The 53871-nt window shown below is 69.7% G+C and carries 50 protein-coding genes and 1 pseudogene; 30 read left to right on the forward strand and 21 right to left on the reverse strand.

Annotation, left to right across the window (positions count from 1 at the left end; translation table 11 throughout):
• The first annotated feature begins 68 nt into the window (after nt 1-68).
• From ACFWFI_RS07345 to ACFWFI_RS07355, 3 genes are all read left to right on the forward strand, one after another.
• Nucleotides 69-1262 carry a sensor histidine kinase gene (locus tag ACFWFI_RS07345; protein WP_387386645.1) on the forward strand — a complete coding sequence of 398 codons (1194 nt, stop codon included), beginning with the start codon at nt 69-71 and terminating at the stop codon, nt 1260-1262.
• Nucleotides 1259-1936 (forward strand): response regulator transcription factor, encoded by a 678-nt coding sequence (locus tag ACFWFI_RS07350; RefSeq protein ID WP_387386647.1) that lies wholly within the window; start codon nt 1259-1261, stop codon nt 1934-1936. The genes ACFWFI_RS07345 and ACFWFI_RS07350 overlap by 4 nt, the downstream gene beginning before the upstream one ends.
• Nucleotides 1937-2149: 213 nt before the next feature.
• Complete coding sequence (locus ACFWFI_RS07355; protein ID WP_387386649.1) at nt 2150-2704, forward strand: M23 family metallopeptidase; 555 nt, start codon at nt 2150-2152, stop codon at nt 2702-2704.
• 27 nt (nt 2705-2731) lie between these two features.
• On the opposite strand, the gene ACFWFI_RS07360 is transcribed toward ACFWFI_RS07355, so the two are convergent.
• Complete coding sequence (locus tag ACFWFI_RS07360) at nt 2732-3721, reverse strand: MarR family transcriptional regulator (RefSeq protein ID WP_387386652.1); 990 nt, start codon at nt 3719-3721, stop codon at nt 2732-2734.
• A gap of 687 nt (nt 3722-4408) precedes the next feature.
• Here ACFWFI_RS07360 and ACFWFI_RS07365 point away from each other — a divergent pair.
• Nucleotides 4409-5344 carry an alpha/beta fold hydrolase gene (locus tag ACFWFI_RS07365; RefSeq protein ID WP_387386654.1) on the forward strand — a complete coding sequence of 312 codons (936 nt, stop codon included), beginning with the start codon at nt 4409-4411 and terminating at the stop codon, nt 5342-5344.
• Between the two features lie 57 nt (nt 5345-5401).
• On the opposite strand, the gene ACFWFI_RS07370 is transcribed toward ACFWFI_RS07365, so the two are convergent.
• The 3 genes from ACFWFI_RS07370 to ACFWFI_RS07380 form a co-directional block, all read right to left on the reverse strand.
• Entirely contained in the window at nt 5402-7618 is a 2217-nt protein-coding gene (locus ACFWFI_RS07370; RefSeq protein WP_387386759.1) for a HelD family protein, read from the reverse strand.
• 315 nt (nt 7619-7933) lie between these two features.
• A complete protein-coding gene (locus ACFWFI_RS07375; RefSeq protein WP_387386657.1) occupies nt 7934-8428 on the reverse strand; it encodes a hypothetical protein in 495 nt (164 codons plus the stop codon).
• A 130-nt stretch (nt 8429-8558) separates the two neighbouring features.
• Nucleotides 8559-9548 (reverse strand): hypothetical protein, encoded by a 990-nt coding sequence (locus ACFWFI_RS07380; RefSeq protein ID WP_387386659.1) that lies wholly within the window; start codon nt 9546-9548, stop codon nt 8559-8561.
• Between the two features lie 660 nt (nt 9549-10208).
• On the opposite strand from ACFWFI_RS07380, the gene ACFWFI_RS07385 reads away from it, so the two are divergent.
• From ACFWFI_RS07385 to ACFWFI_RS07405, 5 genes are all read left to right on the forward strand, one after another.
• Nucleotides 10209-11135 carry an ABC transporter ATP-binding protein gene (locus ACFWFI_RS07385; protein ID WP_387386662.1) on the forward strand — a complete coding sequence of 309 codons (927 nt, stop codon included), beginning with the start codon at nt 10209-10211 and terminating at the stop codon, nt 11133-11135.
• Complete coding sequence (locus ACFWFI_RS07390; RefSeq protein ID WP_387386664.1) at nt 11132-11944, forward strand: ABC transporter permease; 813 nt, start codon at nt 11132-11134, stop codon at nt 11942-11944. The genes ACFWFI_RS07385 and ACFWFI_RS07390 overlap by 4 nt, the downstream gene beginning before the upstream one ends.
• A 48-nt stretch (nt 11945-11992) precedes the next feature.
• A complete protein-coding gene (locus ACFWFI_RS07395; RefSeq protein WP_387386667.1) occupies nt 11993-13210 on the forward strand; it encodes a sensor histidine kinase in 1218 nt (405 codons plus the stop codon).
• On the forward strand, nt 13207-13812 hold the full coding sequence (locus tag ACFWFI_RS07400) for a response regulator transcription factor (RefSeq protein WP_387386669.1): 606 nt from the start codon (nt 13207-13209) through the stop codon (nt 13810-13812). Before ACFWFI_RS07395 ends, ACFWFI_RS07400 begins: the two co-directional genes overlap by 4 nt.
• A gap of 140 nt (nt 13813-13952) precedes the next feature.
• Nucleotides 13953-14423 (forward strand): molybdopterin-dependent oxidoreductase, encoded by a 471-nt coding sequence (locus ACFWFI_RS07405; protein ID WP_387386672.1) that lies wholly within the window; start codon nt 13953-13955, stop codon nt 14421-14423.
• Between the two features lie 58 nt (nt 14424-14481).
• Here the strand turns inward: ACFWFI_RS07405 and ACFWFI_RS07410 are convergent, their stop codons facing one another.
• Complete coding sequence (locus tag ACFWFI_RS07410; RefSeq protein ID WP_387386675.1) at nt 14482-14847, reverse strand: hypothetical protein; 366 nt, start codon at nt 14845-14847, stop codon at nt 14482-14484.
• A gap of 253 nt (nt 14848-15100) precedes the next feature.
• On the opposite strand from ACFWFI_RS07410, the gene ACFWFI_RS07415 reads away from it, so the two are divergent.
• Nucleotides 15101-16015, forward strand: coding sequence for an ankyrin repeat domain-containing protein (locus ACFWFI_RS07415; RefSeq protein ID WP_387386677.1), 915 nt, complete (start codon nt 15101-15103; stop codon nt 16013-16015).
• A gap of 79 nt (nt 16016-16094) precedes the next feature.
• Here the strand turns inward: ACFWFI_RS07415 and ACFWFI_RS07420 are convergent, their stop codons facing one another.
• Nucleotides 16095-16787 carry a hypothetical protein gene (locus ACFWFI_RS07420; RefSeq protein ID WP_387386679.1) on the reverse strand — a complete coding sequence of 231 codons (693 nt, stop codon included), beginning with the start codon at nt 16785-16787 and terminating at the stop codon, nt 16095-16097.
• A 597-nt stretch (nt 16788-17384) separates the two neighbouring features.
• On the opposite strand from ACFWFI_RS07420, the gene ACFWFI_RS07425 reads away from it, so the two are divergent.
• Complete coding sequence (locus tag ACFWFI_RS07425) at nt 17385-17951, forward strand: DUF6313 family protein (protein ID WP_387386682.1); 567 nt, start codon at nt 17385-17387, stop codon at nt 17949-17951.
• Nucleotides 17921-18289, forward strand: coding sequence for a hypothetical protein (locus ACFWFI_RS07430; protein ID WP_387386684.1), 369 nt, complete (start codon nt 17921-17923; stop codon nt 18287-18289). The genes ACFWFI_RS07425 and ACFWFI_RS07430 overlap by 31 nt, the downstream gene beginning before the upstream one ends.
• A gap of 169 nt (nt 18290-18458) precedes the next feature.
• Here the strand turns inward: ACFWFI_RS07430 and ACFWFI_RS07435 are convergent, their stop codons facing one another.
• Nucleotides 18459-18878 (reverse strand): ATP-binding protein, encoded by a 420-nt coding sequence (locus ACFWFI_RS07435; RefSeq protein ID WP_387386761.1) that lies wholly within the window; start codon nt 18876-18878, stop codon nt 18459-18461.
• 284 nt (nt 18879-19162) lie between these two features.
• Between ACFWFI_RS07435 and ACFWFI_RS07440 the strand changes: the two are divergent.
• Nucleotides 19163-19237 (forward strand): annotated as a pseudogene (locus ACFWFI_RS07440) (hypothetical protein); the annotation flags it as partial.
• A 123-nt stretch (nt 19238-19360) separates the two neighbouring features.
• Nucleotides 19361-20185, forward strand: coding sequence for a DUF397 domain-containing protein (locus ACFWFI_RS07445; protein WP_387386687.1), 825 nt, complete (start codon nt 19361-19363; stop codon nt 20183-20185).
• A gap of 303 nt (nt 20186-20488) precedes the next feature.
• Here ACFWFI_RS07445 and ACFWFI_RS07450 read toward each other — a convergent pair whose 3' ends face one another.
• The 6 genes from ACFWFI_RS07450 to ACFWFI_RS07475 form a co-directional block, all read right to left on the reverse strand.
• The gene (locus ACFWFI_RS07450; RefSeq protein WP_387386690.1) at nt 20489-21406 is read right to left on the reverse strand and encodes a RelA/SpoT domain-containing protein; all 918 of its coding nucleotides are present in this window, start codon (nt 21404-21406) and stop codon (nt 20489-20491) included.
• Between the two features lie 34 nt (nt 21407-21440).
• The gene (locus ACFWFI_RS07455; RefSeq protein ID WP_387386692.1) at nt 21441-22463 is read right to left on the reverse strand and encodes a DUF262 domain-containing protein; all 1023 of its coding nucleotides are present in this window, start codon (nt 22461-22463) and stop codon (nt 21441-21443) included.
• A 704-nt stretch (nt 22464-23167) separates the two neighbouring features.
• Nucleotides 23168-23977: a DUF6551 family protein gene (locus ACFWFI_RS07460; protein ID WP_387386695.1), complete on the reverse strand. Its 810-nt coding sequence runs from the start codon at nt 23975-23977 to the stop codon at nt 23168-23170.
• A 154-nt stretch (nt 23978-24131) separates the two neighbouring features.
• Nucleotides 24132-24662 (reverse strand): HNH endonuclease, encoded by a 531-nt coding sequence (locus ACFWFI_RS07465; protein ID WP_387386698.1) that lies wholly within the window; start codon nt 24660-24662, stop codon nt 24132-24134.
• Nucleotides 24663-24908: 246 nt separating this feature from the next.
• Nucleotides 24909-25352 (reverse strand): very short patch repair endonuclease, encoded by a 444-nt coding sequence (locus ACFWFI_RS07470; RefSeq protein WP_387386700.1) that lies wholly within the window; start codon nt 25350-25352, stop codon nt 24909-24911.
• A 241-nt stretch (nt 25353-25593) separates the two neighbouring features.
• Nucleotides 25594-26505, reverse strand: coding sequence for a TetR/AcrR family transcriptional regulator C-terminal domain-containing protein (locus ACFWFI_RS07475; protein ID WP_387386702.1), 912 nt, complete (start codon nt 26503-26505; stop codon nt 25594-25596).
• A gap of 114 nt (nt 26506-26619) precedes the next feature.
• Between ACFWFI_RS07475 and ACFWFI_RS07480 the strand changes: the two genes are divergently transcribed.
• Together ACFWFI_RS07480 and ACFWFI_RS07485 are read left to right on the forward strand one after the other, a co-directional pair.
• Nucleotides 26620-28257, forward strand: a complete 1638-nt coding sequence (locus ACFWFI_RS07480; protein ID WP_387386704.1) for an MFS transporter — start codon at nt 26620-26622, stop codon at nt 28255-28257.
• A gap of 15 nt (nt 28258-28272) precedes the next feature.
• Nucleotides 28273-28452, forward strand: a complete 180-nt coding sequence (locus ACFWFI_RS07485; RefSeq protein WP_387386706.1) for a hypothetical protein — start codon at nt 28273-28275, stop codon at nt 28450-28452.
• 45 nt (nt 28453-28497) lie between these two features.
• On the opposite strand, the gene ACFWFI_RS07490 is transcribed toward ACFWFI_RS07485, so the two are convergent.
• Nucleotides 28498-29055, reverse strand: coding sequence for an SMI1/KNR4 family protein (locus ACFWFI_RS07490; protein WP_387386708.1), 558 nt, complete (start codon nt 29053-29055; stop codon nt 28498-28500).
• A gap of 161 nt (nt 29056-29216) precedes the next feature.
• Here ACFWFI_RS07490 and ACFWFI_RS07495 point away from each other — a divergent pair, with 161 nt between their 5' ends.
• Nucleotides 29217-31529: an ATP-binding SpoIIE family protein phosphatase gene (locus tag ACFWFI_RS07495; protein WP_387386711.1), complete on the forward strand. Its 2313-nt coding sequence runs from the start codon at nt 29217-29219 to the stop codon at nt 31527-31529.
• 8 nt (nt 31530-31537) lie between these two features.
• Here the strand turns inward: ACFWFI_RS07495 and ACFWFI_RS07500 are convergent, their stop codons facing one another.
• On the reverse strand, nt 31538-31753 hold the full coding sequence (locus tag ACFWFI_RS07500; RefSeq protein WP_387386714.1) for a DUF4287 domain-containing protein: 216 nt from the start codon (nt 31751-31753) through the stop codon (nt 31538-31540).
• Nucleotides 31754-31979: 226 nt separating this feature from the next.
• On the opposite strand from ACFWFI_RS07500, the gene ACFWFI_RS07505 reads away from it, so the two are divergent.
• The 3 genes from ACFWFI_RS07505 to ACFWFI_RS07515 are packed head-to-tail and all read left to right on the forward strand — an operon-like array spanning nt 31980 to nt 36597.
• Entirely contained in the window at nt 31980-32462 is a 483-nt protein-coding gene (locus ACFWFI_RS07505) for a hypothetical protein (RefSeq protein ID WP_387386716.1), read from the forward strand.
• Nucleotides 32463-32467: 5 nt separating this feature from the next.
• A complete protein-coding gene (locus ACFWFI_RS07510; RefSeq protein ID WP_387386719.1) occupies nt 32468-35164 on the forward strand; it encodes a vWA domain-containing protein in 2697 nt (898 codons plus the stop codon).
• A complete protein-coding gene (locus tag ACFWFI_RS07515; protein ID WP_387386722.1) occupies nt 35161-36597 on the forward strand; it encodes an extracellular solute-binding protein in 1437 nt (478 codons plus the stop codon). The genes ACFWFI_RS07510 and ACFWFI_RS07515 overlap by 4 nt, the downstream gene beginning before the upstream one ends.
• A gap of 78 nt (nt 36598-36675) precedes the next feature.
• Here the strand turns inward: ACFWFI_RS07515 and ACFWFI_RS07520 are convergent, their stop codons facing one another.
• Both ACFWFI_RS07520 and ACFWFI_RS07525 read right to left on the reverse strand, forming a co-directional pair.
• Nucleotides 36676-37683 carry an SEC-C domain-containing protein gene (locus ACFWFI_RS07520; RefSeq protein ID WP_387386725.1) on the reverse strand — a complete coding sequence of 336 codons (1008 nt, stop codon included), beginning with the start codon at nt 37681-37683 and terminating at the stop codon, nt 36676-36678.
• A gap of 120 nt (nt 37684-37803) precedes the next feature.
• Complete coding sequence (locus tag ACFWFI_RS07525) at nt 37804-39207, reverse strand: MFS transporter (protein WP_387386727.1); 1404 nt, start codon at nt 39205-39207, stop codon at nt 37804-37806.
• A 136-nt stretch (nt 39208-39343) separates the two neighbouring features.
• On the opposite strand from ACFWFI_RS07525, the gene ACFWFI_RS07530 reads away from it, so the two are divergent.
• The 4 genes from ACFWFI_RS07530 (at nt 39344) to ACFWFI_RS07545 (ending at nt 42091) form a co-directional block, all read left to right on the forward strand.
• A complete protein-coding gene (locus ACFWFI_RS07530; RefSeq protein ID WP_387386729.1) occupies nt 39344-39877 on the forward strand; it encodes a winged helix-turn-helix transcriptional regulator in 534 nt (177 codons plus the stop codon).
• A 56-nt stretch (nt 39878-39933) separates the two neighbouring features.
• Complete coding sequence (locus ACFWFI_RS07535; RefSeq protein WP_387386763.1) at nt 39934-40254, forward strand: DUF6412 domain-containing protein; 321 nt, start codon at nt 39934-39936, stop codon at nt 40252-40254.
• Nucleotides 40255-40334: 80 nt separating this feature from the next.
• The gene (locus tag ACFWFI_RS07540; RefSeq protein ID WP_387386731.1) at nt 40335-41105 is read left to right on the forward strand and encodes a YidC/Oxa1 family membrane protein insertase; all 771 of its coding nucleotides are present in this window, start codon (nt 40335-40337) and stop codon (nt 41103-41105) included.
• A 125-nt stretch (nt 41106-41230) separates the two neighbouring features.
• Nucleotides 41231-42091: a fumarylacetoacetate hydrolase family protein gene (locus ACFWFI_RS07545; RefSeq protein WP_387386733.1), complete on the forward strand. Its 861-nt coding sequence runs from the start codon at nt 41231-41233 to the stop codon at nt 42089-42091.
• Nucleotides 42092-42166: 75 nt separating this feature from the next.
• On the opposite strand, the gene ACFWFI_RS07550 is transcribed toward ACFWFI_RS07545, so the two are convergent.
• Together ACFWFI_RS07550 and ACFWFI_RS07555 are read right to left on the reverse strand one after the other, a co-directional pair.
• Nucleotides 42167-42646, reverse strand: coding sequence for a heme-degrading domain-containing protein (locus tag ACFWFI_RS07550; RefSeq protein WP_387386736.1), 480 nt, complete (start codon nt 42644-42646; stop codon nt 42167-42169).
• Nucleotides 42643-43749 carry a Gfo/Idh/MocA family oxidoreductase gene (locus ACFWFI_RS07555; protein WP_387386739.1) on the reverse strand — a complete coding sequence of 369 codons (1107 nt, stop codon included), beginning with the start codon at nt 43747-43749 and terminating at the stop codon, nt 42643-42645. Before ACFWFI_RS07555 ends, ACFWFI_RS07550 begins: the two co-directional genes overlap by 4 nt.
• Before the next feature lie 56 nt (nt 43750-43805).
• Here ACFWFI_RS07555 and ACFWFI_RS07560 point away from each other — a divergent pair, with 56 nt between their 5' ends.
• From ACFWFI_RS07560 to ACFWFI_RS07585, 6 genes are all read left to right on the forward strand, one after another.
• The gene (locus ACFWFI_RS07560) at nt 43806-44939 is read left to right on the forward strand and encodes an ROK family transcriptional regulator (protein ID WP_387386742.1); all 1134 of its coding nucleotides are present in this window, start codon (nt 43806-43808) and stop codon (nt 44937-44939) included.
• A 236-nt stretch (nt 44940-45175) separates the two neighbouring features.
• On the forward strand, nt 45176-46042 hold the full coding sequence (locus tag ACFWFI_RS07565) for a hypothetical protein (RefSeq protein WP_387386744.1): 867 nt from the start codon (nt 45176-45178) through the stop codon (nt 46040-46042).
• A gap of 142 nt (nt 46043-46184) precedes the next feature.
• Nucleotides 46185-46979 (forward strand): HAD-IIA family hydrolase, encoded by a 795-nt coding sequence (locus ACFWFI_RS07570; protein ID WP_014156087.1) that lies wholly within the window; start codon nt 46185-46187, stop codon nt 46977-46979.
• A 66-nt stretch (nt 46980-47045) separates the two neighbouring features.
• Complete coding sequence (locus tag ACFWFI_RS07575) at nt 47046-47621, forward strand: hypothetical protein (protein WP_387386747.1); 576 nt, start codon at nt 47046-47048, stop codon at nt 47619-47621.
• Nucleotide 47622: 1 nt separating this feature from the next.
• The gene (locus tag ACFWFI_RS07580) at nt 47623-48357 is read left to right on the forward strand and encodes a class F sortase (RefSeq protein WP_387386749.1); all 735 of its coding nucleotides are present in this window, start codon (nt 47623-47625) and stop codon (nt 48355-48357) included.
• Nucleotides 48358-48635: 278 nt separating this feature from the next.
• Nucleotides 48636-49646 carry a glycoside hydrolase family 6 protein gene (locus ACFWFI_RS07585; protein WP_387386752.1) on the forward strand — a complete coding sequence of 337 codons (1011 nt, stop codon included), beginning with the start codon at nt 48636-48638 and terminating at the stop codon, nt 49644-49646.
• A gap of 87 nt (nt 49647-49733) precedes the next feature.
• On the opposite strand, the gene ACFWFI_RS07590 is transcribed toward ACFWFI_RS07585, so the two are convergent.
• Both ACFWFI_RS07590 and ACFWFI_RS07595 read right to left on the reverse strand, forming a co-directional pair.
• The gene (locus tag ACFWFI_RS07590; RefSeq protein ID WP_387386754.1) at nt 49734-51668 is read right to left on the reverse strand and encodes a radical copper oxidase GlxA; all 1935 of its coding nucleotides are present in this window, start codon (nt 51666-51668) and stop codon (nt 49734-49736) included.
• Entirely contained in the window at nt 51665-53569 is a 1905-nt protein-coding gene (locus tag ACFWFI_RS07595; protein WP_387386757.1) for a glycosyltransferase family 2 protein, read from the reverse strand. The genes ACFWFI_RS07590 and ACFWFI_RS07595 overlap by 4 nt, the downstream gene beginning before the upstream one ends.
• Between the last annotated feature and the right edge of the window lie 302 nt (nt 53570-53871).

Genomic DNA, 53871 nt, shown 5'->3' on the forward strand with positions numbered 1-53871 from the left:
GTGTACGACGGCGCCGCGGTCCTGTCTGTCACCATGTCCTCAGCCATCCCTACCTGGGAGAACGCGCGATGAGCACCAGCCGGCAGCGCCTGACGGCACGGCGTCCCCCCGTCACCGAGGGTGTGACGCTCGGGCTGCTGTTCGCGGTCGCCGCCGGCGGCTGTCTCCTCTCCTACTGGGTGACGCCGGGACCGCCTCTGCTGTGGCCCGCCCTCCTGCTGTGCGCCCTGGCGTGCGCGGCACTGCCCTGGAGGCGCAGCCACCCCCTCCCCGTGCTGGCGCTGACCACGCTGAGCATCGTCGGCGTATCCGCCCTGGGGCACCTCGTGACGGCGCTGCCGATGGCCCCGCTCATGGCCGCGCAGTACTCCGTGAGCCTGCGCGTCCACCGCAGGACGGCGTGGACCGGCGCACTGGCGGCGACCGCGGCCATGGTCGTTGCCGGGCTGTTCCACAGTGGGTTCCGGCACGAGTGGGTCATCAGCCTCGTCAATCCGGGGGCCTGGGTCCTGCTGTCCGCCGCCCTCGGGAGCTACGTACGGGTGCGCCGCGACTACGCCGCCGCACGCGCCGAGCACACCGCCCGCGAACGGGAGGAGGAAGCGCGGCACCGCGTGGTCCAGGAACGCATGCGCATCGCACGGGAACTCCATGATGTCGTCGCCCACCACCTGGCCCTGGCCAACGCCCAGGCAGGCACCGCCGCTCACCTCGCCCGGGCCGATCCCGAAAAGGCGTACGAGATCCTGGGCAAGCTCTCGGAGACGACGGCCGCCGCCCTGCGCGAACTCAAGTCCACGGTCGGCCTGCTGCGCCAGGACACCGACACCGACGACGGCCTGGCCCCCGCACCCGGCCTCGACCGACTGCCGGACCTGGTCGCCGCCTGCGCGACAGCCGGCCTGGACGTCACCGTCGCCGTGGAAGGGCAGCCGCAACCCCTCCCGCCGGGGCTCGACCTGACGGCGTACAGGATCATCCAGGAAGCCCTGACCAACGTCACCAAGCACGCCGCCTCCCGCACGGCGCGGGTCCGGCTGGCGTACGACCCGCACCTCCTGAGGCTCACGGTCACCGATGCCGGCGGCGCCCTCCCTCAGGCGGACCGGCCGGGGCCGGGCCACGGTTTCGGACTCCTCGGCATGCGTGAGCGCGCCGTCGCCACCGGCGGTACCTTCCGGGCGGGGCCCCGCCCGGGAGGCGGGTTCGAAGTCGCCTGCACCCTTCCCCTGGACAGCCACGACGAAAGCACCGCCTCATGACCATCCGCGTCCTGCTCGCCGACGACCAGGCCCTGCTGCGGGCCACCTTCCGCATCCTCATCGAGTCGGACCCCGGCATGACCGTCGTCGCCGAGGCCGCCGACGGCCGGGAGGCGATCGACCTCACCCGTGAACACGGCCCCGACGTGGTCCTCATGGACATCCGCATGCCCGGCACCGACGGTCTGACCGCCACCACCGACATCTGCTCCCGGCCGGAACTGGCGGCCACCCGCGTCCTGATCCTCACCACCTTCGAGAACGACCAGAACGTCGCCGAGGCGCTGCGCGCCGGCGCCAGCGGGTTCCTCGGCAAGGACGTCGGCGCGGACGTCCTCCTGACCGGCATCCGCACCGTGGCGGCGGGCGAGGCCCTGCTCTCTCCCACAGCGACCCGTGCGCTCATCACCCGCTTCCTCGCCGCCCCCGACGACACACCGCTCGCACCGCCCGAAGGGCTCGCCGCCCTCACGGACCGCGAACGCGAGGTCATGGCCCTGGCGGCCCACGGCAAGTCCAACGCCGACATCGCCGAACACCTCGTGGTCAGCCCCCTGACCGTCCGCAGCCACATCCAGCGCGCCATGAACAAACTCCACGCCCGCGACCGCGCCCAGCTCGTCGTCGTCGCCTACCAGAGCGGACTGGTCCGGCCACGCCCGTACGAGGGCTGACACAGCATCCGGCGCGCCGCCGAAGGCGGTGAAGGACCTCACGGTCAAGGGCCCTCCGGCCCGGTGCGGGCCCATTCCGCGGTACGGCGGCTGAGCTGGTGGTGGGCCCTGAGGCCCTTGTAGGAGCGGCAGCCGGGGCCGGATCCTTGCACTCCTCCGCGCCCCGGACGGGATGCGGAGTCCGGTGCTCGTGACACACGAACGGAGACGCGTATGGGCGGGAAGAAGAGGGTTCTGCGCCGCTTGGCGGTAGGGGCGAGCGCGTTACTGACGGCGGTGGGCGTCTCGATGACGGGGGCGTCCCCGGCGGCTGCCGTGGACTACTACTACGAACTGCCGTACCCGGCGGGGGAGGCCTACACGGTCACCCAGGGGCCGGAAGGGACCTACTCGCACACCGGCGCCTACAACGAGTACGCCTGGGACTTCGGGCTCCCGGCCGACTACGAGGTGTCCGCCGCGCAGGCGGGCACCATCGTCGTCTCGGACTGGTCACCGTACTGGCAGAACGGCATCGAGGTGATCATCCGGCACTCGAACGGGCAGTGCACCCACTACGCGCACCTGAACAAGGCGATCTACAACACCGGCGACTGGGTTCCGCAAGGGCGGGTCGTCGGCTGGTCGGGCGGCACCGGCGCCGCCACGGCACCGCATCTGCACTTCCAGGTGATCGACTGCAACAGCCGCGTGGGCCTGCCCGCCACGCTCCAGGGGTGGACGCCGTACACAGGGACCCGCCCCGTCAGCGTGAACGCGTACGCCTGATCCGGCGGGTAGGTGACTGCCCCCTGATCAGGGCGACTTGAGCAGATTCCGTAGTTCGGCCGCGAACGTACGGACGTCCTCCTCGCTGGGCCGCCCCACGGGTGTCTCAGGTGCGGTGTCCTGACCCGGCAGGCGGCACGGGCGGCACAGGCCGTCGGGGAGGGCTTCCGGGCGGCCCGGGGCGCCGCACCTGGTGCACTCCAGCATCACGCGGTGCACGGGCGTGCCCGGTGCGGGCGGCGTCGGGGCGGTCGGCACGTGCGGCGGGATCTTGTCGGTGAGGCGGCGGCGTACGAAGCCGACGGGGGAGTCGACCTGGGCCGGGAGCCCGGCCGTGAGGGCCTGCGTGAGGTGGTCCACGTCCACGCCGCGGGCGAACCATTCGGCGGCCAGGCCCGCCAGGACCGCGCAATCGGCGGCGGACAGGGCCAGGCGGGAGTCGATGCGGCCGAGCCGCGCCAGCGCGAGGTAGGCGGGGGAGGGGCCGTCGGAGGCCGCCGGGGTTCGCTGCTGTGGCACGGCGGGTGCGGGAGAGATGGCGGCGGGCTCCGGTGGCACCGGCGCGGGGGTCTCCCCGATGGCGCCGGGCCGAGGCGTTCCCGGGGCGGCTGCCGGGGTCTCGGTGACCTCGGTGGCCGCCCACCACTCGTTGTCGCGGGCGGTACGCGACCAGAACGTCCGCGAGACCCAGCGCACTTGGCCCACCTCGCCGACGAGGCACCGGACGCGGCGCAGATATCCGGCGGCGGCCAGCGCCTTCAGGGCGGAGCCGACGGCCTGCTGGCCGTACAGCGGCAGCTGCTTGGCGAGGCTCTTGACGTCCATCGAGGCGCCGTCGGGGAGTTGGTCGATGAACCCGGCGATGTACCGCTCGCGAGCGGGGAGCAGGAAGAAGTCGTCGGCGCTGCGGGGGAGTTGCTCAGGCATGGAGCGCTTGCCGTAGCCGGGCTTGGCCATCGGGTACGGGCGCGAGGATGCGGGTGCTCGCAGGGCGGAGCTAGGGTGCTGGATAGCCACGGGATCGTCCTAGGGTGCGATCTTGCGGTGAGACCCCGGCCTGGTGCGTCCAACACCGCGTCGGGGTCGTTCGGTTCTCGCACCGTAAGCAGTCGCCACGCTCCGCCGCAAGTTGCTCACTATTAGTCATACTTGCTGGCCGTGACGGGTCAGGGAGGTCAGGGAGGGTTTCCCAAACCCCCTGCTTTCCCTGCCGGTCAAAGGCATCGCTCGAATCCCGGGCCTCGGATCCCGACGCCCGGATCCCGAAGCTCAAGCGTCGGACGGAAGCCTTGATTCCGGGACCCGAAAGCGTGAACCGGACAGGCCCGGCGCTCGGGTCCCGGGGCTCGGGCTTCGAGCGCCGGGACCGTCGGATGCTGCCGATGAGTGGCTCGGAGCGGCCGAGGCGGCCCGCCTTCGTGGTGTCGAGATCCTGGGCAAGTACCTCAAGGGGAATGGTGCCTGGCCGACTCCCGTCGGGGCCTTGCACTCCGCCTGCCGCCTTGGCGGCAGATCACGGCAGGCACATACGCGGGCAGCGCCCGGAGCGCCGGGCCAGTGATCGCCTGCGGGGGGCAACCCCACCGCGCGCACTCGGCTCAGCTGCACCACCGACACGCATGCCAGCCGGATTCCGTGATGAACCGATTCACCGAACGATGGATATCGCAGTTCCAACAGCCCCCGTAGTCCAAAGGATCAGCCATGTCCCGCGACACCTCCGACCGCCGATCCGCGAGCCGGGCCCTATCGGCCCTCGCCCTGCTGGCCTTGACCGCCGGCGCCGTCACGGCCTGCAGCGACCGCGAGTCCGCCTCCAGGCACTCGGCCTCGCCCTCCGCCACCTCGTCCGCCTCGCCACGGGCCGGCCAGGCGGGCGGAGCGAAGCTGCACATGATCGACAACGGCGGTCACCGTCTGGCCTTCCACGTCACGCGGGGCCACGGCTCCACCATCGTCCTGGACTCGGGCGGCGGCGAGGACTCCTCCTACTGGGAGGACCTCGTCCCCGAGCTCCACGGGGCCACCGGTGCCACCGTCATCACCTACGACCGGGCCGGACTCGGCAAGAGCGACGTGGTGCCCGGTCCGTGGAAGGTCAAGAGCGCCGTCAGCGACCTCGAGTCGGGGCTCCAGCAGCTGGGCGTCACCGAGGACGTGACCCTGGTGTCCCACTCCCAGGCCGGTGGGATCGCGACCTACTTCGCCAGGGACAACCCGAAGATGCTTTCCGGTGCGGTCCTCGTCGACGCCAACCTGCCCCCGTTCTTCACGGACGGGGAGATCGCCCGCCTCGTAGCCTTCAGCGGGCCCCAGGTCGACGCGGCGAAGAAGGACCCGGACGATCCGCGGAACCGCCAGCTCATCTCCACCGCGGAGAGCTTCGTCCAGACGAACAAGGCCTACCACAAGGTCACGTGGCCGGACTCGGTACCGGCAACGGTCATCGTCTCGGAGAAGACGCCGTTCGACGGATCCCCCGAGGACGCCCGGCGCTGGCGGGGCGCCGCCGCCTCGTTCGTCCAGGACGGGCCCCACCGAACGCTCGTCACCGCCAAGGGCAGCTCCCACGACGTCCCGAAGGACCGCCCCGACCTCGTGCTCGAGGAGATCGAGAGCATGGTCGCCGCACAGCACTGACCCCTCCCCTCGAACGGCGCCCACCGGGGCCACCGGCTCCACGCTCCTGCCGTCGAGTCATCGGCGGAGCGACTCGGGCAGTTCCTCCCGGTGGACGATGCCCAGGCGCTGAGTGGCGCGGGTCAGTGCCACGTACAGGTCGCTCGTCCCGAACCGTCCGGGCTCCACGACCAGGACGTGGTCGAATTCGAGCCCCTTGGCCTCGCGCGGGCCGAGCAGCACCACGGGGCGGGTGAGGTCGGGTTCTTCGCCCGCCGTGACCCCGTCGAGCGGTGCCGCGATCTCCTCGTGCAGCTCACGCGGCGCGATCACCGCGAGGCGGCCCTCCTCGGGCGTCAGCTCCTCCACCGCCCGCGCCACCGCGCCCGCCAGATCCGCGCCGGCATCCCGCGTCCACGGCGTCTCCCCGGTGGAGCGCACCGACCCCGGCGGCTCGAACGACGGGTCCTGGGCCCGTACGACCTTGGCCGCGAGCTCCATGATCTCGGCGGGCGTACGGTAGTTGACCCCAAGCCGCACATGATCGAAGCGGTCGCCGACGTACGGCTCCAGGATCCGCTCCCACGAGCCGACCCCCGCCTCCTCGGAGGTCTGCGCCGGGTCACCGACCAGGGTCAGCGAGCGGGTCGGCGACCGGCGCATCAGCAGCCGCCAGGCCATCGGCGACAGCTCCTGCGCCTCGTCCACGATGATGTGCCCGAACGCCCAGGTCCGGTCGGCGGCGGCACGCTCGGCGGCGCTCCGGTGGTCGGCCTCCTCCTGCCGCTCCGCCATGCGCTCGGCGTCGATGATGTCGTGGGCGGCCAGGACCTCGGAGTCCTCCTCGTCCTCGAACTCGTAGGTCTCCGAACCCCGGGACAGCTCCAGGACGCCCTGCGCGTAGGCGACCCGCTCCTGACGCTCGGCCTCGGCGGCGGCCCGCTCGGCGCTGTCGTCGGACCCGAGCAGCTCGGCCGCCTCGTCGAGGAGCGGCACATCGGCCGGAGTCCACTCCCCGTCGCCGGGAGCGCGACGGATGGCCTCGGCGTCCTCCTCCGGTACGTACACCGGCTCGGCCAGATAGTCGGCGAGGAACTCCTCGGGGGTGAGCACCGGCCACAGCTCACCGACGGCGGCGTGCACCTCCTCGCTCGCGGCGACGCCCTTGCCGAGCTGGGCGACGTCGTCCGGGCCCAGGAAGTTGGGGCCGCCGTACGGGTCCGCGCCGATGCGTTCGGTGAGCTGCTTCGTGAGGGCGTCGATGATGTGGAACGTGAAGTACGGCCGGGCGAGGTTGTGCGGCAGCCGGGTCTCGCGGGCCGCCTGCCGGGCCTCGTAGGCGATCTCCCAGTCCAGGACGAGGTCGCCGTCGTCGTGCGGGACGATCACCGGCGCGCCGGGCTCGGGCAGCGACTGCCGGTCGCGTACGGCGAGGGCCAGCGCCTCGGCCATGCCCGCGCCGCCCTTGACCGCTGCCGCGTGGGGGGTGTCGGTGCCGCGCGCGTGGACGCCCGGGAAGAGCTCGGCCTGCGTGGCGAGCATGACGCCGGTCTCGCCGAGGGCGGGCAGCACCTCGCCGATGTAGCGGAGGAAGGCCGGGTTGGGGCCCACGACCAGGACCGCGCGCTTGGCCAGGAGCTCACGGTGCTCGTACAGCAGGAAGGCCGCCCGGTGCAGCGCGACCGCTGTCTTACCCGTCCCGGGGCCTCCCTCGACGACGAGGACACCGCGGTGCGGGGCGCGGATGATGCGGTCCTGCTCCGCCTGGATGGTCCGCACGATGTCGCCCATGCGGCCGGTGCGGGCGGAGCTCAGCGCGGCGAGCAGCACGGCGTCGCCGCTCGGGTCCTCGAAGCCACTGCGTTCGCGGTCCCCCAGGTCGAGGATCTCGTCGTGCAGCTCGGTCACCGTGCGGCCCTCGGTGGTGATGTGTCTGCGCCGGCGCAGCCCCATGGGCGTATGTCCGGTGGCGAGATAGAAGGGCCGGGCGACCGGTGCCCGCCAGTCGATCAGAAGGGGCGTGTGTTCGGTGTCGTCCTCACGAATTCCGATACGGCCGATATGGTGCGCGGCGCCGTCGCGAAGATCGATACGGCCGAAGCACAGCGAGCCGTCCACCGCATTCAGGGAGGCGAGCAGGCCGGAACGCTCGGCGACGAGCACATCGCGTTCGAGCCGTGCCTGCAGGCCGTTCCCCACCGGCACCAACGCGTCCTCGACACGCTGTGCGGTGTCCCCGCGCAGCGTGTCGACACGGTCGTAGAGCCGGTCGATGAATTCCTGCTCCTTCTGCAATTCGACGTTTTCGCGAGTTGACAAAATCGCTCCCTGCCGGATATGTTGTTTCTAGTGGCCCCCGGTGTGGGGCCTTTTCTGTGGGCGCACAGAACCACCCAATATACGTGAGGAAATCCCCCGTCCGCAATTACGGACCAGGGACTTCCACGCACTCGGTGGGTGACCCCCTGGGACGCGCACCGCCGTGCCTTCGCCGTCGGCCCATCGGGCGGGCCGCCCGCTTGGCGCCCGCCCGACGTGTGCGGAACACCTCGGCCACCGCCGGGAGCGACCCGGTCGAACGCGTCGGAACCGGGCCCGCGCCGAGGGGCCTCATGGGCATCTGATGTCGAAGGTGTTGCTCCACAAGAACCCGGTCATATCGACAGCGGGAGGCACCGTTCGGCCGTCGGTGGCCGAGAAGTGCAGCATGAGCCCCGATATGCAGGGGATGGGCTGCTCCGCTGTCAGATTCCCTCCGGAATCGGCGCTCCGGTTGAAATTCGTCTGGGTGAGTTGATCGTCCACCACTCGCACCCTGACATCGTGGCCACCCACGAACCCTGTGCCCTGCACCGTGAAGACGGCACCGGAACCCGAACCCGCGCTGCCCACCGAGATATGCGGCGGCGGGGCCGGGGCGGAAGCACCATCCACCGGTGGTCTGTCGAAATGAAGACTGTCGAGGAGCCGGATGAGAGAGCGCACGGAGATCGGCGCCGTGAGATCAAGAGCGCGCGCCATCATGCGAATGTTTCCATCCGGACGGAATTGTGGCAGCACACCTCGGTCCCTGGCACTGTGGACCGCACTTCGCAGTTCAGGCATGTCCTTCGTCCTTACCGGTAGTCACGAGGGTCCGGAGGCGCCGCCCCTGCCACGGGTGCGGATCGCCTGCGTGTCCGGGACAGGAGGCCGGCAGCCTTTGCTTCCGAGGCCCTCAGGGTTCGCGCGGCGATCACGCAAGGCCGACCAGGGTGAGCACCAGCCCTGTGCCTGAACCCAGCGGTGTCAGCGCCTTCCCGAGTACGGCCCCGAACGCGGCATCACGGTCCACCGCGGCCATCGCATGGCCCGACGTCGAGGATGTCGTGAGCAGATCTCCCACCCGGATCGCCTGTCGGGACGCGTCCGACCTGCACCAGACCTTGCCCACGACGGCGATGTCGCGGCGTCCGGTGTGTTCAGCGGCCCTCTCACCGCGCCGGTCCAGGACGAGCGCGGGCACCCGGTCGCCCGCACCCGAGACCACGCCGGCAACACACGAGTCGTACTGATTCGCGCACGGCGCCAGCGCTCCCTCGCTGTCGAGGACGACGACTGTTCCGGGCCCGACCTCGTCGGTGCTGGAGGGAGCGGACGTCACGTCGAACTGCTCGGCCACATCGCCCCCGGTCAGGATCAGGTCGCCGGTGACTTCCACGGCCCCGACGAAGACCCCGGCCTTCCCGCCGTTCATCCCCTGGGCGAAGACACCGTTCTGGCCCCTGCCGAACAGGCCGTTCCCGCCGTTGTCGTTGACGCCTGCCACCCCCGACTTGGCGGCGATCTTTCCGACCCCCAGGACGCCGTCCCCCGTCTCGCTCACTCCCACGACACCGTTGCCACCGTTGCCCCGCCCATCTCCCAGGACACCGTTGTGGCCCCTGCCGAACACACCGTTCCCGCCGTTGTCGTTGGCGCCCGCCACACCCGCCTTCGCGCTGATCTTCCCGATGCCCAGGACGCCGTCCTCCGACTCGCTCACCCCGATGACGCCGTTACCGGCTTGCCCTTGTCCGGCCACTCCGACATGGCCCCTGCCGAACACACCGTTCCCGCCGGAGTCGTTGGCGCCGGCCACGCCCGCCTTTCCGGTCACCTTCCCGAATCCGAGGACGCCGTCCTCCGTCTCGCTCACACCGAGCACTCCGGCTTCGTTCTGCCCTGTTCCCTGTACCTGTGTCATTGCGGACTTCCTCTGCTTGAATCCCGCTGGGTCGTGTGAATTCCCGCTGAAGCGGTGAGAACGCCGCGACTTGATGAACAGGGCATACGGATCTGGTCATATGCGTCGGCCTCGCATCCCGGGGCCATGAGCGCTGCGCCGACCGACCGCCGGCACCACCAGTTGTCCCCGTGCCCTGTGCCCTGTGCGCGCGCAACGCGCCCCGCGGGTTCGCGAACCCGGCGGCTCATTCAGCTCGGCGGTACCTCTCCATGCCTTGTCCGGGGGGCCTCGCCTACGTCCGAACGGCGTCTCGCCATCGCTGCCGCACAAGCAATTCAACCGTACCGCTCGCTGGGCCCACGGCAATTCGGAAGACCAGTCATCCCGTCTTCGTTGCCGAATCCGGTTGCGCGCACGTCGAGTTGTGCGACGGCGGCACACTCAGGGCCGTTCTCCGGGGCGGGGCGGGGCGTGGTGGGCCAGGTCGCGGGCGGGGCCGCAACCCGCACCCGATGTCCCGCCCCGAGTCGCTCGTGCTCGACGACGACGTACGCCCGGAACTCCCGAAACGCTTCGAAGGGCAGTGCCATATGTCATGGGCCGGCATTACAGCCGTCATACGCACCTGATGACAGAGCGCACTGCCCTCCGCCCCGTACCGCCGGGAGTGTGGAGTGCATGAACACAGTCATCGAAACCGTCGGACTGAAACGGAGCTACCAGGATTTCGACGCCGTACGCGGCATCGACTTCACGGTGGCCCGCGGAGAGCTGTTCGCCCTGCTGGGAACCAACGGGGCCGGCAAGACCTCCACACTCGAACTCCTGGAGGGCCAGGCCACCCCCACCGGCGGGTCCGTCCGGGTGCTCGGCCATGACCCGTTCCGCGACCGGGCGCAGGTGCGGCACCGCATCGGCGTGATGCTCCAGGAGGGCGGCTTCCCACCGGAGTTGACGGTCCTGGAGACCGTACAGATGTGGGCGGGCTGCACGAGCGGTGCCCGTCCCGCCGACGAGGCCCTCGCACTGACCGATCTGTCCGACCGGCGCAAGGTGCGGGTCAAGCAGCTCTCCGGCGGCGAACGCCGGCGCCTCGATCTCTCGCTGGCCCTGCTCGGGCGGCCGGAGGTGCTCTTCCTCGACGAGCCGACGACCGGCCTGGACGCCCAGTCCCGCCGGGACACCTGGGACCTGATCCGCGAGCTGAAGTCCCAGGGCACGACCGTGCTGCTCACCACGCACTACCTGGAGGAGGCCGAACAGCTCGCCGACCGGCTGGCGATCATGCACCAGGGGCTGATCGCCACCACCGGGCGGGTGGCCGACGTGGTGGCCGAGCGGCCCGCCCGGATCAGCTTCCGGCTGCCCGAGGACCGCCTACTCGGTGAGCTTCCCCCGCTTCCGGCCATGGGTGTGACCCGGCACGAGACCGTCGGAGGCACGGTCCTCCTGGAGACCCGGGACCTCCAGCGCACGGCCACCGAACTGCTCACCTGGGCTCACCACACCGGCGTCACGCTGCACGCCCTCGACGCCCGGTCCGCATCACTGGAAGAGGCCTTCATGGAGATCGCCAAGGGCCTGGACGACGAGGAGACACGATGACGACGACCGCTCCTGCCCGACCGGTGGACACCGCCCCGCCCGTGCGGCGCGGATCCGCATCCCGCATGGCCGCTCTCGGCCGCGCGGAACTGACCTTGCTGCTGCGCAGCAGGGCCGCGCTGGTCACCGCACTTCTCGTGCCGGCCATCACGACCTTCTCGATGCGAGGCGTGGTCAACGGCCTGGACCTGGCCGGCACCGGCCTGTCGATGGCCACCGTCCTGCTGCCCGGTTCGCTGGGGCTGGCATTGATCTTCTCCGTCTACACGAATCTGGTCGGCGTGTACGTCACGCGGCGTGAGAGCCTCGTGCTCAAGCGGCTGCGTACGGGCGAGGTGCGTGACTGGGAGATCTTCCTCGGCGGAGCGCTGCCGGCTCTGCTGCTGGCTCTGGTGCAGTGCGTACTGCTGGTCGTCGGCCTGACGGTGGTGCTGGACGCGTCCGCACCGGCGGCGCCGCACCTGGTGGTCCTGGGGCTGTTGACCGGTGGGGCGATGCTCGTCGCCGGGGGCGCACTGACCGCCGCGGTCACCCGGACGGCTGAGAGCGCGCAGCTGACGTTCCTGCCGTTCTGGCTGCTGAGCATGGTGGGCTCCGGGATGTTCGTGCCGCGTGAGGTATTTCCCGGCCTGGTGGCCGACATCAGTGCCTGGCTGCCCTTCTCGCCGGTGATGGATCTCCTGCGGGGCGGCTGGACGGGCGAGCTGGGCGTCGCGGACCAGGGCCGAGCGCTGCTCGTCGCCCTGGCCTGGACAGGGCTGGCCGCCCTCGGTGTGCGGCGGTGGTTCCGATGGAGCCCGCGTGGCTGATCCCGCGCCACCGGGTGCGACGGCCGCCGGACGGGGAAGTTGGAGATCATGAGCTTGAGCGTGGAGGACTGGGTGGAACGGCTCGGCGGCCCGGACGGCCCCGACCGGTACCGCCGGTACGCAGTGGGCAGCGTCGGCTTTCTCGCCGTCACCGAGGTGGGTCTGTGGACACTCTGGGTGGCGCAGGCGGATGCCGAGGCGTCCGTGCTGGCGTCCGTGGCCCTACTGGGCGCGGTACACGCCGCCATCCAGTTCCTGCTGTGGCGCGTCGCCCTGCGCCACTATCTCGCCGCCGGCCCACGCCCCGTCCGGCTCACGGCGGGGTACACGGCCGTGACCCTGGCCATGGCCGCTCTGGGATGCGTGCTGTTGTCGTCCGGGCGCATCGACGACGGCGACCTGACGTCCTACATGGTGTGGATGCTCATGTTCTACGCCGGACCGCCCGTGCTGGCGCTGTCGCCCCGTGCGGGAGCGGCCCTCGTGGCGGCCGTCTCGGTCGCGTCCCTGGCGGGGGCCGCCGTGGCTGGGCTGGTGGGTTCTTCCCTGGTCCTCGTCATCAGTGCCAGCGTGTTCATGGTGCCGTTCATGGCCGTCGCGTCCCGGGCGTCCGCCTGGAGCGTCCGGCTGATCGAGCAACTGGCCGCCGCCCGCGAGACACAGGCACGCCTGGCCGTCGCCGAGGAGCGACTGCGCTTCGGCCGTGACCTGCACGACGTACTGGGCCGCAACCTCGCGGTCGTGGCGCTCAAGAGCGAACTCGCGGCAGAGCTGGCGCGCCGCGGCCGGCCCGAGGCGGTCGAACACATGGAAGAGGTGCAGCGCATCGCGCGGGACTCGCAGCGCGAGATCCGGTCGGTGGTCCGCGGCTACCGCACCGCCGACCTCCACACCGAACTCGTCGGAGCACGCTCCGTCCTGGAAGCCGCGGGCATCGACTGCCGCATCGAATACGGACCCGCGGACCGCCTGCCCTCCGACGTGCAGTCGGCCCTCGGCTGGGTGGTCCGCGAAGGGACGACGAACGTGCTCCGCCACGCACAGGGCGCATCCCGCTGCACCATGGCACTGCGCACCGCGGGTCCGAGCACGGCCCTGCTGGTGATGGAGAACGACGGCGCGTCCGACACCCCACCCGGTGGCGGCACGGGCCTGGCCGGACTTGCGGAACGTCTGACCGGCCCCGGCGGCACACTGACCACGGAGCAACAACCCGGCGGAATCTTCCGCCTCACCGCGCGCATCCCCTGGGAGGAAGGCGAATGATCACGGTCCTGCTGGCGGACGACGAGCACCTCATCCGGGGTGCGCTCGCCTCCCTCCTCACCCTGGAGGACGACATCACCGTCGTCGCGGAGGCCGCATCCGGCGACGAAGCCGTGGCCATGGCCGCGGCGCACCACCCCGACGTCGCCGTCCTCGACCTCCAGATGCCCGGCCTCGACGGCGTGGCGGTCGCCGAGCGACTGCGCGACGCCGTGCCCGGGTGCGCCTCGATGATCGTCACCAGCCACGCCGGGGCAGGAGCCTTGAAGCGCGCGCTGAGCGTCGGGGTGCGCGGCTTCGTGCCCAAGACGGTGTCCGCGCACGACCTGGCACAGATCATCCGTACCGTGCACACCGGCGGACGCTACATCGACCAGGAACTCGCAGCCGACGCCATCGCCGCCGGCGAGTCACCACTGACGCCCCGCGAGGCGGAAATCCTGTCGTACGCCGAGAACGGTGCCCCGGTCGCGGACATCGCCGCCCGCGCCTCGCTGTCCAGCGGAACCGTCCGCAACTACCTCTCGTCCGCCGCGATGAAGCTCGGCGCGGAGAACCGCCACGTCGCCGCCCGCATCGCCAGGGAGCACGGCTGGCTCTGACACGTACTTCCGTACGCCCGCACATGCGGTCCAATGGCCCGCTGCGGCATCGCACAAGCCGCATGAATCACCGAAAGGGATGGCATGTGCGTTTGTGGCGGGCGCGGAGCCGGGTACGTACCCCCGGGAGGTGGTAGCCCGTGAGTCAGTCCCTCGCTCCGCTCGGCCCGACCGCGGAGGTCGTCCTCGCCGGTGACCTGGCCCGTCCGGGCGGCCTGACCGTGTCCGAGTTACGGGCGTGGCGGCAGCACCATGCGCAGGTCAGCTTCGACTGCGCGACCAGCGGCATCCAGCACCACCGCTTCACCGGCCCGCTCCTGTACGACGTCCTCTCGGCAGCCGGCCCGGCCTTCGATCCCGCCCGCCGGAAGGACCGCCTGCGCTTCCTGATCGCCGTACGCGGCGCGGACGGCCACCACGCCCTCTTGTCGTGGGCGGAGATCGACCCCGACTTCGGCGGTGCCGCCGTCCTGCTCGCGGTCACGATCGACGACACCCCGCTCGACGACGCGGGCCCTCAGCTGGTGCTGCCGCAGGACCGCTGCGGTGCCCGGCACATCAGCGGCATCGACGAGGTGCGGGTGGACGGCGGCTATACGGCCCGGAGTTGAGGGAGGAGGGCGCCGGAGCCGGCCTGCCGCAGGGGATCACGCGGCAGACAGGCTTCTCCTAGCGCATCAGCGTCTCGAAGCCGGCAGCATCGCAGTACTGCGAGATGTGCGACCCCGCGTAGGCGTCGTCGCTGTTGATCGCCAGCACCGTCTCCTCGCCCAAGGCGCTGCCTTCGCCGACGGTCTCGTCCCGGAGTGGCCGCATGGCGAGGAAGACGTCCTGAGCGATGTCCCCGACCTCGTCGTACCCCGACGCGTCCGGTGTTTCGGTGTCCGCGGCGCTCTGCGCCCTCTGCCACTTCCCCAGCTGCGTGCAGTAGCTCTTCTGCTGCTCGGCCAGCCGCTGCTCGTCGTCGCCCTCGGACGAGGAGCACCCTGCCACCACCGCCACCAGCGCGAGGGCCGGGACCACTGTCCTCAGCATGCGCACCACGTTGCCCCCCAGGCTGAAACTGCGATTGCTCGTCCGTGTCACCTACAACTTCCGCAGCAGAATACTCGCGTGGGGCACCTCGGCCGTCGCGGAGCCCGTATGGAACGTGCCGGCGGGCCGCCCCCGACATGGCCTCGCTCGCGAGCAGATGACGAGGTGGCCGCCCATGGTCACGATCGACAGCAGTCCAGGACGCGCGTGGTAAGAAAATGAGCGCGATCAAGGGGGACAGGTGGGGACAGACATGGAGCATGGTGAACCGGCGGAGGGGCTTGACGCACGGTTGCCGGCAACCGCACGCGGCGACGACCCGCGGGCGGTGAGGGCGCTGCTGGAAGCCGGAGCAACCGTGAACAGTACGGGCGGGGACGGCATCACCGCGCTTGGAGTGGCGGTGGCCGGGGACTCCTACGAGACGGCCCAGGTGCTCCTGGACGGGGGCGCGGATGCCAACCTGCGCTCACGAGGCGGGCTCACCCCACTGATGCTGGCGGCCGAAGCCGGCGCCTACGACATTCTGGGCCTGCTGCCCCGCTACGCGGCGAAGCACGACCTGACGGACGATCTCGGGCGGACCGCGCTGGACCTGGCCCGCTCGCGCGACCAGCAGTCCGCCGGCTCGACCTGCCACACAGTGGCTGTCAGCGTCCTGGAGCCGGCCTTCGGAATACGGGCATCCTTCGCCGAACTCGCCGCCCGCATCCTCGCCTTCGCCGATCCGGACGACACGGGCCGGTTCAACATCGTGCAACTGCTGGCGCGGCGATTGGACCCGCTCTCCCGCACCGAGGTCGCCGATGCCCTGGTCGCGTCCGATCCTCGGCTCCGGCAGGTCACAGCCGAAGTCCTGTGGGGTGTCGGCGTCGACGTGGTGACAGGCCCGCACGACAAGGAGGCCCAGCAGTGGGCGGCCGGCCTGCTCCGAACCCACGCGGAACACGAGCTGGACCCTGTGGTGCTGACCGAGCTGGTGCACGGCATCAAGTGGCACGCCGAGGTGGACACGTGGGACAACGGAGGTCGACTCGCCCCTGCGGAGAGGGCCCGGCTCCAGCGGTTCGCGGCACACCCCGACCCGCGCGTCCGAGCCGTCGCCGAGCTGGGCCTCACGGGCTGGGAGGACGACTCCGGGAGCTCCGACCCCGGTGAACACCACTGACGGTCACTCTCTCCGGCTTGTCCAAATGCGGCGTCGGCCGGTCGTGCCGAACCGAACGCCGTGTGCCCGGCCGAGGCGGCTACTGATCCGGGACTGTGGCCTGCACCGGAAGTCCCAGTACGTTCGTCAGCCGGCGCCGAGTGTGGGCGGCGGCCTCCCCGGCGTCGAGTGTTCCGACGTCCACGGTCACAAGGCGCCACGGGGACCCTTCGAGGATGCGGCGGGTCAGGTCCGCCTCGAAGCGGAGGTGATCGGCGGCCGACGCGAGGTCGTGAACAGCCCGGGTGCCGGGGGAATCGGCGAGCTTCCGCACGTACCAGTCACCCCAGGCGCCCCCTTCCCGCTCGATGGCGCGCCGCAGGGCAGTCGCCGGGTCGTCATGGACGTACACGACGGTGACCTGGGCGGGCTCGACGGCACGGGCCAGTTCTTCCACGACGTGGACGAGGGTCTCTTCATCGTGGCCCCAAGCCACGAGGGACGGAATGAAGGGCAGAAGGGCATCCGTGACCAGGTAGTCCCGGCCCGCCCGGAGCGACTCAGCGACGTAGGCGCGCGTGCACGCGACAAGGGTCGCGGGCCGGACCACGCCGGCGCCGTCGGCGAACTCCTCCGCGACGGCACGGAAGGCAGGCCGCGTGAGGATGTCGGGTTCCTCGAAGTGGTCGACCGCCGCGCCGACGCCGGTGAGCCACTCGGCCACGGCACGGCACAGGGTGGACTTGCCGACGCCGGGGCTGCTCCCGATGACGGAGATGAGGTGAGCGGTCATGACGGCAGTCTCGCACCGGGCGGATACGGGGCCGTCGGGCGAGGGGGCGGGTGACGGTGCAGGCCTTTCGGAGGCTGAACGCGGGCCGATCAGCAGGACGGAGGGGCCCGTCGGTGACCAGCTCGCCGGCCGGGGACGCGACGTCATCGGGATGCGCGACGTCGTTGGGAGACTGCGGACAGCTGGGCCCCCGGATATCGCCCCTGCCCTGTCCGTGACTTCACACCGACCAGCAGCCGGTGACGCGCGGGCCCATCCCGGAGATGATGATGTTGCCGGGCTTGAGGTCGCGATGGATGATGCCGCAGGAGTGGATACCGTCCAGTGCCTTGCGATGCCGAGGGTGACGGCACGACCCTTATCCTGACTTTCGCCTGGTGAAGCCGACTGCGGCAGCCAGGGAGCGTGACGCGACCAGTGACCGCGTGCCTGTCACTGAGACCTGCCGGGGGGCGATCGTTGGTGCACGGCCCTGTTCCTGTCCCGAGTCACCTGAACCTGCCGCCAGGCCGCTCCGGTCTCACAGCGCGACTGCGCCGCGCCTGGAGATCGCGGAAGGCGCTGAAGGGCGTCACACAGTGGGTGTTGGACTGGGGCGTGCCCATCGCCCTCTGCCTGCTGGTGCTGTACGTCTTCGCCGCACGGGCCGGCAGCCCCAGAGGCGTGTACGAGGTCTTCACGCTCATCGAGGCGCCCAAGCACACCCTTCTCTGGGCGCTGTCTCTTCTCGGCTGGCTCCTGGTCCCGGCCATCATCGGTGGTTTCGCCGGGCATGTGATCACAACGCGCATCGGCAGCGTGAAGTCGATCTCCGCCAACTCGCTCTTCCGGCAGCGCACATGGGGACAACGGCTGAGGCCTCCCGGCCTGATCGACGACTTGAGGCCCTACTTCCACGGCAACCACGCCCGGCAGGAGTTCGTCGATGCCTGGGTTCGCGTCGCCCACCGCAACGACTGGAAGCGGGCGCAGGACCACTGGGAGGTCTACGTCCGGGACATCATGTCCACTCCGCAGTACGCCCATCTCGATCGGCGCGAGGTCTGCGCCAGGCCCAGAACACGAGCAAAATGGGATTGCTCTTCAGCGCCCTTGTCGGACTGTGCATCGTCTGTGAAAGGAGGCGGTAGACCATGCGAGGAGAAGACGCCGTCGAGATCGTGAAGGTCTCCCTCGCTCTGGCGTTTCCCGCAGCCAGCGTGGAGGGCCTTGCCCGGGCAGCCGAGACAGTGGTCCGCTGGGGGGCCGAGGACGCCGCCGAGTACCTGGACGAACCCCTGACACAGCGCATGCTCCTGGACCTGCTGCAAGTCGCGGGTCTGTCCGAGGAGGACTACGCGCCCGCCGACCCGCATTGGCCGAACGCGGACATCCCTCCGGCGGACTACCGGACCTGGTCCCGTACGGAACAGATGGACGACAGCATCAACTTCCTCCCCCGGCCCCCGGACGAGCCACCACCGCACGGGCCCCGACCTCGCCCCGGCCCCGGGGCGGGATGACAACGGTTTCACGGAGAAGACGACTCGGGGTGGACCTGTGCCACGCACCCAGCGGCGGCCAGGAGCGGACACCCTGACGAACCGCACAAGGCCGGGCTGCCGACCGTCTCCCGCCTCGGCGCTCCGGCCACGGTGGGCGCCGGGCCGACAGTCCCGCACCGTGCCGGTCTCAGCACGGGTCCGTGCACTGCGCCAGCAACCGGTTCGACTCGCCGACGTCACGGCCACGCCCAGGCGTTTCGGGACGCCCCGGCATTGCGAACTCCGCCCAGACCGTCTTGCCCGGGCCGATGCGGCTGCGGACACCCCAGCGGGTGGCGAGGGCGTCGACGATGAGCAGCCCACGGCCGTGGTCCACATCGGGGGCCGGGGTGAGATGAGTGGGTTGGGCTGAGTGGGTATCGGACAGCTCGATATGGATAACGCCCTGGTCGTCGTCGTACGTGAGTAGCAAAGCGAAGTCTCGGCCGGGAACGCGGCCGTGCAGGACGGCATTCGCAGCCAGCTCGGCGACGACATGCGTGACCGCGTCGTGGCCATCCGTGCCGTGAGGGAGCCCCCACTCGACGAGTTGGAGTGCGGCGAGCAGGCGCGCGAGACGTGCCCCGCGTCGGGTGGAGGAGAAGCGCTGCTAGAACAGGCCGGAGCCGGAGGGGGGATGGGCGTGAGGGGCTGGCATGGTTGCTGTGCGTAACCCTTGCGTGGTCAGGCGTGGCGCAGCGCGGACGGCGCAAGGTACGGGTGGGTGTAGGGGAGAGGGGGCCGCGCATGACTTCGGACAACGGCGGCGGGGTGCACTGGAGTGAGCCGGAGTGGTCGGACAGCCTCTAGACGTTCCGGGCGGTACTCAAGGCGCTGCGTGACGAGGCACGTCTGACGCAGGAGCAGTTCGCGCCTCAAGTCCAGTACTCGGCGGCGCGCATCGCCAAGATAGAGCAGGGCAAGCGGTTCCCGCCAAGGGACCTGCTGGAGCGCTCGGAGGAGGTGCTGGGGACGACTGCGGCACGGGTGCTGGCGGCGGCAAGGAGTCTGACGCGGAAGGTGGGATTAGCGTCGTGGTTCCTGCAGTGCGTGGCCATTGAGGAGGACGCGATTTCGCTGTATGCATACGAGTGCCGGGCGATCCCAGGGCTGTTGCAGCCAGAGGGGTACATTCGTGCCATCTTTGAGCGGCGGCTGCCACCCTTGTCCGGCGAGCAGATTGAGCACCAGGTCATCGCACGCTTGGAGCGGCAGCAGCTCCTCACCAAGAAGCCGAACACCGCGTTCAGCTTCATCATTGAGCAGGCTCTGCTGGAGCGTCGCATGGGCGGCCCTGACGTCACTCGCCAGCTGCTGGACCACCTTCTGGATCAGAGACGGCGGCGGAATGTCGAGGTCCAGGTGATGCCACTGTGCCAGTACGACCATGCGGGTATCGATGGCCTGATGTACCTCGCCGAGACTCAGCAGCACGAGCGGGTCGGCTACTCGGAGGGTCAACAGTCGAGCATTCTCATCACGTCACCGAAGGACGTGAGCGCTATGGCAAGCTGCGCTCGCAGGCCCTCGGCCGCGAAGCCACGGGGGCCTGCTGGAGCAGATGCGAGGAGCACTATGAGCACCACAGAACCTGCATGGTTCAAGAGCAGCTACAGCGGCAGCTCCGGCGACAACTCTGTGGAGATCGCTGTTTGCTCGGAAGCCGTGCTGGTCCGGGACTCGAAGGACACGCAGGGGCACGTACTGACTGTCTCTCCGCGTGCATGGTCTGCGTTTGCCGGGCGGGCTGCCGGCTCGCGCGTCTGGAAGATCGCTGGGGCAGCAGCGGCTCGCGGCACCCTGCGAAGGGTCGGTCTCGGATGGCCAGTGCGCAACTCTGTGGGACTGGAGCCGAGTTGCACCACGAAGGGCTAGACGATGTCGCTTGACTGGCGATCACGGACATAGTTGCGCGTTTGATGCGGACGGGCTGCGGGAGCTATTCGAAAGTGTGGCGACGAAGCCTCCGGTACGCGGCATAATCTGCACCCTCATCTGATATCGCAGAGCGATGCAGGACTGGGACTTGGCGCAATAGATCATGCGCTCGTAAGGCTGGCCGCCTCCGGCAGACCGCAATGAAGCGCGACTCGATCAGTGGAATCTCTGAATGGAGAAACGCCTCCAGGTCAGAAACGAATCGGCGAAATGCCTTCGCTCACTCCGCTGAAAAGATGATCACGAAACGATTACCCGCTTCTCCTTGGGCCATTTCGCAGCTACTGGCACTGCATCCTCAAGCTCAGGAGAAATTAGAAGCTTCCTGCCTTTGGTGCCGCGTTGCAGCTCATCAAAGCGTTCCCGAAAGAGAATTCCAAGTATCTTGTCGACAGGAGTGAGGGAAAGCGCTCCAACAAGGTCAGTGTGGACCTTGGCCATTTCGAGCAATTGTTCAACAGATGTTCCTGAAGCGGAAATGAGGCCTTCAACCGTGATCGCGAACCTGCGCAGGTCCACAGGAAGCTGCGAGGGTTCCCACAGAGTCTTCGCGGCATCGATAATGCCATTTCTCTTGTCGAACAGGGCGTATGGGGGATCTTCGTCGACCTGTGCTACGTTCGATATGTTAGCGAGAACATCATCAACAATTTCGAGCAAGCCGCGCAGTCGACTATCCAGTCGTGCCTCTCTCCAGGAAAAGCGCTCACCCTTGTATATCACATCATGAGTGGACTCCTGAAGAGCATGCTGAATGTAGGTTGTGAACTGGAGTTCAATTTTGATATTTGCGAGTTCTGGATGCCTGTCAAGATAATCCGGAGGGAAGCCGACAATTAGATGAGGTTGCTGGTATCGAAAATCGTTCGGTTTGCCGGCCTCCACGTTTTTTGCCTCGACCGTGGGGAACTTCTTCTCAATAGCCTCGATGGCCGACGAAACATCTGAAGGATGTAGAAAGACCGCGCGCGCAGCAATCAGGTCTTCCATCTCCCAGATGCTGGCGTAATCACCCTTCTGTAGTTTTGCGAACACGGAGTCGACGGACTTGGTTCGAACTTGAAGTGCCACTGGGCGGGCATCGTGGAGCTCCGACTTGAGGCGAGCGTGCAGCCACTCGCATCCTATGTCGAGCGATTGTTTGATCTCGCTGTACATTCCTCTGAATGAAGCGGAGACGATGGCCCGCATCCTATCGACCTACCAGTACATCGCGAAGCAGTGCGGCACGAAGCTCTCTGTTTGATTTCTTATTTGACCCCTGCACCGCAGCAATTCGATATTCTACCGACCGTCGCGTGGTCTGCTGATCAAGCTCGATAGCGAAACTCTCCAGCCGTTCCGCCGCTATCTCAGGCGTGGGGGTTTGACCATTTTCGAGCATTTCATCTATGGCGGCCCACAGGGAGTAGAAGTCGGCTACATTGGAGAACCGGTTAGCTCGCAGCGACGCTATCTGATTTACATCTCTTAGATAATCTTGAACTGCGAGGAATTTCCCGTCGGCGCTTGATTCGTTAACGATCTCGCGGTCGTTTTCGGCGTAGTAGGTATCCAGGTAGTCCTTGCCTTCCTGAATCCCATCCATGGAAACGATATACATCTCGGAGACGTATTCCACATCCTGCATTCTACGGATGCGAGCGGGTGTAACTAGTCCGATTTCTGCCCAGAAGGGATGCTCGGCGAGCTGCTCAACCTTTCGGATAAAGGCGCCGTCGAACTTCGCGTGACGAAGTTCTTGTTTATTCAGTCGAGCCACATTGCGGTTCAATCGGTCGAAAGAATCGTTTAGTTCGCCGATCGATGCACCTTTAATATTTTCGACTGTAAAAACGTATTCCAGGATGGAGACTCGCACTTCCTCCGGCAGCTCGGAGTAGTATTTATTGCCCAAGTCGAGGTCGTTCAGATCCTCTGGGGTGGTGAATTCATCCCTTTGGAATTCAAGCAGAGCTGTGAGGCGTTGCTTTCCATCAATTACGCGGTAGGTCATCGGTCGGTCCACCGCAACGTCTACTTGAAGAAATATCGTAGGTGCCGGGTAGTTTCTGATGAGGGAATCGATGAAGAACTGCTTGTACGCCAAATTCCAGACACTGCGACGTTGATACGGAGGGTCCAGGTCCAGTCGACCCGATGAGTGTAGGTCAAGAAACCAGCCGGCGGCTTGAGTGGTGGTTGAGCGCTTGAACTGAGTTGCTGAACTACTCATGCGTGCACCTTCGTTGATGCCGTTCGAGACGGCGGTTACTCCATCTGGGGATGACCATACCGCCATGTCCTGACGTTAGGTCAGTTTCACGACGTATTGATCGTGCGTCGGTGGAGGCTAGTTGGGTTCGAGGACATCAAGGACCAAACGGCAGATCGTAGGGGGCGAGCCCAGTCCGGCGGTGAGGATTGTTGCCGCGGTGTTGAGCCGGTTGGATGGCGGAGCTGCGCAAGGTGGGTCATGTTTACCGCGCCACGCCTGGCGGGACCTTTGGAGGCGCCCTCGCGGAAGGCGGAGTGACAAAGGGGTCTGAGCTCGACCACTCGGTGCGCCCTCACGATCGCCGCGATCCCGCCCAGAGAGCTTGGCGACTGCCGAGGTAAAGCGACTTCGGGACGATGAACGCACCTCAGCTCGCACCCTGGGGTGCGAGCTGAGGTTGCGATGGGCCCTGAGGCTGCCGTACTTATGTGGAAATTATTACTACGGCGCGTCGTACGACGGTGTGGCTCTAATCAGCCCCCTATGGGCACGCTTAGGTGCGGTGCGGTGCGGTGCGGTGCGGTGCGGTGCGGTGCGGTGAGCCCGGTTCCTCGTCGCCTGCCGCCGAGGTGGCTGCTGCTCCTCGATAGAACGCCAACGGCTGTTGCTGGGAGGGGGACGATCCGCAGGGCCGGCCCTGCGGATCGTCGTGGCACCTGAAGTCAGGTGTTGATGCGGTTCTCCGCCCGTTTTCCCCGATTCCACTCAGTCACCATGAGCGTGTAGCACGTACTGATTCGAGATCCCGTGCCACTGTGGCGGGTGCCTCCGGCAGACGCGAGAGCTGTGATGTTGGCTCGCCAGCGGAAGGCAGGGTCCTTCTTGCCGATCTTCGTGGCGAGCGCGCTGTCATCGACTTCATCACCGTGGCGCCCGAGAAACATTCCGATGCCGCCGAGCAGCATGCCGTCCCACGTTTCCTTCGTTCGTCCCCAGGCATCCTCAGCTACCTTGAGAGTGCGCTCCAGAGTGTCGGGGCCGTACACATCGGTGATTCGAAGTACGCCGGCAACTGCCCCGACGGTGTTCGTGCCGGTTGAGCCCATTGTCAGATTACGTCGCTGCAAGGCAGCTTCGGTGTCAACGAAGAGCGGCAGCCCTGCGGTGAGTCCGATTTTGTACTCATCCAGGGGGGTCGGCTTGCTCGACTCCCTGTTCTTGATCAGAAACAGGACCGCTTCTTCCTGCTGGTCGAGGCCGTGGTGAACTTCTGCGATCAACTCAGGTATGTCGGTCAGTTTGGACGCATGCCAGCGGTGCATGCCGTCAACGATGTACCGATCTCCATTCGCGCGCTGCGATACAACAATGGTGCCAAGTGCTTCAGGGACCAGGTTGTTGGCCATGCTCCGAGCTCTGGCCTCGTTCAGGGTCCGTTGGGCCTTGTCGTCGATCTTCAGCTCGTCAATGGGGATCGAAATCCCGTGTTCGACACGGTGTTTCGGTAGCTCGTACGCATACTTTTTGGCCATGGCTGTGCCTCTCAACGCTGCGCTCAGGAGGTGGCGTCATACCGAAGGGGGATGCGGCGTCTTCACAGAGAATACACATCATCGATCTTCGTGGCACCAGGTGCCTTGCAGTCAGCTCAAGCTGGCTACAACGAGATTGACGTCCAGGTGACGATCAGGTAGTCGTCTGGATCATTGCTCGCAAGGAATCGAGGGTTCGCCAAGGGGACCCGAGGTAGCTTCTGTGGCACATGCGATGACAGTTGGCGCACACGAAGGCGAGATCGCGTAGGTGCGTCTCCCGCGGGCCCGAGATGTACAGAGGTTGCAGATGGTGCACCTCGATGTAGTCCTGGCCGATCGGGCCATATTTGTCCGCAAAGTGAAATTGGCAGACCTCGCACTGAATCCGCTTACCCAGGTGCTTCGCCTCTGCGACCTTCCGATTTCGGAGCGCCGGATTCCGCTCGCGAAAAATTGCCCATCGTGCGAGGAGTCGCCCTTCCTGCGCCGAGTAGCCATCGGGGTCAACCTCGTCCGGTTGCGGCGGGATCGTGACCAGCTCCCCCGAACCGATGCCGCCTTCGATGGCGCGAGCCGCCATCATCATCTCCCCCTCTCGCGTGGTGAATGCCTCTGCGATGAGCGAGGTGAGGCGCCCCCCTCGAGTTGCCTGGCGGGCGTATCCGGGACGATTGGTGATCAAGTCCGCGCTCTTGCGGCTGATACTCGCCGCAGAACGAAACTCGGGTAGCGCGCGCACTGTGCTGTCGTGGAGAGGTAGTGAGCGCAGTAGGTCGGCCAGCTCCGTCGTAGCCGGTTGGTAGGTTCGAAGTTGATGCCAATTGTTCTCAACTAGGCGTGAACAGATCAGTAGTAGTTCATCCCATGTCCACGAAGGGCTGCGCATGCGTGGCATCGTACCGGCGCTCGAACCACCCCTGCCTGAGATTCAGGCTTGTCCAAGCTCCCGTCGAGCCGTTCTCTCGTGCTCGACCGCCTTCGCCACCACCTCGGCAACCTGAGCTGGGGACTGATGTTCCCAGAATCGAAGAACTGCCCACCCCGCAGCCCTCAGGTGGTCGGTCGTTTCGGCATCTCTGGCCCTGTTCCGATCCAGCTTCTCCCGCCACCACTCAGTGTTCGACTTCGGTTGCGTGGCGTGCACGGGACAGCCGTGCCAGAAGCAGCCGTCGATCATCACGGCGACCTTGGCCCGGGTGAAGGCGATGTCGATCGTGCGCCGGGGCATGTCCGGCACTCGCGCGTTCACCCGGAAGCGATAGCCCGCCGCGTGCAACAGTTTCCGTACCGCGACCTCGGGCTTGGTGTCGCGGCGTGCCTGGCGGCTCATCCGGGCGGAAACACCTGGGGACGAAGGTCTGATCTGGCTCATCACCACCAGTCTCCTACGGTCCGCTCGCTCCGCGTCCGACGATCGCGAAGCCTCTCCTGGTCGGGTCGACTGTCCGAAACCGCTTCAGGTTTCCCTCGTGGGTCGTCGGCGGGTGGCCGCGGAGATCGCGAGAACGGGCCGGCGCCAGGTGCCCCTTGGCGTTGCGGGTGCCGTGCGACCGGCAGCTCGGACGATCGGGCGGATGCGGCCGACGGATGAAGCGGGATCGGCACTTCGAGCCTCATGTCCGGTCCACCCCCTCCACCAGCACCTCCACCCCGTCCAGCACCCGCCCCAGCCCGAACTCGAAGAGGGTGCCCAGCTGCAGTTCGAAGCCGTCCTCGACGGAGAGCGCGGACAGCACCGGGTAGGCCGCGGTCGTCTGGATCGCGTCCATGCGTGGCTCCATCGACGTCATCCACTCGGTCGCCGACATGCCGCTGTCCTGGCGTGCCTGGGACTCCAGCTCGACGGCCATCGCGACGCCCTGGGCGTATCCGAGCACCGTGAGGTGGATGTGCAGCATCTGCTTCGGGGTGAGGCCGAGGCCGGTCAGGGCGCTCAGGACCCGCTCCAGGTAGTGCATGGCGTTCGGGGAGGCCATCGGGCGGGTGAGGTTGGCCATCGCCCTTGCCAGCCAGGGGTGTTGCTCGTACTGCTTCCACAGCCAGCGCGCCTCCCGTTCCAGCTGTGGGCGCCAGCCCGTCGGGCGGGGGCCGGGCGGGCCGCTGCCGAACACCGCTTCCGACATCAGCCGGACGAGCTCGCCCTTGCTCGGGACATGGCGGTAGAGCGCCATGGTCGACGTGCCGAACTCCGTCGCCATGCGCCGCATCGAGAGCGCGGCGAGGCCCTCCTCGTCCACGAGCGCGATCGCCGTACGGATGATGCGCTCGCGGCTGAGCTGCCGGCCGGGGGCCGTGGCGCGTTCCCGGCCGTTCTCCGCCACCACCGTGCCGATGCCGGGAACCGCCCGCACCAGTCCTTCCTGGTTCAGCGCGGCGAGCGCCTTCGTCGCGGTGGCCATCGCGACGCCCCATTCCTGCGTGATCCGGCGGGTGGAGGGGACGGGATCGCCGGGGCCGAGCTCGCCCGAGGTGATGCGGCGGCGGATCTCCCCGGCGATGCGGAGGTAGGGCGGTTCGGTCGTCATGACGCCACCGTACTAGTGCACCTGGGGACGTCCTGCCCTCGTCACCTGCGGGTTCTGCCCGGTGCACTAGGCGGCTGTTTGCGGTGTACGTGACGGCCCGCTTCCGTACTGCGTATGGAGAACACACCCGGTCCCCGCGCGGGCCGCAAGGAATGGACCGCCCTCGGCGTCCTGATGCTGCCGCTGCTCCTCGTCTCGATGGATGTGTCCATCCTCTACTTCGCGATCCCGTTCATCAGCCAGGACCTGGAGCCGAGCGCCACACAGCAGTTGTGGATCCTGGACATGTACGGTTTCGTGCTCGCCGGCCTGCTCATCGTCATGGGCGCCCTCGGCGACCGGATCGGGCGGCGCACGCTCGTCCTGGCGGGAGCCGCCGTCTTCGGTGCGGCCTCGGTGGCGGCCGCGTACGCGCACTCCGCCGAAGTCCTCATCGCCGTACGCGCGCTGCTCGGGCTCGGTGGTGCGGCCCTGATGCCCTCGACCCTCGCCCTGATCCGCAACCTCTTCCACGACGCGAAGCAGCGCGGGAAGGCGGTGACCATCTGGACGGGCGTCATGACCACCGGCATCTCGCTGGGGCCCGTCGTCAGCGGGCTGCTGCTCGAACACTTCTGGTGGGGCTCGGTGTTCCTCATCAACCTGCCCGCCATGGTGCTGCTGCTCGTGCTGGTGCCCTTCCTGGTGCCGGAGACCGCGACCGCCGTTCGTGGCCGCTTCGACCTGCTCAGCGCTCTGCTCTCGCTCGGCGCGCTGCTCGCGGTCATCTACGGCGTCAAGGAATGGGCCCGGCACGGCTACGAACCGCTGCCCGCGCTCTGCATCGCCGCGGGGCTGGTGCTCGGTGTCGTCTTCGTACGCCGTCAGAGGCGCCTCGCCCACCCGATGATCGACCTCGGGCTGCTCGGCAAGCGTGCCTTCGGCGGCCCGGTGCTCGCCAATCTGCTCGCGATGTTCGCCACGGTGGGCATGGCCGTCTTCTTCACCCAGTACCTCCAGTCCGTGCTCGGCCAGAGCCCCCTCACCGCCGCGCTGTGGAGCCTCGTGCCGGCCGCGGGCGTCGCCCTCATGGCACCGACCGGCGCCGCGCTCGCCCAGCGCGTCGACCGTGCGTACGTGATGGGGGGCGGCTTCCTCGTCGCCGCCTGCGGATTCCTCTGGCTGGCGCAGCTGCGTACCGATTCGCCCCTGTGGTACGCCCTCGCAGGCGGGGCCGTCTACGCGGGCGGACTGGTCGCCGCCATGACCCTCGCCAACGAACTCGCGCTGGGCGCGGCCCCGCCGGAGCGCGCCGGATCGGCGGCGGCCGTGCTGGAGTCGGGGCAGGAGCTGGGCGGAGCCCTGGGCATGGCGATCCTCGGATCCATCGGCGCCGCGGTCTACAGCCGGGACATGGCGGACGCCCTGCCCGCCGGGATGCCCGACGCCGACGCGGTACGCGAAACCCTCGGCGGCGCGGCAGCGGTCGCGGACGGGCTGCCGGCCGCGACCGCGGACGCCGTGCTGTCCGCCGCGCGTGACGCGTTCACCCACGGGCTGGGCATCGCGGCGGTCGGCGCTGCCGTGGTCATGGCCGGGGCCGGTGTCTTCTCGGTCGGCTTCCTGCGGGGTACGGGCGGGACGTCCGCACCCCCGTCGGAACCGGGCGTCGAACAGGGTGTACGGGCACGGGCCCGCTCCGATGAACCCGGTACGGGCCAAGGGGTATATGCGGCACCCCGGTTGGGCACTGGTGACCGGGAAGTCATCTAGGGAAATGATGGTTCGATGGCACCTGTGAGCGTCCACTTGAAGCCCAAGACCGGCAAAGAGATCACTCTCGACGACCTGCGCGAACTCGTGGAGAAGGCCAAGGGCGTGCCCGGCAAGAGCCCGATCCTCGTCACCGTCGTCAACAGCAGCCGGCCGGCGAAGGTCAACCTCCTGGACATCGAGATAGGGGACTGAGCCCGGCGACAGGAGCGGCCGGGCACGTGCGGGATGCCGGGCTTGTCACCGGCACAGCGCGTGGATGTCCTCCTTGAACGTGGGGAACTCCGCCCGGGCCTCGGTGACGATCTCCTCCGTCGTCCGGCGCGGGGTCGTCGCGTGGCGTTCGGCGACGCGGGTCAGCTGCTCGTCGGGTTCGGACTCGAACTCATCGGCCAGGGCCGCCTCCATCGGGCCGTAGCCGTCGGCCAGGACCCACAGGAAGTCGGAGAGGCTGCCCGCCACCACGCCGCCCTCGCCCTCCGAGCCCAGGAACACGACCGGCTGGTCGGCGAGGGGCTTGCCGGGCCGGGCCCGCCAGATCATGGCCTGGCCGCCCGCGCCGTCCTGGCCGAAGACGAGGTAGGCGTTGCCGTCGACGTCCGGGTTCCCCGTCCAGCGCCGGAAGTGGTCGGTGGTCCACTCGGCGGATTCGAAGCGGGTGTCGGGCTCGAAGTCGATGCGGTAGTCCCCTTCGTCCCTGGCCTCGCCGGTGTGGTCGTGGCCGTAGTGGAAGTCCACCTCCGCCACCTCGGCCAGGGCGGCGGGGAAGGCGCGGTCGTATGCGTCCGTGTCGTTCATGGGCGCAGGCTATGGGCCCCCTCCGACAGAGGGGCCGGCTTCCGGAACCGCACCCGCTCCGGTCGCGGGCGGCGGACCTGGGACCGATGCTGGTTGCGTACGTGTCGACGTGTGCGGAGGCTCGGTCCCGGGCCCCGTGAGGGGGCGAAGGAGTCGCGCTCATGGCTGATGCGCCCTTGATGGTCGTGGACGGCGCAGGAGTGGTCACCGGGTGGAGCCGGGCGGCCGAGCGGCGTTTCGGGCCGGCCACCGCCGACGCTCTGGGCCTGCGTGTGATGGACGTACTCGCCGGTGACACCCGACGGGCGGGCGGAGGCGGCGAGGCTCCCGCGGGGCTGCGGCTGGAGCCCCTCGCGGGGTCGGGGTGGGCCGTCTGGGCGACCGACGGGAGCTCCGGGCCCGGCCAGGACGACGACGCCGTCGGGGCGGCCCTGCTGGACGTGATGTTCACGCAGGCACGGGTACGCGTCCACGTGCTCGATCCGGAGCTGCGCCTCCTGCGGATCAGCGACCCCTCCGCGGACCCCGGCACGGACGAGACCGAGAGGCTGCGCGGACGGCCGTTCCGAGACGTGTGCGCCTTCGAGGAGCCGGAGCGCGTGGAGACCTTCGTACGGGAGGTCCTGCGCACCGGCGTGCCCGGCGTCGAGCGGCCGTTCCGGGCACGCCCCGGCGACGTGCCCGGCGGACGGCGCACCCTGGCAGTGACGGCGTTCCGGCTCCAGCAGGGGAACGGGGCGCGGCCCGGCGACGAAGGCACGGTGCTGGGAGTCGCCGTCTCCGTGGTCGATGTCAGCGAGCAGGTCAGACGCCTGGGCCGGGACACGGCGCTCGACGCGGTCCGCGACAGGGTGGGCCGGACGCTCGACGTCGACGCCACCTGCCGTGACTTCGTGGACGCGCTGGTTCCCGGTTACGCGGACGTCGGCGTCGTCGAGGTCGTCGACGCGGTCCTGCGCGGCGAGATGTCCGAGCCCGGGCCGCTCAGTCTGGACGTACCGTTGCGGCGTGCCGCCTACGGAGGCAGGAACCAAGCCGCCCACCCGGTCGGGGACATACGGGCGGTGGTCCCCGGGACCCCCTACCAGCGGGCCCTTTCCGACCTGAAGGTCCGTGTCATGCCGCTGGGGGACGCCCCGTGGGTGGACGCCGACGCCGCGCGGGTGGGCTCCATCCGGAACGTCGGTGCGCACACGCTGCTGGTGGCGCCGCTGACGGTGCACGGGGCGGTCCTCGGGCTGGTGAGCCTCTACAGGTGCGGGGACTCCGAGCCGTTCAACGAGCAGGACGTTCCCGTGGTGGCCGCGATGGCGTCCCGGGTCGCCCTCGGAATCGACAACGCCCGCCGCTACGTGCACGAATACACCATCGCCAGCGCTCTCCAGCGCCGGCTGCTGCCGCAGCCCACCGCGCCCCAGCCCGCAGTCGAGACGGACCACCTGGTGCTGCCCGGCGGGGACGGCGGCCACTGGTTCGACACGATCGCCCTGTCCGGGGCCCGTACCGCCCTCGTCATCGGGGAAGTGTCGGAGCGCGGCATCCACGCGGCCACCACCATGGGGCAGTTGCGTACCGTCGTCCACGCGCTCGCCGCGCTGGACCTGGAGCCCGACGAACTGCTGGCGCGCCTCTACGACACGGCGGCACGGCTGGCGGAGGAACGCGCCCAGCTGCCGAAGAACGATCCGCTGCACCAGGAGCCACTGGCCGCGACCTGCGCGTACGCGGTGTACGACCCGTTCACCGAGAAGTGCACCGTCGCCTCGGCGGGGCATCCCGCGCCCCTCGTCGTCGAACCGGACGGCGCCGCCTTCGTGGTCGGCCTGCCCGTGGGGCCGCCGCTGGGCACCGCGGACCGGGCCCCCGTCGCCGCCGTCTCCCTCTCCCTCCGGGAGGGCAGCCTCGTAGCGCTCCACAGCAACGCGCTGCGGGGTCACGCACAGCCGACCTCGGGCGCGCTGCGCCAGGCGCTCACGCCGACGAACCGGCCGATGCGGGACCTGTGCGACGCGATCGCCCACACCCTGCCGGACAGCCCCGACCTCCAGGGCGCCGCCCTGCTGCTGGCCCGGACACACGCCATGCCCGAGGACCGGTACGCCGCATGGGAGCTCCCCTACGACAAGACGGCCCCGGCGACCGCGCGCCGCCTCACGTCCAAGAGGCTGGCGGACTGGCACCTCGAGGGCGACACGGGTGACGCGACCGAGCTGATCGTCAGCGAGCTGGTGACCAACGCGGTGCGCTACGGCAGCCCGCCCGTGGAGCTGCGCCTCATCCTGGACCGGGGACTGACCTGCGAGATCCGGGACGGCAGCACCACCGCCCCGTACATGAAGTACGCCGGAGCGGTCGACGAGGGCGGTCGGGGCCTCTTCATCATTTCTCAGCTGGCATCGTTGTGGGGCACCCGGTACGCCGCCGAGGGCAAGACCGTCTGGTCGGAGCAGGCGATCCCCGAGGAAGGCCCCTGAGACGGGACCTACTTGGCCCCTTTGTCCTCGGCGAGCGTGTGCGCGACCAGGGCGTTGGCGTGGCCGTGGCCCAAGCCGTGCTCGGTCTTCAGCCAGGAGACGATCTCCATGTGTCCGGTCAGGGGCGAGGAGCGGATGAGGTCCTTCCACTCCGCGATCGGGCGGCCGTGCTTCTTCTCGATCGAGGGAAAGTAGCTCGCGGGGCCCTTCACTGCTTCGGTCATGTCGTCGCGTCCCGTCCGTGAGGTCCGTCGTGGTGGGCACCACGAGGTGATCGTGAGTCCGTCAGTCATATGACCGCGGGCAGGCGCAGAACTCATCGACGGGCGCGCAAAGGCCTCCAGGTGAAGTGGAACAAAGGGGTGCCCTGTGTCAACGCCCATGAAATACTTGAGTGTTCAGTGACCAGTCCCTTGCGGGGCGAGGGCGATGGGGCCGATGGGGGCACGCATGGCGGACGGGGCGGACACGGGCGCGCGGGAGCCGGGGCAGGGGAAGGTCGAGTTACGGATCGCCGTCAGCGGGACGCACACCCGGCGCGACGACCTCGAAGCCCTCCGCACCTGGCTGAAGAACGCGCCCGCCCTCGAGGACGCGCTCGAACGCGGCGAACTCGGCCTGGCGCACGCGGACTCGCTCACACAGACCGAGGCGATGAGCGGGGAGCTGATCCAGGACATCATCCTCGTCGTCTCCGTCGAGGTGGCGCGCTCCGTCTCCGAGAACGCGTGGCGGTCCGTGGAGACCTGGCTGCGCAACCGGCGCCGGTTCGCGGACCCCGAGGAGACGCCGCGCGTCACCCTCGACGGGCCGCCGCAGGGGCCGGGCTCCGACCTGAGCCGTGACACCGACCGTGACGGGGACCCGGATGCCGGGCCCGGGTCCGGCGGGCGCACCCGAACGCGCGGCGGCGACGAGCCCGGAGAGGACTAGCGGCCGTGCCGCCGTACGACGCGCGCGGCGAGGCGAACAGAGCCAAGCGGCACAGAGCCGTGCTCATCGGGGTGGAGCACTACAGGGGCGCCCGGAACGACCTCCCGGCCGTCGCCACGAACCTCCGCCTGATGCGCGAGGCCCTGACCGCCGAGCGCACCGGGATGCTGAGCACGGAGGATCTCGTCGAGGTCCCCACGGACGGCGGTCCGGCGGCCACCGTGGACCCGATCCGGGTGAGTGCCGCGCTGAAGGCGGCTCGGGAGGAGGTCACCGGGCTGCTGGTGGTCTACTTCGCCGGGCACGGCATCGTGCGCCCGGACGGCAGCGACCTCAATCTGATGTTCACCGACTCACGGGTGACCAGGGACCGGCAGCACCCCTTCGTGGACACCCTGTCCTGGCGCGGCGACATCATGTCCGAACTGCGCTACGCCCGCGCCGACTGGGTCGTCGTCATCCTCGACTGCTGCTTCGCAGGCAACGCACTCTGGGCCTTCAGCCCCGCCGCCGGACAGAACTTCGCGCTGCTCACCGCGGCGGAGCCGGGCGTGGAGATCCCGCCCGGAGATCCCGGCACCGGTACGGAGTTCACGGCTGCCCTGCACCGGCTGCTGACCACGGGTGAGGGGGAGCCGGTCACCTTCACCCGGATCGTCACCGGGATACGCCGGGCGATGGCGTCGTACAAGGCCGTAGACGGTCACCCGTGGGTCCCGGACGAGCGGCGGCACGGCGACGACGTGGTGCTCGCGCTCGCGGCGGACCCGGAGCCCCAGTCCCCGCCGCCTGCTGAGGCCGGCTCGCGGAAGGCCGCCGGCAGATGGTGGTCGCGGCTGCCGGTCCCGGCCTTCCCGCGCCGCCTGCCACCCGTCCTGGTCCGCCGCATGACGCGTACGACCGCGCTCGTCCTGGCGGGAGTCCTCGCTCTGGCCGGGGCCGGGACGTGGTACCTCGTGGGCGGGTCCAACGGCGGCGACTGCGATTCGCCCCTGGAGCTGCGCGTGCTCACCGACCCCGATCTGCGGGCCACCGTGCAGAAGGCCGCCGACGCCTATCCCAAGCTGGACGGTGACGGCTGCCGGGCCGTCGGCATCAATGTGTACGACGCCAAGGCCACCGACGCGGTGTCGGCCTTCCGGTCCTCCTCGCTCTGGCAGGAACCGCCCGCCGCCTGCCCGGCCTCCGGCGACTGTCTGCGGCCCCAGCGGGACGTCGGCGCGCAGCCCGACATCTGGATCCCGGCCGCGGGCAGCGCGTGGCAGCGTGCGACGGCCGAGGGGTCGAGCGGCGGCTCCGCCTCCGCCGCGGCGGGGGCCGACGAGCCGTCCGCGGGCGCGGGGAAGAGCGTCGTGGACCTCGACCGGCTGGGCTCCGTCGCCTACACACCGATGGTCCTCGGCGTGCCGGACACCATGGCCCTGGCGCAGAGCCTGCAGACCGACGATCCGCTCGGCTCGATCATCGTCGGGCTCGAGGCTGCCCAGGAGGTCGAGATCCTGCGCCCCGACCCCGAGAGCACCGAAGGCGCCCTCCTGGCGACCGACGCGCTCTACGCCACCCCCGGTGACGGACACGCGTCCGCGGTCGAACATCGCATGGCGCAGGTACTGCGGCCCATGCCCTCCACCGCGCGGGAACTGATGTGCGCATTGGCCGACGGTACGCACAACGACGTGGAGGACCGGGCGGCGGTGCTCGTGCCGGAGCAGACCCTGGCGCAGTTCAACCTCTCGGCGGGTGAGGAGGGCCGCCCCGCCTGCGCGACGGAGGCACTGGCGCACCGGGTTGCCCACTACCCCTCCGACGTGCCGATGCTTGACCTGCCCTTCGTCAGGGTCACCTGGGCCGGGGCCGACCGTGACACCGCAGCCCGCAAGGCGGCCGTCGAGGACTTCTACGACTGGCTGGCCACGGAACGGGTCGCGCAGAAGATCTTCACCGACGACGGTTTCCGCGGCGTCGGGAAGGGCGACCCCGCCCCGCCCGACGACGACTCCGTACTGCGGTCCGAGGACAACACGACAGCCGTGCGCGAACGGATCCCGGCGACCGGCCCGGACGCCGACGCGTCGGCGTCGCTGAGTGACACCCTGAGCAGCTACCGGGAGGCGCTCGGACCCGGCCAGGTGCTCTACCTCCTCGACAACTCGACCTCGATGGCGGACAAACGGGTCTGGGACGGCACCGGCGGCGCCAAGGAACTGGTGGCCCGCTCGATGAGCTCCCTGGGGGCCAAGGACTCGTACGGGGTGCGGATGACCGCTGTCGATGAGGGGAAACCGGCCACGGACCTCGTGGGGTTCGGGCCGAACATCAGGGCCGGAGCGCAGAAGGCCGTCGCCGGCGCGAGGACCGCCGCCTTCGATGCCCGCATTGCGGACGGCCTGGAGGCGGCCCTCGGGACGCTGCGCGGTGGCTCCACCGAGTTGGAACAGCCGCGGCTCCTCGTGCTGGTCACCGACGGGGAGGACTTCGAGGAGGTCGGGAAGAGCGAACAGCGGAAGCTGGTCGCGGAGGCGGGGAGGACACCGTACGTCAGGATCGTGACGGTCTCGCTGCAGGACGGCGCCTGCACACCCGGCCGGTTCGGCGACCGGCTCGCCGTGGCGAGCGGCGGGCGCTGCCTGGACCCCGGGGACGACATCGCGGCCGAACTGGCGGCGGAGGTCGCCAAGGCCGGTACGGGGGACGCGGAATGACCTACGGCGACCGTCGCACCAGCCGCCGCCGGGCCAGGACGGCCGTGGCGCTGGGCTGTCTGCTCGCACTCGTCTCCGCCGCCTGCACGGGAGGGCCCGAAGGCACGGGGAAGTCAGGCCAGGAGGATGCGGCGGCAGGACCCATCGTCGTCGCCAGCGGGCTCGACGTCACCGGCTCCGGCAGCGTGCGGCAGCAGCTCATAGAGGAATGGAACCGCCGGCACGCCGGGTCGAAGGCCCAGCAGGCCAAGCTCGTCGAGCTGCCCGGCGGCGCCGACCAGCAGCGCAGCCAGCTCCTCGGAGCCCTCCAGTCCGGCAGCGCCCGCTACGACGTGGTGAACCTCGACATCACCTGGATCCCCGAATTCGCCGAGGCCGGGCTCATCAGCCCGATGCCCGTCGCGGAGACCGGCGCCGCCGACGACGACGCCGACTTCATCCGCCAGGTCCACGCCACCACCGTCTGGAAGGACCGCTCCTACGCCCGGCCGTTCAACACCGACGTAGGGCTGCTCTACTACCGGCCCGACCTCCTGACGGAGGCCGACATCAAGGCGGACAAGCAGCCCACCGCCAACTGGACGTGGGACCAGCTCTACTCCTCGGTCAAGACACTCGGGCTGAACCCGGTCCGGAGCGATGAACGGGCTGGTTGGACCACGCAGTTGAAGCAGTACGAGGGGCTCACCGTCAACACCGTCGAGGCGTTCGCCGACGCCGGGGTCCAACTCACCGACAGCGAGGGACGGTACAGCTCCAGCGCCGGGGAGCTGAAGAAGGGTCTCGACTCCCTCCTCGACCGCGTCGGCCGGGGCCGCGTCCAGCCCGCCGCGCTCACCTCGGACGAGACGGCCTCCCTCACCGACTTCGCCGAGGGCCGCGCCGTCTTCCTGCGCCACTGGCCGTACGCCTACGGGGCCTTGGGGAGCCTGATGGAGGCGACGGAGTACGCCGTGAACCGGCTGCCGGGGAAGGCCGTGCTGGGCGGGCAGAACCTCGCCGTCACCGCAGACTCGCCCCGCGCCGACAACGCCCGCGCGCTCATCACCTTCCTGACCTCGCGGGAGAGCGAGCGCTGCCTGCTCGACGCGGGCTTCGCCGCGACCCGGGCCTCGGTGTACGGCAGCGCACCGAAGCCGTGCTGGCCCCGTGTCGCCGCCGCGCTCCGGCCCGCCGGTGACTCGCCGAAGGCGGCAGCCACGGGGGAGGGCACCCGCAAGGGCCAGGGGGCCGAGGCACGGAACGCGTACATCCGGCTGCTCGGTGCGGCGCTGACCGAGGCCGTGCAGAGGCCGCGCACTCCGTACTACGGCGCGTTCACCCAGGTGCTGCAGTCCCGGGTGCACGCGCTGCTGGCCGCGGAGCGACCCGACACCGCGGAGGCCGCCGGCAAGCTGGACACCGAGCTGCGGGACGTGTTCGCCGGCAGGTGAGAGGAGCGGGCGGCCCCCTCACCTGCCGGCAGGTGAGAGGAGCGGGCGGCCCCCCTCACCACCGAAGGGCGGGCCTTCTCAGCCGGCCCCGTGGCACTCGCGGTACGAACGCCCCGAACCGCACCAGCACGCCGCGCTGCGCGCCGGGGGCCAGGGGACGGCGCGGCCGCGGGCCGCCAGCGTCGTGGCGTACTGGGGGAGCAGGTCGGGGTCGGACGGGGACGCGGCCTCCGAGGCTGCGAACGCCTCGTAGGAGGGGACCGTGCCCGTCACGATGCCGAGGTTGGGCGTGCCGGCCGCATGGAGATCCCGCAACGCCGCCTCCAGGCGTGCCAGATGGTCCTCGTGGGAGAGGTACTCCTGGGCCAGCTCCGGGTAGGCGGCGAGGAGTTCGCGCAGCTCGTCCTCGGGCCAGTGCAGCACCGCGACGGGGAACGGGCGGGACAGCGCGTTGCGGTAGGTGCCCAGTTCGGCGCGGAGCCGGTTGATCTCCGCCTGCAGCTCGCTCGGATCCGAGGATCCGAGGGACCACAGACGCTTCGGGTCGTGCAGCTCGTCGAGGGGGACGGCGGCCGTGTGCAGCGTGTCGGCCAGCTCGTCCCACGCGTCGTGGGCGACGCCCATCAGCCTGCGCACCCGGTGCCGTCCGATCAGCAGCGACTGGGTGGCGTACGGGACTTCCTCGCCCGGCGCGAGGAGCAGCGTCAGAGCGGTCGAGAAGAAGTCGTGGGCCGCCTCCAGCTCGTCGTGCGCCTCGAGCGTCTCGGCGGCGATCTCCCACGGTGCCGCGTCGAGCGGGCCGGCGGTGCGGATTCCGTCGATGATCGCGCGGGCCTCCGCCTCGTGGCCGTACTCCCAGAGGTTGGATGCTTTGAGTGCTTTGACCCGGTGCGGGTGCTCGATGGCGATATCGGCGGAGCCGAGCAGTTCGTCGTAGAGAGTGCTCGCACGGGCGCGCTCTCCGGCGAGCTCCAGATGGGCCGCGGCCTGGAGGAACAGCGGTTCGTGGTCCTCGGGATACTGCGCCGCGGTGCGCAGCAGGCGCTCGGCTTCGGTGATGTGGTCGGCAGGCGTGTCGGGGCGCATGGCCACACGGTACTGCGGGACGGGGGTGAGGTGAGAGAGAGCGGGCCGGAGCGCTGATGAAGGCCGGAGGGCGGTGGGGCGAACACGCGGCCCGAGGCCCGGGCGCGACGGGGGGAACACTCAGCGCTGCCGCAGGAGCAGGACGCCCGCCGTGGCCACGAGTGCCATGCCGGCGGACAGCAGCACCGCCCCGTCGGCGCCCGCCGTGGTCGGCGCCACCGCGATCGTCACGGCCACACCGGCGGAGGAGCCGAGGTAGCGCGCGGTGTTGTTGGCGCCGGATCCCATGGCCGCCCGCTCCGGCGGCACGGACTCGACCGCGAGGCGGGGCAGAGCCGCGTTGATCAGGCCGCTGCCGGCGCCGGCCACGATCAGAGCCGGGACGAGACGCGCCCACACCGATGCCTCCGCGCCGCCCGGTGTGCCGGTCAGGGTCCCCAGCATGGGCAGTACCGCCACCGCGTGGAGCGCGAAGCCTGCCGCCAGCTGGTGCCGGGCCGTGACCCGGCCGGTCAGCCGCCGCGACTGCAGGGCCACGACGAACGACGTACCGGACCAGAGCAGGAACAGCCAGGCCGAGTCGAGCGCGGACAGCGAGAGCGCGTGCTGGAGCAGGGTCGGCAGATAGCTGAACAGGCCGATCACCGAGAGCCCGGTGAACAGGCCGCCCACCGCAGCCGCGAGGAAGGGGCGGCTGCGGAAGAGGGACAGATCGATCAGCGGTGCCGCCGCGTGGCGCTCCACCACGGCGAACACGGCGGTCAGCGCGAGCGCCGCGAGCAGCAGCAGACCGACCGGCGCGCGCAGCCAGCCGTCCCTGCCGAGCGTCAGTGCGGTCAGGAGCGCGGTCATCGCCAGGCCGAGCACGGCGGCGCCCGCCACGTCGGGGCGGCCGGCGCGGGGTGCGCGGGACTCCGTGAGCGCGCGGAGGGCGAAGACCCCCGTGACGAGGGCACCGAGGCCCAGGGCGAGATACGTCAGCCGCCAGTCGAGGGTGCCGAGTGAGCTCGAGAGCAGCGGGCCGAGCGCGATCCCGGCGCTCACGGACGCGCCCCACACCCCCATCGCCTTGATCCGTGCGTGGCCGACCGGATACGCGCCGACCAGCAGGCCGAGGCTGGTGGCCAGGATCGCCGCACTCGCGGCGCCCTGGCCCGCCCGGGTGAGGGTGAAGCCGAGGGTGCTGGTGGTGAGGGCGCCGAGCGCGGTGGTCACGCCCAGACCGAGGGTGCCTATGAGGAAGAGCCTGCGGCGGCCGTAGTCGTCGGCGAGGCTGCCCGCGACCAGCAGCAGCACGGCGAGACCGAGCGGCGCCCCGTTGAGCAGCCACGCCTGGGCGGCGGGCGGAGTGGCAAAGGCGGCGGAGAGAGCGGGGAGTGCCGCCATCGGCGCGGTGTAGTTCATCAGCGCGACGGCGGTGGCGGCGCTCGTGACGGCGAGCGTCGCGCCGGGCCGGTGCGGCGGACGGAGTCGGACAGGCCGTGGCGCGGGGGCCGTGGCGGTCTGCACGGGCTGCTGGGTCATGACGTCCCTCCGGGGATCGGCCCGCCTGGGATCGATCCAGGTTCATGGCCGAAGGTTCGTTGAATGAACCTACTGAGGCGCATCACGCTAGCACGGGTAAGTTCATTCACCGAACCTACGGAGTAAAGTGATACCCATGGCTCTCGGCAAGGACTACGCGGCACAGCAGTGCTCGATCGCCCGCGCACTCGAAGTGATCGGGGAGCGCTGGACCCTGCTCGTCGTGCGCGACGCCTTCTACGGCGTACGCCGCTACAACGACTTCCTCGGCCACCTCGGCATCCCGCGCGCCGTCCTGGCCTCCCGCCTCCAGGCGCTCACCGAGGCCGGGGTCCTGGCCAGGCAGCGCTACCAGGAGTCGCCCCCGCGCGACGAATACGTCCTCACCGACAGCGGCAAGGCCCTCTGGCCCACCCTGCGCTCCCTCGGCCTCTGGGGCCGCGAGCACATCGAGGGCACGGCCCCCATGCGCTTCTTCTTCCACGCCACGTGCGGCACCGAGCTCGGGGCGTTCGGACAGTGCACGGCCTGCGGCAACGTCGCCGTACCGCTCGAGGACGTGGAGATGCGGCCCGGTACCGGACTCGACCCCGACCCGGAGGACCACGTGAGCCGCGCGCTGCTCGCCCCCCGTCGGCTCCTTCAGCCGCTGGACGCGGATCGTGTATAACGGCTGAAGGACACGATCGAGCGGAAAGCGAAGGGGGAGGGCAAGTGAACGACGACATGAACCGCGTACGCCGAGCGGTCGCCCGCCTCTTCCGCCCCGCCGCCTTCCTCGTCCTGTTCCTCACCGAGGTACTCCTCGCCGAAGGCGGCAGCCTCTCCGCCGCCGTCGCGCTCGCCGCCACCGCGGCCGCCGGCTCGGCGCTCCTCGTCTGCTCCGTCATCAGCGCCCGCTGTGCCGCGCCCGTACCCCGTACGAGAGTGCGCACCGCCATGCGCGACCGCGAGAAGCGCACCGCGTTCCTCCCGCAGCGGGACCCCGACGCCCGGGGACGCACCAGGCCCCGAGCGCCCGGGGCCGCCCTCCTGACGGCCGCGTAGAGGGCACACCTTCCACGATCTTCTGCGCGGGTCGTCCTGCCGAGTTCCTTAGGCCGACGAGACCCCCGGAGGGCTCACCCATGTCCGCATTCATGTCCGCTTTCGCGAGCCTGGTAGGCGCATTCGCCGACCTGCTCCAGCCCCTCTTCCAGAGCGCGTCCACCGCCGCCGCGATCGTCCTCTTCACCGCCCTCGTGCGGCTCGCCGTCCACCCCCTCTCGCGGGCGGCGGCGCGCGGGCAGAGGGCCCGCACCAAGCTCCAGCCGCAGATCGCCGAACTGCGCAAGAAGCACAGCAAGAACCCCGACCGGATGCAGAAGGCGCTCATGGAGCTCCACGCGAAGGAGAAGGTCTCACCCCTCTCCGGCTGCCTGCCGAGCCTGCTCCAGATGCCCGCCTTCTTCCTGCTCTACCACCTCTTCTCCAGCCAGAAGATCGGCGGCGACCCGAACTCGCTGCTCGGCCACGAGCTCTTCGGTGCCCCGCTCGGCGAACGCTGGCACGACGCGCTCGCCGAGGGCGGGCCCTTCGGCGGGCAGGGGCTGGTCTACCTCGCGCTCTTCGTGATCGTCGCCGCCGTCGCCACCTTCAACTACGGCCGCACCAAGCGGCAGATGGCCGCGAACCCCATGACGCCGGCCACCGGACCGGACGGACAGCCCGTACCCGGCATGGGCGCGATGACGAAGGTCATGCCGCTGATGTCCTTCCTGACCCTCGTCTCCGTCGCCTACGTACCGCTCGCGGCGGCTCTGTACATCGTCACGAGCACCACCTGGACCGCCATCGAGCGCGCCTACCTCTACCGGGAGGCCCCGGCGCCCGAGGCCGCCGTCGCGCCCGCCGTCTGAGTGGTCCGGGTCCAGTGTGTGAACAGGGTCTTGCGGAGTGATCCGATGTCTTGGAGGATCAGCCAAGCCTTTCGCTGGCCGCAACCCATCGACGGGCTCGATCTCGACCAAGGGGAGATGGACCGTTGAAGCTTCTTCGAGTGGGTACGGCGGGCTCGGAAGGCCCCGCGCTGCTTGACCGTAACGGGACCTTGCGTGACCTTTCGGGCCTCGTCACCGACATCGACGGCGAGCTCCTCGCCGACGCCTCCGCGCTGGCCCGCGTCCGCGAGGCGGCCCAGACGCCCGACGTCCTGCCCCCGCTCGACGCGAACGGCCTCCGGGTCGGACCGCCCCTCGGGCGGATCGGCAAGATCGTGTGCATCGGGCTGAACTACCACGACCACGCCGCCGAGACCGGGGCGGCGATCCCGGACGAGCCGATCCTGTTCTTCAAGGCCCCCGACACCGTCGTCGGCCCCGAGGACACCGTGCTCGTGCCGCGCCGCAGCCGGAAGACGGACTGGGAGGTCGAGCTCGCCGTCGTGATCGGCCGCACCGCCCGCTACCTGGACTCCGCGGAGGAGGCGCTCGGGCACGTCGCCGGATACGCGACCTCGCACGACGTCTCCGAGCGGGAATTCCAGATCGAGCGCGGCGGCACCTGGGACAAGGGCAAGAACTGCGAGACCTTCAACCCGCTGGGCCCCTGGCTCGTCACCGCGGACGAGGTGCCCGACCCGCAGGCGCTGGGGCTGAAGCTGTGGGTCAACGGGGAGCTGAAGCAGGACGGCACGACGGCCGAGCAGATCTTCCCGGTCGGTGAGGTCGTGCGCTATCTGAGCCACTTCATGACGCTCTACCCGGGCGACGTCATCAACACCGGCACCCCCGCGGGCGTGGCCATGGGCCGGCCGGAGCCGAAGCCGTACCTCAGGGCGGGGGACGTGGTGGAGCTCGAGATCGAAGGGCTCGGACGCCAGCGCCAGGAGCTCAAGGACGCGTAGCGCGGCACGGCCGCCGGGACCACCCGGCGGCCGCACCGCTGTCAGAACGCCTGGGGCACACCGCTGTCAGGTGCTTCAGCCCTGGGGGCGCGTCGTGAACTGCTCCAGGGCCTGCACCACCAGCGCGTGGTCCTCGGCCTGCGGCAGACCCGACACCGTGACCGAGCCGATCACGCCCGCGCCCTCCACGGCGATCGGGAACGAGCCGCCGTGCGCGGCATACGTGTCCAGGTCCAGCCGCGAGGACTCCTCGAACGTCGTGCCCTTCGCCCGGAAACGCGTACCGACGAGGTACGAGCTCTCCCCGTACCGCTCCACGACCCTCCGCTTACGGTCGATCCAGGCGTCGTTGTCCGCGCTCGAACCCGGCAGCGCCGCATGGAACAGCTGCTGGCCGCCCCGCCGGATGTCGATCGCGACCGGGGCATGCCGCTCACGGGCCAGCGCGACCAGCAGACCGCCCAGCGCGTACGCGTCGTCGTAGCCGAAACGCGGCAGCGTCAGACGCCGCTCCTGCGCGATCAGCTCGGAGATGGTCGGAACACCGGTGCTCATGCGTGACGCTCCTCGTCGTGGTGGGGAAGAAGGGTCACGGACACGCCCTCGCGGGCCGAGCGCCGCGCCGCCTCCAGGACATCCAGCGCGGCGGCGGCCTGCAGCGCCGTCACCGGGTTCTCGCCCCCGCCGCACAGGGCGGAGGCCACAGCGGCGTAGTACGCGGGGTAGTCACCCGGCAGCGTACGGACCGGGTCGCCGCCGCCGGTCAGTGGAGACTCGCCCGAACCGACCCGGCCCCACAGCTCCACGGGCTCCTCGCCCCACGGCTCGCCCGCCGTCGGACGCGCGCCCTCACGCAGAGCGGCCTCCTGCGGGTCCAGGCCGTACTTCACATAGCCCGCCTTCGAGCCGAGCACCCGGAAGCGCGGGCCGAGCTGCGCCGTGGTGGCGCTCGCGTACAGGTGCGAGCGCACCCCGTTGGTGTGCGTGATCGCGATGAAGGTGTCGTCGTCGGCCGCCGCGCCCGGGCGGCGTACGTCGGACTCCGCGTACACCTGCACCGCCGGGCCGAACAGTGTGAGCGCCTGGTCGACGACATGGCTGCCCAGGTCGAACAGCAGCCCGCCGATCTCCTCCGGGTCGCCCGACTCGCGCCAGCCGCCCTTCAGCTGCGGACGCCACCGCTCGAAGCGGGACTCGAAACGCTGCACCTCACCGAGCTCACCGTCCTCGATCAGACCGGCCAGCGTGAGGAAGTCGTTGTCCCAGCGGCGGTTCTGGAAGACCGAGAGCAGCAGCCCCCGCTCCGCCGCCAGCGCGGCCAGCTCGCGGGCCTCGGCGGCCGTACCGGCGAGCGGCTTGTCCACGACCACCGGAAGCCCCGCCTCCAGTGCCGCCCTCGCGAGCGGGACATGGGTCTTGTTCGGCGAGGCGATCACGATCAGGTCCAGCTCGTCCGCGCGCGGCCACAGCTCGTCGGGCGAGGCCGCCAGCCGCACGCCGGGGAACTCGGCGCGGGCCTGCGCCTGCCGCTCCTCGTTCGACGTGACGACCGTGTCGAGGACAAGGCCCTCGGTCGCGGAGACCAGCGGGGCGTGGAAGACGGAACCCGCCAGGCCGTAGCCGACGAGCCCGACGCGGAGAGGAGCGTTGGCAGTCATGCAATCCACTTAAGCAACGCTGTTGCCAAAGTGCAAGCGATGGAGACAATGGTGCGGTGAACAGGAGCAACAGCAGGAGGGGCGGCGGGGCGAATCTGCCGGCCCTGCGCCACCACAACGCGTCGCTCGTCCTCGACCTGCTCCGCGTGGCCGGTGAGCAGGGCATCAGCCGGCTGGAGCTCGCCGAGCGCACCGGACTCACACCGCAGGCCGTCAGCAAGATCACCGCCAGACTCCGGGCGGAGGGCCTCGCCGCCGAAGCGGGCCGGCTCGCCTCCACCGGCGGCAAGCCCCGCACCGTCCTGCGCCTCGTCCCGGACGCCGGATACGCCGTCGGTCTCCATCTGGACCGCGACGAACTCACCGCCGTCCTGGCCGACCTCGCCGGCACCACGGTCGCGACCCGCACCTTCCCGCTCGACCTCGGAGCCCCGGCCGCCGAGGTCCTCGCCACGGCCGCCCACGCGGTGCAGACGGTACGGGAAGAGGCCCCCCGGACCGCGCCCCGGCAGGTCTTCGGCGTGGGCGCCGCCCTGCCGGGCCCGCTGGACCACCGCAGCGGGGTGCTGCACCGGGTCACCGGCTTCCCCCAGTGGGACGGCTACCCGCTGCGCGACGCGCTCGCCGAGCACACCGGGCTGCCCGTCGTCGTCGACAAGGACACCAACGCCGCCGCCCTCGGCCTCGCGCTGCGTGAACGCGCCGAGGCCGACTTCGCCTACCTCCACCTGGGCACCGGCCTCGGCGCCGGTCTCGTCCTCGGAGGGGCCGTGCACCGCGGAGCCCGTACCGGCGCCGGGGAATTCGGCCACCAGACCCTCCAGCTGGACGGCCCCCGGTGCGGCTGCGGCGGGCGCGGCTGCATCGAGGCGCTCTGTCTGACCGCCGACGCCCGCGGCGACATCGCCGAGGCGGCCCGGGTCCTCGGAGCGGGCGCCGCCAACCTCGTCGGGCTGCTCGACATCGACCGGGTCGTCCTCGGAGGCCGCACCGTCGCCGCCCACGAGGACGCCTATGTGAGCGGGGTCCGCGCCGTCATCGAGGAGCGCGCGCGGCGGGAGGGCGTCACCGCCGCCGTACCCGTCACCGTGGCGGGCGGCGGCGACCGACCCGTCGCCGAGGGAGCGGCCCAGCTGGTCCTCGCCCCGCTCTTCGGCCGGGCCGGAGAAGACGGCGGCGAGCGGGTCTGAGCGCGGCCCGCCACCACGGGGGCGGGGCCGATCGAGCGGAACATGACGCCCGAACGGGCGGTGTACGCCGCCCAGCGGTGGCGGCCCCTCGCGCGCGCGTGGCAGCGTCGCGGACGATGACCGACCGGTCCGGGACCTGAACCACGGCCGTACGTCCGGCCGCGCGTGGCAGCGCCGCCGACACAGCAGGTGGCCCTCCGCCCCGGCCGTTCGCGAGCAGCGAAGGGTGACCCACCATGTCCACCAGACCCCCCGCACGACTGCGCGACGGCCGTGCCCTCACCCGACTCGGACTGGCCGCCGGGCTGGTCGTCCCGGCCGGTCTCCTCGGCGTCCCGGCCGCCATCGCCATCCCGGTCACCGCCCCCGCGGCGACCGGCACCGTGGCCGTCGCGGGCACGGCGCTTCCCGCCTGCGGTGATCCGGACGGCGAGGACTTCCCCATCGAGACACGGATCCACGGCGGCCCCGGCACCTATGCCTCCGGCGGCGGCTACGGGACCTGGTACCTCGACCTCACCAACACGACCTCGGAGTCGTGCCACTCCATCCACCCCGTCCTGGTGCTCACCGACGAGGACCGGACGCTGACGGCCGAACAGATCCAGCTGGAGTTCACCGAGCGGGCACACCCCGACGAGGAGCACCGGGTGAGCTGGGAGTCCACCGACCGCGACGAGCAGATCGGCGTCTTCGGCGGCGGGGAGCAGGACGACGACTTCCCCGGCTTCACCGTCCCCGCCAAGAAGACCGTCACGGTCCAGGTCCGGATGGCGTTCACCTCCGACACCCGGCCCGGCAAGGTCACCGCCCACGCCGCCATCGTGCAGCGGCGCAGCGCCCAGGACGACGCCGAGCAGGCCGGCACCGACGGGGACTGGGTAGGGGAGTCGGCCGCCTACTCCTTCGTCATCGTCGACGGCGGGCTCGAGGCGCCCGAGGACACCGGGACGACGATGGACGCGGAGGGCGACCCCGTGCCCGAACTCGCCCGCACCGGCCAGGCCCGCGCTCGCTGGGCGGGTGCCGCGTCCGGGACGCTCCTCCTCGCCGGAGCCGTCGCCATGATCTACTCCAGGCGCCTGCGCGGAGGCCACCGCTGATCCGGTGCCGCAGTTCTCTGTGATCAACCGGTTCCGTCCGGCGGAACGGGCAGCCTAAAATCGAGGCGTCGGCGCTGCACAACGCGGTGCCGCCGGCGTCCAGCACCCCGAGTGCACAGTACGTACGGCAGGAGCCCGTCACATGGCAGAGCGCAAGCCGATCGAATCCTGGCTGACCGACATGGACGGTGTCCTCATCCACGAGGGCACGCCCATCCCCGGGGCCGACGCCTTCATCAAGCGGCTGCGGGATTCCGGACTGCCGTTCCTGGTCCTCACCAACAACTCCATCTACACCGCCCGTGACCTGCACGCGCGCCTGAAGCGCATGGGCCTGGACGTGCCCGTGGAGAACATCTGGACCTCCGCCCTGGCCACCGCCCAGTTCCTGGACGACCAGCGTCCGCGAGGCACGGCGTACGTCATCGGCGAGGCCGGACTCACCACCGCGCTGCACGACATCGGCTACGTCCTCACCGACCACGAGCCCGATTACGTCGTCCTGGGAGAAACCCGGACCTACAGCTTCGAGGCGCTCACCAAGGCGATCCGGCTGATCAACGGCGGCGCCCGCTTCATCTGCACCAACCCGGACGAGACCGGCCCGTCCGCCGAGGGCCCGCTGCCCGCGACCGGTTCGGTCGCCGCGCTGATCACCAAGGCCACCGGCAAGGCGCCGTACTTCGCGGGCAAGCCCAACCCGCTGATGATGCGGACCGGGCTCAACGCCATCGGCGCCCACTCCGAGACCTCCGCCATGATCGGCGACCGGATGGACACCGACGTGCTCGCCGGCCTGGAAGCGGGGATGCAGACCTTCCTGGTCCTCACCGGCCTGACCACGGAGGCCGACATGGACCGTTACCCCTTCCGGCCCTCCACGGTCGTCGACTCCATCGCGGACCTCGTCGACCTGGTCGACCTGCCCATGCCGTAACCCGACCGGGCTACAGCGGATGCGGGATGCCGCCCCACGCGTGAACCTTCCATCAGGAGGTTTACGATGCGTTCACTGCCCCTCACGTTCTGTGCCGCATTGGCGGCCGGGACGATAGCCCTTCCCGCGTCCGCCGCACTGGCCGATTCGAAAGCCGATGACCCCAGGGACGAGAAGCGTTCGGGAACGGTCTCGGTCAGCCCGTCCCGTGTCTCCCCCGGCGGGGAGGTGGAGCTCCGGGTCGACGTCTGCGGCAAGGACAGGTCGGCCCGGGGCAATTCCGAAGCCTTCGCTTCCGAAGCGCGCTTCGAGCCGGCCGACGGCAAGGGCCTCGTCGCCCAGGCCCGGATCCGCTCCGACGCCGCACCCGACGACTACGAGGTCTGGGTGACCTGCAAGGACGGCCACGGCAAGGCCACCGGCACGGTCACCGGCACGGTCACCGTCGTCCATCACGGCCGCCCCTCGCCCATCGCTCCCGTACGGGCCGGTGGCGGAGGCGCCGCGCTGCTCGCCGAGGAGGCCGCGGCCGATGAGGGCCCCGGCACCCGGCACGCGGTGATCGGTCTCGGACTCGGAGCGGTCGCCGCCGTCGCCGTCGCGTTCCGCAGCACCCGACGCCGCCGCCCGGCGCAGCACTGACATGACCACCACGGACCGCCCCGCCGGAACCGGACGCCTGCTCACCGGTGTCGCGTGGGCCGTACTCCTGCTGGGACTGTGGCTGTGGGGCCGCGCGGCCACCGCCGGGAACTCGGCCCCCACGACCGGTGACGTCGCGGCGGTCGGACGCCCCCTCGGCGTCCCGCTGCCCGCGGCCCACGACCCGCTCGACGGGGCCGCGCCACAGCGGGTCGAGATCCCCTCCATCGGGATCGACGCGAGCATCGTGCGGCGCGGGCTGGACGGCGAAGGGGCGATCGAGCCACCGCCGTTCGCGACGCCGAAGGCCGTCGGCTGGTATGCCGACGGCACCGAACCCGGCACCGAAGGCGCCGCGATCTTCGTCGGCCACGTCGACACCGAGACGAAGCCGGCCGTCTTCTACGGACTCAGCGCGGCCCGGCCGGGCGAGAAGGTCCGGGTGAGCCGGTCCGACGGGAAGATCGCCGAATTCACCATCGACGACGTCCAGGTCTTCACCCGGGAACGCTTCGACGCCCAGAAGGCGTACGGGCCGCGTGAGGACGGGCGGGCCGAGCTCCGGCTGATCACCTGCGGCGGTACGTACGACCACAAGTCCCATGCGTACACGGCCAATGTGGTCGTCTCCGCGTACCTGACGGCGGAGAAGAGCGCCGACAGGAGCACGGAGGAGAGCGCGGAGGCGAGCGGCGCGAGGAGCGCGGCGAGGGGCGGCGACGACAGCCGCGCCTGAAGTGCCCCCGGCAGGACAACCTGGCCCGGTCGGCGTCCGCTCCCCCTCGGAGCCGCCGGCCGGGCCGGTCCTCTACCGCGCTGCCCGGGCCGCGGGAGTGGCCCGGGCACGACGCGGGAGGTCGGGTCGTTCGTACTGACACGACACTGTAGGCCGACGACGTCTGGCGCCCGGAGTGTTTTTGGCAGGATGTCCGGATCCGGGCGGGAGCGTCCGGGGCCCGGATCGCTGTGCCAGGATGGATGCGAGCGGCAGTACATCAGTACAAGGGGGATTGGATGTACGGCAGTTACACCGGACTGAGGGTGAGTGCGGCAGCCGGGACGGTCGCGGTTCTGCTGCTGGCCGGGTGTTCCTCGTCCGACGACGGTGGGAAGGGCGGACCGGCCGCGGTCGACCAGCAGCCCGAGAGAGGCGATCCGTACTGGGTCAATCCCGACGGGAACGCCGCGCAGCAGGTCGCCGCCTATACGAAGGACGGCGAGAAGAGGAACGCCGAGCTGATCCGGAAGATCGCGGAGCAGCCCGTGGGGGAGTGGATCAGCCCGGAGAATCCGCAGGAGGCGGCGAAGGGCTTCACCGAGGCGGCCGAGCGGGCCGGCCGGGACGCCCTGCTCGTCCTGTACAACATCCCGCACCGGGACTGCGGCCAGTTCTCGAAGGGTGGCGCCGCGGACGGGGACGAGTACCGCGCCTGGCTGGACAGTGTCGCGAAGGGCATCGGCGACCGCCGGGCCACGGTGATCCTGGAACCGGACGCCCTGCTGCACCTGGTCGACGGGTGCACCCCGCAGGAGTTCCACGAGGAGCGGTACGACCTGCTCAAGGGCGCGATCGAGCGCCTCAAGCAACAGCCGGACACCACGGTGTACGTGGACGCGGGGAACGCGGGATGGCAGACGCCCGACGCGCTGTTCGAGCCCTTGCAACGGGCGGGGATCGCGGCGGCCGACGGCTTCGCGGTGAACGTGTCCAACTTCCAGACGACGGCGGCCAGTACGGACTTCGGCAAGCGGCTCTCGGCGAAGGTGGGCGGCAAGCCGTTCGTGATCGACACCAGTCGTAACGGCAACGGCCCGTACGACGGGGGCGACCCCGCGGAGAACTGGTGCAACCCGCCCGGCCGTGCTCTCGGCGAGCCTCCGACGACGGAGACGGGTGAAGAGCTGGTCGACGCGTATCTGTGGGTCAAGCGTCCGGGGGAGTCGGACGGTGACTGCAAGGGCGGGCCGAAGGCCGGGGACTGGTGGCCGGAGTACGCGCTGGGGCTGGCCCGCGCCACGAAGTAGGCGGGGCCGCCGGGGGCGGGGGCGGCATATCTGGGTGGTGCGGAACCCCGAGAAGCTCCGTCCCTGGCCGAACCCACAGAACACCGCTCAGTGAATCTCCACCCACGTGCCCTCCGACGGCGTGCCGTCGGCGTCGGTGACGAAGAGCATGTACCAGCCGGACGGGACCAGGGCCCGGTTCTTCGGCACGGTCACGGTGATGCTGTCGGCGGACTTCTTCAGATCCAGGGCTATCGACCGCTGATCCGTGTCCGTGACGTGCGTGACGGCGCTCGGACGCATCAGCTTCGCCGAGGTGATCGACGAGGCGTGCTGGGTCGTGAACAGCCCCGTGCCGCCACGGGATATGCGCTTGGGTCCCGCGGTCAGCTCCGGACGTCCGTCGCGGTACAGATACGGCGGCGTGTAGATCTCGATGCGCTGCTCGAACGTGCCGGGCCGCGTGTTCGCCTGGTCCGCGTACAACGAGTCGGAGCCGAAGATCATGACCCGGCCGTCGGGGAGGAGCACGGAACCCGAGTGGTAGTTGCGCCCCACCGCAGGGTCCGCGACCCGCTGGTAGGTGTCCGACTTCGCGTCGTACAGCCTGGCCTGAAGGATGTCCGAACCGCCGCGTCCCCGGTAGTCGTCGGAGCCGCCGGTGACCAGGAGGGAGTCGTCCGGGAGCAGGGAGGCGCTCGGGTAGCGGGTGCCCTCGGAGAGGCTGGCGCCGTCCGTGAAGCGCGGGTCGTCCTTCGTCAGGTCGACCAGCCGTGACTTCTCGCTGGACTTGTCGGACTCACCGACTCCGCCCCCGCCGATCACCATGTACTTCTCGTCCTGGGCGGGGGACAGCCGTACGGTCGCGGAAGTCTCCATCATGTCCGGGTCGCTGAGCCCGGGGATCTTCGTGAAGGTGTTGGACTCCAGGTCCCAGACGCCCGGGTCGCGGCCCACGTCGGCGGGTCCGTAGCCGGCGTTGGAGCCGGAGTAGAAGAGCTTGCCGTTGTTCATGAGGAAGACGGCGGGATAGGTGGGGAACTTCCGGACGATGCCGGTGTACTCCCACTTCTTGGTCTCCGGGTCGTAGACCTCGTCCTTGCCCGGCACGATCTGCCCGATCTCGTCCAGCCCGGACAGGGAGAGGACCTTGCCGTCCTCCAGGGTGGTGAGCGTGGGGTACCAGCGGGCCTCGTTCATCGGGTCGACGCTGATGTACTTCTCGGCCACCGGGTCGAATTCGTAGGCTTCCTTGATGCCCTGGAAGTCCTTCTTGTCGAGGGCCAGCTTCTGCGCGATCCCGTAGACGTTGCGGGCGTCGGAGCCCGAGAGGCCCGAGATCCGGTAGTTGTCCTCGGTGCCCGTCTCGTATCTCGTCCCGGACTTCTGCGCCTCGACGTAGATCCGGCCGAGTCCCGGTTCGTTCCGCAGGAACGCGCCGGTCTCCTTGTCGAAGACCTTGGTGGCCTTCTCCACCAGCACCGGGTCCTTGGAGACGAACGTCTTGCCGTTGCCCTTGCCGGTGAAGCGGGTGCCCGCGGGGACGGTGACCGGCTTGTCCGGGTCCTCGTTGTGGACGATCATCAGCCCGCCGGCCTTGGTGACATCGCCTTCGAGCTTCTCGTACTGCTTCGTGCCGCCGGCTATGAGGAGCTTCCCGTCCGGCAGTTGGGTGTGCCCGGCGCAGAACATGTCCTTCGGCGTGGGGATGTTCTTGTAGGTGTTCCCCTCCGGGTCCCACAGCACCGAACGGAAGCTCTTCGCGTCGAAGTTCTTCTGGTTGTTGCCGGAGCCCGCGACGAGCAGCACCTTGCCGGTGTGCAGCAGCGCCGCGTGGATCGTGTTGATCCGGAATTCGGACGGGACGTCGAGGAAGTCCCAGTGGCCGTTCTCCGCCTTGTAGTCCTGCTTGTTGATGGCGTAGGCGTGGTAGTGCTCGGTGCCGAAGCGGTACAGCCAGGGCCCGTTCGCCCCCGCGAGCGCCAGAACCACCGCCGTACCGATCGCCAGGCGGCGGGTACGGCGGCTCGGACGGTACTTCATTGGTTACGTCCCCCAAGGGCGATCTGCATGGTGTCTTCGTTGCTCGCCCAGGAGGGCTCGGCCGGAGGCGCGGGCTCGGGCGCGGCTGGTCCGCCGCGGGGCTTCCTGCGCTCGGCGCGGACCGTGTACCGCCAGCCGAAGATCGGCGCGGCGGTGATCAGCAGTGCCAGGCAGGCCCAGGTGAGCATCGCCGGGTGGCTGTGCCCGAGGACGAAGGACGCGGCGATCGAACCGCCGAAGACCAGGATGAAGAAGAGGTGGATGCGGAAGGTGCCGAAGAGGGTGTCCGGGCTGGACGAGTCGCCCTTGGGCGTCACCACGAACGAGCTCTTGCGGCGCAGCACCGCGTCCATCAGGGAGCGGGCGTAGATCGGCGCGGAGAGCGCGGACATCACCATGCCGGCGAGGCCACCGGAGCCCTCGGGCTCGTGCGGCGAGACGTTGTGGCGGCGGTTCCAGATGTAGAGGCCGATCTGGAGCGCCGAGGCGTTGCCGTACAGCATCATCCAGATGACCGGGTCGATCTGGACGCCGGAGGCGCCCATGCCGAGGAACAGTGCGCAGCTCAGGGCGGCGAGGATCCAGTTCATGGCCGACATCGGATAGAAGATGATCATCATCGTGTAGTTGAAGAGCTTGCCCGCCGGGAGCGAGAACCAGCCCTTCCAGTACTGCTTGAGGATCGTCTCGTAGGTGCCCCGGGACCAGCGCAGCTGCTGGGTGAAGAAGTCCGTCCACGCGGTCGGTCCCTCGCCGACGGCCAGGACGTCGGGGGTGTAGACCGAGCGCCACTTCCGGCCGGTGAGCGGGTTGCGGTGGCGGTGGATCTCGAAGCCGGTGGCCATGTCCTCGGTGATCGAGTCGTAGAGGCCGCCGATCTGCTTGAGGGCCGAGATCCGCACGGCGTTGCTCGTGCCGACGAACATCGGGGAGCCGTAGCGGTTGCCCGCGCGCTGGATCAGCGCGTGGAAGAGGAACTGCTGGGACTCGGCGGCCTTCGTCACGAAGGTGTCGTAGTTGCCGTAGACCTGCGGCCCGATGACGAAGCCGATGTCCGGGTCGCGGAAGTAACCGAGCATCCGCTCCAGGTAGTTGGGCAGCGGTACGTGGTCGGTGTCGACGGAGGCGAAGAAGTCGTACGCGTCACCGTGGGCGTCGAGCCAGGCGTTGTAGTTGCCGTGCTTCGTCTTCGCCCGGTGCGGGCCCTTGGCCTGGTTCCAGTGGGCGACGCCCTTGCGGGAGAAGTGGTGCACGCCGAGCCGGGCGCAGACCTCCTTCACGGCGGGGTCGTCACCCTCGTCGAGAAGCCAGACGTGCATCAGTCCGCGGTGCCGGATGCGCACGGCTGCCTCGAGCGTCTTCGTCACCATCTCCAGGGGTTCCTTGCCCGGGACGAAGGAGGTGAGGAAGGCGACTCTCGTACCGCTCTCCGGTATGACCGGGACCGGGTCGCGGGCCACCAGCGTGGCGTGCGCGTTCGACAGGACGTTCATCGTGCGGAAGAGCTCGATGAGGCCGATCGACACCAGCATCACGATGTCGAGGACGAGCAGGGTGTCGTTTTGGAGGTTCGGGTCGCGTTCCGTCCAGTGCTCGGGCTGCATGAGCCATGCGAAGAGACCCAGCGAGACGAGCGGCGCGGCACCCAGCAGCAGGGCCGCGCGTATGCGGTGGGTCTCCTGCGAGAGGAGCGAGCGGTAGCGGACCGTATACGGCCGGCCGGGGTCGGGCTGGGTCAGAGGCCCGGCGAGCCGACTGTAGTGCTCGTAGTCGTAGCGCGGCAGGGCTTTCTTCGCCTGCCGTCTCGGTCTCCCGGCGCGCAGCTGCGAAGGCAGCCGCAGCTGAACCGTCCGGGAAGGGTCGTCGTTGTGCTGCCGGTCGCCTGGCGGCGTCGACGTCATGGTCATCCCCCCGCACGCAGCAACTCTGCGTGATTTCTACCTGTGCGTACGTCAGCGGGGTCCCCACCCCGCGAGAAAGCCGATACGTGTTCCCCCGGCCATGAGATCCGTGGATCCCTCGGACGACACCAGGTCAGGTTGTCCGATACGCGGCGTGAACGCAAGGGCGAAACAGGCTGTTTACCAGCCATACGTGCGATTTGAGTGAATACCGTGAAGGAGGCGCACAGGGGTGGCGAAAGGCGCCTCGGGGGCGCTTCCGCGCCGGAAGGGGAATGAGCGAGGCCCCCTCACACTCGGTG

It is taken from the genome of Streptomyces sp. NPDC060209 (genome assembly GCF_042728155.1).
Taxonomy (GTDB): domain Bacteria; phylum Actinomycetota; class Actinomycetes; order Streptomycetales; family Streptomycetaceae; genus Streptomyces.

What these genes read in the sequence shown, in the direction of transcription:
- ACFWFI_RS07355 (WP_387386649.1), top strand. Translation starts at nt 2,150, where the DNA reads ATGGGCGGGAAGAAGAGGGTTCTGCGCCGCTTGGCGGTAGGGGCGAGC.
- ACFWFI_RS07570 (WP_014156087.1), top strand. Translation starts at nt 46,185, where the DNA reads ATGGCAGAGCGCAAGCCGATCGAATCCTGGCTGACCGACATGGACGGT.
- ACFWFI_RS07575 (WP_387386747.1), top strand. Translation starts at nt 47,046, where the DNA reads ATGCGTTCACTGCCCCTCACGTTCTGTGCCGCATTGGCGGCCGGGACG.
- ACFWFI_RS07400 (WP_387386669.1), top strand. Translation starts at nt 13,207, where the DNA reads ATGATCACGGTCCTGCTGGCGGACGACGAGCACCTCATCCGGGGTGCG.
- ACFWFI_RS07350 (WP_387386647.1), top strand. Translation starts at nt 1,259, where the DNA reads ATGACCATCCGCGTCCTGCTCGCCGACGACCAGGCCCTGCTGCGGGCC.
- ACFWFI_RS07415 (WP_387386677.1), top strand. Translation starts at nt 15,101, where the DNA reads ATGGAGCATGGTGAACCGGCGGAGGGGCTTGACGCACGGTTGCCGGCA.
- ACFWFI_RS07455 (WP_387386692.1), bottom strand. Translation starts at nt 22,463, where the DNA reads ATGAGTAGTTCAGCAACTCAGTTCAAGCGCTCAACCACCACTCAAGCC.
- ACFWFI_RS07380 (WP_387386659.1), bottom strand. Translation starts at nt 9,548, where the DNA reads ATGACACAGGTACAGGGAACAGGGCAGAACGAAGCCGGAGTGCTCGGT.
- ACFWFI_RS07495 (WP_387386711.1), top strand. Translation starts at nt 29,217, where the DNA reads ATGGCTGATGCGCCCTTGATGGTCGTGGACGGCGCAGGAGTGGTCACC.
- ACFWFI_RS07395 (WP_387386667.1), top strand. Translation starts at nt 11,993, where the DNA reads ATGAGCTTGAGCGTGGAGGACTGGGTGGAACGGCTCGGCGGCCCGGAC.
- ACFWFI_RS07590 (WP_387386754.1), bottom strand. Translation starts at nt 51,668, where the DNA reads ATGAAGTACCGTCCGAGCCGCCGTACCCGCCGCCTGGCGATCGGTACG.
- ACFWFI_RS07485 (WP_387386706.1), top strand. Translation starts at nt 28,273, where the DNA reads ATGGCACCTGTGAGCGTCCACTTGAAGCCCAAGACCGGCAAAGAGATC.
- ACFWFI_RS07390 (WP_387386664.1), top strand. Translation starts at nt 11,132, where the DNA reads ATGACGACGACCGCTCCTGCCCGACCGGTGGACACCGCCCCGCCCGTG.
- ACFWFI_RS07410 (WP_387386675.1), bottom strand. Translation starts at nt 14,847, where the DNA reads ATGCTGAGGACAGTGGTCCCGGCCCTCGCGCTGGTGGCGGTGGTGGCA.
- ACFWFI_RS07540 (WP_387386731.1), top strand. Translation starts at nt 40,335, where the DNA reads ATGTCCGCATTCATGTCCGCTTTCGCGAGCCTGGTAGGCGCATTCGCC.
- ACFWFI_RS07460 (WP_387386695.1), bottom strand. Translation starts at nt 23,977, where the DNA reads ATGGCCAAAAAGTATGCGTACGAGCTACCGAAACACCGTGTCGAACAC.
- ACFWFI_RS07345 (WP_387386645.1), top strand. Translation starts at nt 69, where the DNA reads ATGAGCACCAGCCGGCAGCGCCTGACGGCACGGCGTCCCCCCGTCACC.
- ACFWFI_RS07385 (WP_387386662.1), top strand. Translation starts at nt 10,209, where the DNA reads ATGAACACAGTCATCGAAACCGTCGGACTGAAACGGAGCTACCAGGAT.
- ACFWFI_RS07375 (WP_387386657.1), bottom strand. Translation starts at nt 8,428, where the DNA reads ATGCCTGAACTGCGAAGTGCGGTCCACAGTGCCAGGGACCGAGGTGTG.
- ACFWFI_RS07525 (WP_387386727.1), bottom strand. Translation starts at nt 39,207, where the DNA reads ATGACCCAGCAGCCCGTGCAGACCGCCACGGCCCCCGCGCCACGGCCT.
- ACFWFI_RS07450 (WP_387386690.1), bottom strand. Translation starts at nt 21,406, where the DNA reads ATGTACAGCGAGATCAAACAATCGCTCGACATAGGATGCGAGTGGCTG.
- ACFWFI_RS07365 (WP_387386654.1), top strand. Translation starts at nt 4,409, where the DNA reads ATGTCCCGCGACACCTCCGACCGCCGATCCGCGAGCCGGGCCCTATCG.
- ACFWFI_RS07490 (WP_387386708.1), bottom strand. Translation starts at nt 29,055, where the DNA reads ATGAACGACACGGACGCATACGACCGCGCCTTCCCCGCCGCCCTGGCC.
- ACFWFI_RS07585 (WP_387386752.1), top strand. Translation starts at nt 48,636, where the DNA reads ATGTACGGCAGTTACACCGGACTGAGGGTGAGTGCGGCAGCCGGGACG.
- ACFWFI_RS07535 (WP_387386763.1), top strand. Translation starts at nt 39,934, where the DNA reads ATGAACCGCGTACGCCGAGCGGTCGCCCGCCTCTTCCGCCCCGCCGCC.
- ACFWFI_RS07555 (WP_387386739.1), bottom strand. Translation starts at nt 43,749, where the DNA reads ATGACTGCCAACGCTCCTCTCCGCGTCGGGCTCGTCGGCTACGGCCTG.
- ACFWFI_RS07530 (WP_387386729.1), top strand. Translation starts at nt 39,344, where the DNA reads ATGGCTCTCGGCAAGGACTACGCGGCACAGCAGTGCTCGATCGCCCGC.
- ACFWFI_RS07470 (WP_387386700.1), bottom strand. Translation starts at nt 25,352, where the DNA reads ATGAGCCAGATCAGACCTTCGTCCCCAGGTGTTTCCGCCCGGATGAGC.
- ACFWFI_RS07595 (WP_387386757.1), bottom strand. Translation starts at nt 53,569, where the DNA reads ATGACGTCGACGCCGCCAGGCGACCGGCAGCACAACGACGACCCTTCC.
- ACFWFI_RS07505 (WP_387386716.1), top strand. Translation starts at nt 31,980, where the DNA reads ATGGCGGACGGGGCGGACACGGGCGCGCGGGAGCCGGGGCAGGGGAAG.
- ACFWFI_RS07550 (WP_387386736.1), bottom strand. Translation starts at nt 42,646, where the DNA reads ATGAGCACCGGTGTTCCGACCATCTCCGAGCTGATCGCGCAGGAGCGG.
- ACFWFI_RS07420 (WP_387386679.1), bottom strand. Translation starts at nt 16,787, where the DNA reads ATGACCGCTCACCTCATCTCCGTCATCGGGAGCAGCCCCGGCGTCGGC.
- ACFWFI_RS07475 (WP_387386702.1), bottom strand. Translation starts at nt 26,505, where the DNA reads ATGACGACCGAACCGCCCTACCTCCGCATCGCCGGGGAGATCCGCCGC.
- ACFWFI_RS07500 (WP_387386714.1), bottom strand. Translation starts at nt 31,753, where the DNA reads ATGACCGAAGCAGTGAAGGGCCCCGCGAGCTACTTTCCCTCGATCGAG.
- ACFWFI_RS07580 (WP_387386749.1), top strand. Translation starts at nt 47,623, where the DNA reads ATGACCACCACGGACCGCCCCGCCGGAACCGGACGCCTGCTCACCGGT.
- ACFWFI_RS07520 (WP_387386725.1), bottom strand. Translation starts at nt 37,683, where the DNA reads ATGCGCCCCGACACGCCTGCCGACCACATCACCGAAGCCGAGCGCCTG.
- ACFWFI_RS07515 (WP_387386722.1), top strand. Translation starts at nt 35,161, where the DNA reads ATGACCTACGGCGACCGTCGCACCAGCCGCCGCCGGGCCAGGACGGCC.
- ACFWFI_RS07430 (WP_387386684.1), top strand. Translation starts at nt 17,921, where the DNA reads ATGCGAGGAGAAGACGCCGTCGAGATCGTGAAGGTCTCCCTCGCTCTG.
- ACFWFI_RS07480 (WP_387386704.1), top strand. Translation starts at nt 26,620, where the DNA reads ATGGAGAACACACCCGGTCCCCGCGCGGGCCGCAAGGAATGGACCGCC.
- ACFWFI_RS07565 (WP_387386744.1), top strand. Translation starts at nt 45,176, where the DNA reads ATGTCCACCAGACCCCCCGCACGACTGCGCGACGGCCGTGCCCTCACC.